The sequence below is a fragment of the Rhizobium sp. C104 genome, from assembly GCF_022354505.1.
GTDB classification, from domain to species: Bacteria; Pseudomonadota; Alphaproteobacteria; order Rhizobiales; family Rhizobiaceae; genus Rhizobium; species Rhizobium redzepovicii.
In genome coordinates this window covers 288,357-346,027 of the sequence record NZ_CP092350.1, presented here as the reverse complement: position 1 = coordinate 346,027, position 57,671 = coordinate 288,357, and the positions used below count along the sequence as shown (strand labels likewise).

The following is a 57,671-nucleotide window of genomic DNA, read 5'->3' as shown; positions in this document are numbered from 1 at the left end:
TCAAGATCGGCGGCGGTGCGGTAACCGGCATCATTGGTGGTAAAGACCACCGTACTTCTGCCCGGCGCAACAGCCTGCCGGTTGAGATAGCTGCGCATGGCGCCCGCCATCATCACGCCCGGAATATCGTTGCCGCCGAAGACCAGCGGCCGCTCCTCGGCGCCCGTCGCCAGGATTGCCTGACGGGCGACGATGCGCCACAAGCGTTCGACCGGGCGGTCCGGATCGGGCAGCGCCACATGCTTCTGCACACGTTCGACGGCGCCGAAGACATTGTCGTCGTACCAGCCGAAGACGGTCATGCGCGGCAGGCGGCGCACATTCGCCAGCCCTTCGAGCTCGGCCAGCAGCTCAGCGGGAAGCGTGTCCGCCGGCTTGCTCTCGACAGCGCCGCTCTCGGAAAGCAGGCTGCCGCCGAGTTCGGCGCCTTCGTCGGCAAGGATGACGCGCGCTCCGGCGCGGCCGGCGGTCAGTGCTGCGGCAAGACCGGCGGGGCCGGCGCCGATCACCAGCAGATCGCAGTGCGCCCAGCATTTCTCATAAATATCGGGATCGGCCTCATAGGAAGCTCTGCCGAGGCCGGCCGCCTTGCGGATCACTGGCTCGTAGAGCTTTTCCCAGAGTGCTGCCGGCCACATGAAGGTCTTGTAGTAGAAACCGGCGCTGAGGAAGGGCGAGAGCAGGCCGTTGACCGCGCCGATATCGAAGCCGAGCGAAGGCCAGCGGTTCTGGCTCTTTGCCGTCAGCCCCTCGTAGAGCTCGATCATGGTCGCGCGCGTATTCGGTTCGGTGCGCCCGCCGCTGCCTGTCGTCACCAGCGCGTTCGGTTCGGCCGCACCCGCCGTCAGGATGCCGCGCGGGCGGTGATATTTGAAGCTGCGCCCGACGAGCTGGATGCCGTTGGCAAGCAACGCCGAGGCGAGCGTATCGCCCGGATGGCCTTCCAGCGCCTTGCCGTCGAAGGTGAAACCGAGTGTCTTGGCGCGGTCGATCCGGCCGCCGGAGGAAAGACGGAAGCTCGTCATGCCGGTTCTCCGCCGAGCTTGGAAAGTGCGGCATCCCTGACGTGATGGACCTTATGGGTAATGGTATCGCGTTCGACGATCAGCCAGCGGCGGCATCCGGAGGAATGGTGCCAATATTCGCTGTGCCGGCCGCGCGGGTTGTCGCGCAGATAGACATAGTCGAACCAGGCCTCCGCCCCGGCATCCGGCGCCGGCCTGACGAGGCCGGCATCGCCCCGGATCGAGAATTCCTCCTTTGGCCGGGCGCCGCAATGGGGACAGGAAATCAGGCTCGCCATTGTCAAATGTCCTCAGTGCAGATTGGGCTGGGCGCCGACGCCCTTTTCGTCGATCGGATAGCCGCGGGCGAAACGGTCGAGCCGGAAGGCGCGGGCCGTCTGATGCGGCGTGTTGCGGGCGATCAGATGGGCGTAGCAGAAGCCGGAGGCGGGCGTTGCCTTGAAGCCGCCGTAGCACCAGCCGGCGTTGAGATAGAGATTGTCGATATGGGTGCGGTCGATGATCGGCGAGCCGTCCATGCTCATATCCATCACCCCGCCCCAGGAACGGAGATAACGCACCCGCGACAGGGATGGGATCATCGCGAGCCCCGCTTCAGCGACATGCTCGACCGACGCCAGATTGCCGCGCTGGGCATAGGAATTATAGCCGTCGATATCGCCGCCGAAGACGAGGCCGCCCTTGTCGGACTGGGAGACGTAGAAATGTCCTGCGCCGAAGGTGACGACATTGTCGATGAACGGCTTCAACCCTTCGGAGACGAACGCCTGCAGCACATGGCTTTCGATCGGCAGACGGAGGCCCGCCATATCGGCGACGACGGTGGAATTGCCGGCCGCCGCCAGCGCCAGCTTGGCGCAGCCGATGAAGCCCCTGCTGGTCTCGACGCCGGTGACCTGACCGTTTTCGGTGCGGATGCCGGTGACCTCGCACTGGGTGATGATGTCGACGCCGCGGCTGTCGGCGCCGCGCGCATAACCCCAGGCGACCGCATCGTGGCGCACCGTGCCGCCACGCGGCTGGAACAGGGCGCCCATCACCGGGAAACGCGCATTGTCGAAATCGAGGAAGGGCAGTTTTGTGCGCACCGCCTGCCTATCGAGAAGGTCGGCATCGACACCGTGCAGCCGCATGGCGTTGCCGCGGCGCATATAGGCATCGCGCTGCGCATCGGAATGGAAGAGGTTGAGCACGCCGCGCTGCGAGACCATGGCGTTGAAATTGAAGTCCTGCTCCAGCCCTTCCCAAAGCTTCATCGACAGCTCGTAGAAAGGATTGTTGCCGGGAAGCAAGTAGTTCGAGCGGATGATCGTGGTGTTCCGGCCGATATTGCCGGAGCCGAGATAGCCCTTTTCGAGCACGGCGACATTGGTGATGCCGAATTCCTTGGCGAGGTAATAGGCGGTGGCAAGGCCGTGACCGCCGCCGCCGACAATGACGACATCATAATGCGGCTTCGGCGCCGGGTCGCGCCAGGCGGGCGCCCAGCTTTTGTTGCCGCGAAGGCCGTTGAGGAAAATCGAAAGAGCGGAGTAGCGCATGGGTCAATCCGAATGGAACGACCGCATGATGCCAGAAAGGCGACGCGCGACTTGCGCAATTAGGACATGAATGGTTAGAAAAGAGACATGTCCTCATCCGATAATAGAAATGTCCAGGAGATCGGCTTCATCCTGATCCCGGGATTTGCGCTGATGTCCTATGCCTCGGCGACCGAGCCGCTCAGAGCGGCAAACCTTTTGGCCGGACGAGAGATCTACCGCCTGTCGATCTTCTCGCCGGACGGCGCGCCGGTGCTCTCGTCCTCGGGCGTCAGCGTGCCGGCCGAACCGCTTCCGGCAAGGGGTTCCGGCCTCGGCACGGCCTTCGTCTGCGCCGGCGGCTTGCCGCGCGACTGGCGTTATCCCGGCGTGCTTGCCTGCCTGAGGCAGCTGTCGCGCGAGGGTGTCAGGATCGGCGGCATTTCGGGAGGGCCCTATCTGATGGCGGCCGCCGGACTGCTTGCCGGCCGCGATTTTACCATCCATTGGGAACACGCCGCCGCCCTTCTCGAGGCCTTCCCGGACCTCACGCCACACCAGGCGCGCTTCATGATCGACGGCAACCGCATCACCTGCGGCGGCGGCATCGCACCGCTCGACATGATGCATGTGCTGATCGCCGAGCGCATGGGACCGGACTTCGCCCGACGCGTCAGCGACTGGTATCTTCACACCGAGGTCAACGAGCCCGCCGCCCCCCAGCGCGCCTCGCTGGCCGAGCGCTACGGCGTCCATCATCCCGGGCTGCTCAGCGTTCTCGAACGCATGGAGGAGACGATCGAGATGCCGCTCGGCCGCGCCGCCATGGCACGCATCGCCGGCGTCACCACCCGCCATCTCGACCGGCTCTTCTCAGCCCATCTCGGCACCACCTTTCTCGATCAATACCATCGGATCAGGCTGCAGCATGCCCATCGCCTGCTGAAACAGAGCCCGCTTTCCGTCTCGGAGATCGCGGTCGCCACCGGCTTTTCCAGTCTCAGCCATTTTTCCCGGATGTTCCGCGCCGCCTATGGCATCGCTCCGCGCAAAGCACGGCGGGAATAGGTTTTCTTCACGGTTGAGAAAATTTCACTATGACGATAGGGTTGGCCTCGGTCAAAAGCGAAGGCGGCAGCATGAAAACCAAGCGTGAAGCGGCAACTCAACCGGACGAGGCGCATGGCGGACGCACGCCCTTTTCCCAGGATCCGCACGCAGTTCGGGAACCGAAGGAAAACAACCTCGAAATGGCGATCGGCCATGAGGTGCGCGCCTACCGCAAAAAACTCGGCATCACCGTCACCGATCTCGCGGCCGCGACCGGCATTTCGCTCGGCATGCTGTCGAAGATCGAAAACGGCAACATCTCGCCGTCGCTGACGACGCTGCAATCGCTATCACGGGCGCTCGGCGTGCCGATGACCGCTTTCTTCCGCCGCTATGAGGAGCCGCGCAACGCCGTTTTCGTCAAGGCGGGGCAGGGTATCGAGCTCGAACGGCGCGGCACGCGCGCCGGCCATCAATATAATCTGCTCGGCCATATCGACAATAATACCAGCGGCGTCATCGTCGAGCCCTATCTGATCACGCTGACCGCCGATTCCGACGTGTTCCCGACGTTCCAGCACGAAGGCATGGAGTTTCTCTATATGCTCGAAGGCGAGGTCATTTACCGCCACGGCGACCAGCTTTTCCAGATGCAGCCGGGCGACAGCCTATTCTTCGATGCCGATGCGCCGCATGGGCCGGAACAGCTGGTGAAGCTGCCGAGCAAGTACCTCTCGATCATCAGTTATCCCCAGCAGAACTCCAGAAGCTGACTTGCCTTAAAAGAAAAATTTATTCTTCCCAGTTGATGCCCTGAAACAGACCTGCTACTCCTTTCTCAACATGAACGGAGGCACGCGCTATGTGCGGCATTGTTGGACTGTTCCTCAAGGACAAGAGTCTTGAATCTCAGCTGGGAAATCTGCTCTCGGATATGCTGATCACCATGACGGATCGCGGACCGGATTCGGCCGGCATCGCGATCTATGGCAGTGCTGCCGAGGGCAGGGCGAAAATTACTATCCAGTCCGCCAACCCCAGCGTCGACTTCGAAGGCCTTGCCGCCGACCTCGAGAAGGCCGGCATCAAAGCCGAGGTATCGATCAAGAGCACGCATGCGGTCATCGAGCTTGATGCCTCCAAGCTTGGAACCGTGCGCAAGGCGCTCGAAGAGATCCGTCCGGCGGTCCGTCTGATGGGGTCGGGCGAAAGCGTCGAGATCTACAAGGAAATCGGCCTTCCGAAAGACGTCGTGAAGCGGTTCGACGTCCGCGCCATGGGCGGCACCCACGGCATTGGCCATACCCGCATGGCGACCGAATCCGCCGTCACCACGCTCGGCGCCCATCCGTTCTCGACCGGCGCCGACCAGTGCCTCGTGCACAACGGCTCGCTCTCCAACCACAACAATCTGCGCCGCGAACTCATCCGCGAGGGCATGACCTTCGAGACGCAGAACGATTCCGAAGTCGCCGCCGCCTATCTGACGGCCGAAATGGCCAAGGGCAAGGATCTCGGCCAGGCGCTGACGGGCGCGCTCGACGATCTCGACGGCTTCTTCACCTTCGTCGTCGGCACCAAATCCGGCTTCGGCGTGGTGCGCGACCCGATCGCCTGCAAGCCCGCCGTCATGGCCGAGACCGACCAATATGTCGCCTTCGGCTCGGAATACCGCGCGCTGGTCAACCTTCCCGGCATCGAGAATGCCCGTGTCTGGGAGCCGGAGCCGGCGACCGTTTATTTCTGGGATCACGACAAGGCCGCCTGAGGGGCGCCTGAAAACAGGAGACGGCTGAAACCGTCTCCCAGACAAACGAGGATTCCAACGAGGATTCAATGCCCATATTCGACCTTTCCAACACCCCGCTTCGCGAGTTGAACAGCGCCCTGCACGCCCTTTCGAAAGGCGCCAATGACACCGAATTCGAAGTCATCAACCCGCGCGGCAGCCATGCCGTCGCCGTCGGCATCGACAGCCCCGTCACGGTCTCCGTCAGAGGATCGGTCGGTTATTACTGCGCCGGCATGAATGATGGCGGCAGGGTGACGGTTCATGGTTCGGCCGGTCCGGGCGTTGCCGAAAACATGATGTCCGGCACCGTCGTCATCGAAGGCGACGCCAGCCAGTATGCCGGCGCCACCGGCCGCGGCGGCCTGCTCGTCATCAAGGGCAATGCGGCCTCGCGCTGCGGCATTTCGATGAAGGGCATCGACATCGTCGTTCACGGCAGCATCGGCCACATGTCGGCCTTCATGGGCCAGTCCGGCCATCTCGTCGTGCTCGGCGACGCCGGGGATGCGCTGGGGGATTCGCTCTACGAAGCCAAGCTTTTCGTCCGCGGCGAGGTCAAGAGCCTCGGCTCCGATTGCATCGAGAAAGAGATGCGGCGGGAGCATCTGGAGAAGCTTGCCGAGCTGCTCGAGCGCGCAGGGGTGACCGACGTCAGGCCCGAAGAGTTCAAGCGCTACGGCTCGGCCCGCAAGCTCTACAATTTCAACATCGACAACGCCGACGCGTATTGAGGCGAGGGATCCCCATGAGCTATCACAACCCCTATACCCCGCCCCGCAAGTCCGCGACCTTCGACGATTATACGCTCGCCGAAATCCGCCGGGCGGCCGCGACCGGGATCTATGACATCCGCGGCGCCGGCACCAAGCGCAAGGTTCCGCATTTCGACGATCTGCTGTTTCTCGGCGCCTCGATCTCGCGCTATCCGCTCGAAGGTTATCGCGAGAAGTGCGACACGACGGTGGTGCTCGGCTCGCGTTTCGCCAAGAAGCCGATCACGCTCAAGACGCCGATCACCATTGCCGGCATGAGCTTCGGCGCGCTTTCCGGCAATGCCAAGGAAGCGCTCGGCCGCGGCGCGACGATATCAGGCACCTCGACCACGACTGGCGACGGCGGCATGACCGATGAGGAACGCGGCCATTCGCAGACGCTGGTCTATCAGTACCTGCCGTCGCGCTACGGCATGAACCCGAAGGATTTGCGCCGCGCCGATGCGATCGAAGTCGTGGTCGGCCAGGGCGCCAAGCCCGGCGGCGGCGGCATGCTGCTCGGTCAGAAGATCTCCGACCGCGTCGCCAATATGCGCAACCTGCCGAAGGGTATCGACCAGCGCTCGGCCTGCCGCCATCCCGACTGGACCGGCCCCGACGATCTTGAAATCAAGATCATGGAGCTGCGCGAGATCACCGATTGGGAAAAGCCGATCTACGTCAAGATCGGCGGCGCGCGTCCCTATTACGATACCGCCCTTGCCGTGAAGGCCGGCGCTGACGTCGTCGTGCTCGACGGCATGCAGGGCGGCACCGCGGCCACCCAGGACGTCTTCATCGAGAATGTCGGCATGCCGACACTTGCCTGCATTCGCCCGGCCGTCCAAGCGCTGCAGGAACTCGGCATGCATCGGAAGGTGCAGCTGATCGTTTCGGGCGGCATCCGTTCCGGCGCCGACGTCGCCAAGGCGCTGGCGCTCGGCGCCGATGCAGTCGCGATCGGCACGGCGGCACTTGTCGCCATCGGCGACAACGATCCGATATGGGAAGAGGAATATCAGAAACTCGGCACGACAGCCGGCGCCTATGACGACTGGCATGAAGGCAAGGATCCGGCCGGGATCACCACCCAGGATCCGGAGCTCGCAAAGCGCCTCGACCCGGTTGCGGCCGGCCGCCGCCTTGCCAACTACCTCAAGGTGATGACGCTCGAGGCGCAGACGATTGCGCGTGCCTGCGGCAAGAACCATCTGCACAACCTCGAGCCGGAAGACCTCGTCGCACTGACAATCGAGGCATCCGCCATAGCGCAAGTGCCGCTCGCCGGCACCAACTGGATCCCCGGCAAAGGGGGCTTTTGATTTCTACCGGCCGGGCAAACGTCCCGGCCGTTCCGTATCCATAACCAAGGTGTCTCCAAGAAATCCAAAGGGGAACGAGAATGACACTGGACCTTGCTGCTTTTGCCAGAGACAAAGGCATCAAATATTTCATGATCAGCTATACCGACCTGTTCGGCGGTCAACGCGCCAAGCTGGTCCCCGCCGAAGCCATCGCCGATATGCAGAAAGATGGCGCCGGCTTTGCGGGCTTTGCCACCTGGCTCGACCTGACGCCCGCCCATCCCGACCTGTTCGCGGTTCCCGATGCCTCCTCCGTCATCCAGCTCCCATGGAAGAAGGACGTCGCATGGGTCGCGGCCGACTGCGTCATGGACGATCAGCCGGTCGAACAGGCGCCGCGTGTGCTGCTGAAAAGACTGGTCGCTGAGGCTGCGAAAGAAGGGCTGCGGGTCAAAACCGGCGTCGAGCCGGAATTCTTTCTCATTTCCGCCGATGGCTCAGTGATCTCGGATCAGTACGATACCGCCGAAAAGCCCTGCTACGATCAGCAGGCGGTGATGCGCCGCTACGACGTCATCGCCGAGATTTGCGACTATATGCTCGAACTCGGCTGGAAGCCCTATCAGAACGACCACGAGGATGCGAACGGCCAGTTCGAGATGAACTGGGAATATGACGATGTTCTGAAGACGGCGGACAAGCACTCCTTCTTCAAGTTCATGGTCAAGTCGGTCGCCGAAAAGCACGGGCTTCGCGCGACCTTCATGCCGAAGCCCTTCAAGGGACTGACCGGAAATGGCTGCCACGCCCATATCTCGGTCTGGGACCTCGATGGCAAGGTCAACGCCTTCGCGGACAAGGAGATGGCTTTCGGGCTCTCTGCTCAGGGCAAGACCTTCCTCGGCGGCATCATGAAGCATGCCTCCGCACTTGCCGCGGTTACCAATCCGACGGTCAATTCCTACAAGCGCATCAACGCGCCGCGCACTACATCGGGCGCCACCTGGTCGCCGAACACCGTCACCTGGACGGGCAACAACCGCACCCACATGGTGCGCGTTCCGGGACCGGGACGTTTCGAGCTGCGCCTGCCTGATGGGGCGGTCAATCCCTACCTGCTGCAGGCGATCATCATCGCCGCCGGCCTCGACGGCATCCGCAGCCAGGCAGACCCCGGCCGGCACTACGATATCGACATGTATGCCGAGGGCCATCTGGTGAAGGACGCGCCGCGCCTGCCGCTCAACCTTCTCGATGCGCTACGCGCCTATGATGACGACGAGGGCCTGAAGCAGGCGATGGGGGCGGAATTTTCCGCCGCCTATCTGAAGCTGAAGCATCGGGAATGGAATGCCTACTGCTCGCATTTCACCCAATGGGAACGCGACAGCACGCTCGACATCTGAGCGGCCTACGGATGTCTTTAAGACCACCGACATGCCGGAGCGACAAGCTTCGGCGTGATCGCATCCTCGGCACCTGATCTCGAAGGAAGAGACAGCATGAAAAACATCGTACTGACGGTATCCTGCAAGTCGACGCGCGGCATCGTTGCGGCGATTTCGAGCTATCTGGCGGAAAAGGGCGGCAACATCATCGACAGCTCGCAGTTCGACGATCTCGATACCGGCAAGTTCTTCATGCGCGTCTCCTTCATCTCCGAAGAAGGTCTTTCCGGCTCAGAGATCGGCGCCGATTTTGCCGCCGTCGCCGCGCCCTTTTCGATGGAATACGAATTCCACGACAGCGAAAGCCGCATGAAGGTGCTGTTGATGGTGTCGCGCTTCGGCCATTGTCTCAATGACCTGCTCTACCGCTGGAAGATCGGCGCGCTGCCGATCGACATCGTCGGCGTCGTCTCCAACCATTTCGACTACCAGAAGGTCGTGGTCAACCACGACATCCCCTTCCACCATATTCCGGTCACCAAGGCCAACAAGGTGCAGGCCGAAGCCCATATCATGGAGGTGGCCGAGCAGACCGGCACCGAACTGATCGTGCTTGCCCGCTACATGCAGATCCTGTCGGACGAGATGTGCCAGAAGATGTCGGGCAAGATCATCAACATCCACCATTCCTTCCTGCCGAGCTTCAAGGGCGCCAACCCCTACAAGCAGGCCTATGGCCGCGGCGTCAAACTGATCGGCGCCACCGCCCATTACGTCACCGCCGACCTCGACGAAGGCCCGATCATCGAGCAGGATACGGCGCGCATCACCCATGCCCAGTCGCCCGACGACTACGTCTCGATCGGCCGCGACGTCGAAAGCCAGGTGCTGGCCCGCGCCATCCACGCCCATATCCACCATCGCACCTTTATCAACGGCAATAGAACAGTGGTCTTCCCTGCAAGCCCCGGCAGCTACGCCTCCGAACGCATGGGTTGAGACGTGCATCGACAGTAGTAGCCTCGCCGCATCCGTCATTCAGAGCGTTAAGGTTGCGGCAGGTGCCATCAAAGTTTGGGAAATGCATGCCGGGCGGGCTTGCCACGGCGCGAAAGACTTATATAGTCAGGAAATAAATATTCCGTAGAGGAAATAAGAGGGAACGGTAATGGCATTATCATGGCGTTTCTCCGTCTTGGCGGATCGGCACCGCGCTCTGGGATCGAAGCTCGAGGACTGGAGCGGTATGGGAACCGCCTGGACCTACGACAAGGACATGTCGGAAGAGCATGTCGCCGTCCGCACCAAGGCCGGCATCATGGATGTCTCGGGCCTGAAAAAGGTGCATCTGGTCGGCCCGCACGCTATCGCCGTGCTCGACGCCATCACCACCCGCGACCTGACGAAGATTTATCCCGGACGGTCGGTCTACGCGACCATGCTCAACGACCGCGGCCACTTCACCGACGACTGCATCGTCTATCGCACCGGCCCGAATTCCTGGATGCTGGTGCATGGCTCCGGCTCCGGGCATGAAGAGGTCGTCAAGCAGGCAGCGGGCCGCAATTGCGCCATGCTGTTCGACGACGACCTGCACGATCTGTCGCTGCAGGGTCCGATCGCGGTCGACTATCTTGCCAAATATGTGCCCGGCATCCGCGATCTCAAATATTTCCACCACATGCAGACGACGCTGTTCGGCGCGCCGGTGATGATCTCGCGCACCGGTTATACCGGCGAGCGCGGCTACGAGATCTTCGTGCGCGGCCAGGACGCGGTCATGGTCTGGGACCGGGTCGTCGAAGAAGGTAAGGAGATGGGCATCATTCCCTGCTGCTTCTCCGTTCTCGACATGCTGCGGGTGGAAAGCTACCTGCTCTTCTATCCCTATGACAATTCGCAGATGTATCCCTTCGCCGATCAGCCGCCCGGCGACAGCCTCTGGGAACTCGGCCTCGACTTTACCGTCAGCCCCGGCAAGACGGGCTTCCGTGGCGCCGAGGAACATGCTCGCCTGAAGGGCAAGGAACGCTTCAAGATCTTTGGCATGCTGATCGATGCCGACGGACCGGCCGATCTCGGCGACGAAGTCTTTGCCGACGGCAAAAAGGTAGGCGTCATTACCTGCCCGAGCTATTCATCGCTGACGCAGAAATCCATGGCGATTGCTCGTCTGGACGTTGACAAGGCAGTGCATGGGACGAAACTCGAAGTCCGCGGCAAGACCGTGATGGCAGGCGCCACCGCCCACACGCTTCCTTTCGACGATCCGGAGAAGAAGAAGAGGACCGCCGTAGGTTAAGGAGCACGCGAATGCTCGTTGCAGGCATCAAGAGCCGACCAGTCTACACGGGCCTGACCATCCAGCCGCGCGCCCGGCGGCACATTTTCGCGCTCGAAGGGGAGGGCGCCAAGGCTCTCCTCGATCAGCAGCCGGCGCTTGACGAAACGGCTCTTGCCCGCAGCGAAATCCTCTATGTCGCCCGCGGCTCTCAAGGGTCCGGCCTCGACGAGGCGCTGCGCCGCCTCGGCGCCGACATGTTCTTCACGGCGCCGACCATCGCAACGCTGCTCTTCCGACTGAAGGGTTCGCTTGCCACGGCCCATATGGGCACGCGGCTCTATCTATCGGGCACGGAAGGCTTCATCGGCCAGGCAATGCTGGTGGCGCTCGATTACGGCATGGACCATGCCTCCGTCATCACCGAGCATCGCGGCTCGCTGGCCCGGCGTGTGCAATGCGTCCATTGCAAGGGCATTACCGACGACGTCACCACCAGCCCCTTTGCCTGCAGCCATTGCGGGCTGACGCTTCTGGTGCGCGATCATTACTCGCGCCGGCTCGCTGCCTTCCAGGGCGTCAATATCGATGCGGAAGAACCGGGCAGCGCGCCTGATCCGGAGGAGTTGTTCCTTTGAGCGGTGGCACTGAAATTCCTGTCCGCGTGACGCGGATCACGCCGATCGCCGAGCGCGTCAAGCGCTTCCGTTTCGAGCGCCTTGACGGCAAGCCGATGCCTTATTTCTCCGGCGGCGCGCACGTCATCGTTTTGATGAACGATGGCGGCCATATGCGCCGCAACGCCTATTCGCTGATGTCGCCGCCGCATGATTGCGCAGCCTATGAGATCAGCGTGCTGCATGTCGAGGATTCGCGCGGCGGCTCCACCTTCATGCATGAGAAGCTCAGCGAAGGCGACGAGCTGAAGGTCAGCTATCCCGTCAACCTGTTCCAGCCCGACTGGCGCGGACGCAAGCACCTTCTGATCGCCGGCGGCATCGGCATCACCCCCTTCATCGCGATGATGGAGCAGTTTTCCCGCGAGGGCGCCAATTTCGAGCTGCATTATGCCATCCGCACGCGCGACCGCGGCGCCTATTGGCAGCAACTTGTCGAGCGCTATGGCAGACATCGGATCAAGATCTATTGCGACGCCGAAGGCGACGCCATCCCCCTGACGCGCCTGCTGGGCACCCAGCCGCTCGGCACGCATCTTTATGTTTGCGGCCCGTCCGGCATGATCGACGGCGTGCTGAAAACCGGCCTCAACGCCGGCTGGCCGGAACAGAACCTGCATTCGGAACGGTTCCTGTCGTCACTGCCCGGCAAGCCCTTCGCGATCGAGCTCCTGCGGTCCGGCAAGACCGTGAAGGTCGGCCATCACGAAAGCATGCTGGAGGCGATCGAGGCGGCGGGCGTCGACGCGCCCTTCCTCTGTCGCGGCGGCGCCTGCGGTCAATGCGAGACCGGGGTCGTCACCTGCGACGGCAAGCTGCTGCACCATGACGTCTATTTGACGAGCGAAGAAAAAGCATCCGGCCGCAAGGTGATGATCTGCGTTTCCCGCTTCGAGGGAAACACGCTGCATCTCGATCTTTAGCGGCATCGGAAGCGGAACAAGGAGACCGGACATGGCAATCGTCTTCAAGCAGGAAACCTTCCGGAACGATTTCAGCTACCGGAACAGCCCCGAAAACATCCGGCGTTTCCCGTTTCCCTTCGACCGCGACGAATACATGTATTCGGTCAACATGGAGCCGCATGTGCACGGCCGGGCGGGAACCGTCTACGAAAGCCTGATCGACGTCGACGAGCATTATGTCGCCGAGATGCACGACCGGGCCCTGGTCCTGAAGGAAGATCCGCTGCGCTACCAGGCGCTGCCTCATATGATGAGCGCGCAGTGGGACACGCTCGAATTGCTGATGGAAGAGCAGGCGGCAGGGTATCCCGATCATTTCACGCTGATCCGCAACGGCGACCAGTGGCGCTGGATCAACCGCCCGCTCGGCATCGACGACAGCTTCACCTTCGGCGATGCCTCGACGCTGCCCTATGAGCCCTTCGAATATATCACCCGCCAGGCCCAGGGCGACTTCTGCATCGTCGACCAGCGCGACAGCAATCTCTGGATGGACGCCGGCATGGTGACGACGCAGGCCGACTGGTCGCTCGATTTCGATATCGGCATGAACTTCATGGAATGGCACGGGCCGGTGCCGCTCGCCCACCAGATCGGCGTCTTCGACCGTGCGCTGAAATTCCTGCTGAACCTGCAGCAGGGCAAGCCGACACGACGCTTCAACTGGACGATGACGATCAATCCGCGGCTCGACACCAGCCCGGAGAATTATCACAAATGGGGTCCGGACCGCACGACGGTGACGCCGGAGAATGTCGGCGAGAAGGTGCATCTTCGCGTCGAGCTGCAAAGCCTCTGGCGCCTGCCGCGCTCGAACGCCATCCTCTTCGTCATCCGCTGCTACCTGATGAACATGGAAGAGCTCGTCACCGTGCCGAAATGGGCGCGCCGCTTTCCGCGCGTGCTGAAGACGCTGCCGCCCGAGCTCATCGACTACAAGGGCCTCACCCGCTTCCGCGAGACGACGATCGACTGGCTTTCTAAATATGACGACGGGGCGCCGACCAGCCCCGGCATCTATCCGGACTGAGGCGCAGCGAATGTGCGAGATAAAACGATACAATCAAGAGGGGAATGCTTCATGACAAGAGTAGCCGTCATCGGTGCCGGTCCTTCCGGGCTGGCGCAGTTGCGCGCCTTTCAATCGGCTGCCCAGAAGGGCGCCGAGATCCCGGAGATCGTCTGCTTCGAAAAGCAGTCGGACTGGGGCGGGCTCTGGAACTATACCTGGCGCACCGGGCTCGACGAATATGGCGAGCCGGTGCATGGCAGCATGTATCGTTACCTCTGGTCGAACGGCCCGAAGGAATGCCTCGAATTCGCCGATTATTCCTTCGAGGAGCATTTCGGCAAGCCGATCGCTTCCTATCCGCCGCGCGCCGTGCTCTGGGATTATATCAAGGGCCGCGTCGAAAAGGCCAATGTCCGCCATTGGGTGCGCTTCAGCACGCCGGTGCGCATGGTTCGCTTCGACGATCAGACGAAGAAATTCACGGTGACGGCGCATAACCGCGTCGAGGACCGGATGTATGACGAGGAATTCGACTATGTCGTCGTGGCATCAGGCCACTTCTCGACGCCGAACGTGCCCTATTTCGAGGGCGTGAAGACCTTCAACGGCCGCGTCCTGCATGCCCACGATTTCCGCGACGCGCTAGAGTTCAAGGGCAAGGATATCCTCATCGTCGGCCGCAGCTATTCGGCCGAAGACATCGGCTCGCAATGCTGGAAATACGGCGCAAAATCGGTGACGACGAGCTACCGCTCGAAGCCGATGGGCTTCAAATGGCCTGAGAATTTCGAGGAACGGCCGCTGCTGACCCGGCTTGAAAACCGCACGGCGCATTTTCTCGACGGATCGAGCAAGGAGGTCGACGCGCTGATCCTCTGCACCGGCTACCAGCACCATTTCCCCTTCCTGCCCGACGATCTTCGGCTGAAGACCGCCAACCGCCTCTGGGCCGACAGCCTCTACAAGGGGGTGATCTTCGATAAGAACCCGCAGCTCTTCTATATCGGCATGCAGGACCAATTCTATACCTTCAACATGTTCGACGTGCAGGCCTGGTGGGCACGCGACGTGATGATGGGCCGCATCACCCTGCCGCCGGAAGAGGAGCTGAAGGCCAATTTCGACATGTGGCGGGCCCGCGAAGAGACGCTTGAGGATGCCGAGCAGATGATCTGGTATCAGGGCGACTATGTGAAGGAACTGCTTGCCGAGACCGATTATCCCTCCTTCGACATCGAAGGCACCAACCGGACCTTCATGGAGTGGGAACACCACAAGGCGGGCAATATCATGGGCTTCCGCAACCACGCCTATCGATCGCTGATGACCGGCAACATGTCGCCGACGCACCACACGCCCTGGGTCGAGGCGCTAGACGATTCCAAGGAGGAATATCTACGCAACTGATCGGACGGCGAGTGCTTGGCCGGACGAAGGTGTTCGTACATTTTCGTCCGCCATAGTATGGCCGGCGCCTTTTTAAACGAGCCGACATAAATCCATCCGCAACTCTTCTCTTCGAACGTGGCCCTCATGGATTTTCAAACGAGCATCCTCGGACGCATGAGCGGTTTTCTCTATCGCTGCCGTGCCGATGAAAACTATACGATGCTTGAGATGACCAACGGCATCGAGCGCATTTTCGGCTACCCCGCCGACGACATCATCGGCAACCGTGCGCGGACCTTCACCTCGATCATGTACGAGGAAGACGTTCCCTTGATGGACGAAATCGTCGGCCGGGCGCTGGAGAAGCGCGCGGACTGGACGATGGAATACCGCATCCGCCATGCGATGGGCCATCTGATCTGGGTGACGGAGACCGCGGCGGCATATGGGACCCGAAGGGCGAGCTTCTCTACCTCGAAGGCAGCATCATCAACATCGAATCGCTCTATCAGCGAATCGACGAGCGGACCGCCGACATGCGCGTCACCGCTTCGAAGACCAACGAGATCCTGCAATCGCTGCGCTACCTGAAGCTGCTTGCCGTCAATGCCGGCATCGAAGCAGCCCGCGCCGGCACCGCCGGATCGGGCTTTGCCGTGCTTGCCGCCGAGATGCGCATGCTTGCCAACTCCTCCGAAGAGGCCGCGCGCGCCATTTCCGAGGCGCAACGCAAGGCCGAAGGCTGAGCGTTTCCCCTAGCAAGGAAATATTTACGGCTCAGGTCGAAAAGGCAGTTGTTAACCGTGCGGCCATATCAAATATGACCACGTATTTTCAATAACTTGCTTCAATTTCGCGGTTGAAAAAACGCTTGTCATTGCCGCTAATATTAAGGCTGCGTTAACTTTTTGTTAACCATAGCAGCGGTAGATATGGTCAACGATTTCTTCACATAGATGACCAAAGTGCTAACAGACGCTCGCTCTATCCGCATCAAGGGACGCTCCTTTCTGGCCGTCATGTTGTCTCCGGACCTTCCTTTCGATGATTGGTTGGCGAGGCTCGACGATCTGGCCGCGCGTTCGGCCGGCTTCTTCCTCGGACGGCCTGTCGTGCTCGATCTGACGGACCTGCAAATCGACCGGCCGCAGCTGAAAGAGCTGATTGCCGAACTGGCCAAGCGCAATGTCAGCATCATGGGCATCGAGGGCGCACGGCCTTCCATTCTCGGCGCGGGCATGCCGCCGGCGCTCAAAGGCGGCCGCTCCGCTTCAGACATCGAGGTTCAGGCCAATGAGCCTGCCGGTTCGCCGGTGAAACCTGAAGTCGACGCGATCCGCCCGGCAACGACGCAATCGATCGTCATCAGGGAGCCGGTGCGCTCCGGGCAATCGGTGATCTTCCCGGAAGGCGACGTCACGGTCATCGGATCGGTCGCCTCCGGCGCCGAGGTCATCGCCGGCGGGTCGGTCCATATCTATGGGGCGCTGCGTGGCCGCGCCATGGCGGGGTCCATCGGCAACGCATCGGCGCGGATCTTTTGCCGCAAGCTGGAAGCCGAGCTGGTCGCAATCGACGGCGTTTACAAAATGGCGGAAGACATGGCCGCCAATCTTCGCGGACAGGCTGTTCAGCTCTGGCTCGAAGACGATGCGATCATGGCGGAAAAAATGACCTGACGACAGCGCCGCGCGGCTTTGAGAACGCGTGAAGGATGCTGAGACACTTCGAATTACTGCGGCAAAGGAGAGAGACATGGGGAAAGTGATCGTCGTCACGTCAGGGAAGGGCGGGGTCGGAAAGACGACCTCGACCGCCGCATTGGGAGCGGCGCTGGCGCAACGCAATGAAAAAGTCGTCGTCGTCGATTTCGACGTCGGCTTGCGCAATCTCGACCTGGTCATGGGCGCCGAGCGCCGGGTCGTCTACGACCTGATCAATGTCATCCAGGGCGACGCCAAGCTCACCCAGGCGCTGATCCGCGACAAGCGGCTGGAGACGCTGTTCCTGCTGCCGGCCTCGCAGACGCGCGACAAGGACAATCTCACGGCCGAGGGCGTGGAACGGGTCATCAACGACCTGAAGCGCTATTTCGACTGGATCATCTGCGACAGCCCGGCCGGGATCGAGCGCGGCGCAACGCTTGCCATGCGCCATGCCGATGTTGCCGTGGTCGTCACCAATCCCGAAGTCTCGTCGGTGCGCGATTCCGATCGCATCATCGGCCTGCTCGATGCCAAGACCGCCAAGGCCGAACGCGGCGAGCGGATGGAAAAGCACCTGCTTCTCACCCGTTACGACGCCAACCGCGCCGAGCGCGGCGACATGCTCAAGGTGGATGACGTGCTGGAAATCCTGTCCATCCCGCTGCTCGGCATCGTGCCTGAAAGCATGGACGTCCTGCGCGCCTCCAATATCGGTGCGCCGGTCACGCTGGCAGAAAGCCGCAGCCCGGCTGCGATGGCCTATTTCGATGCCGCCCGCCGGCTCGCCGGCGAGTTGGTGCCGATGGCGATCCCTGAGGAAAAGCGCAACATTTTCGGCAAAATCTTCGGACGGAGGGCGGCATGAGTATTTTCCGTCTTTTCAACAAGCAGAGAACCGCCCCGGCCGCTCGCGAACGCCTGCAGGTGCTTCTTGCCCACGAACGTTCCTCGGCCGGGTCGGACCTGGTCACGCTGCTGCGCGAAGAAATCCTTGCGGTGATCGCCAAGCATGTCGAACTCGATCATGACAAGGTGCAGGTGACGATCGATCGCAACGAATTCGTCTCGACGCTCGAGATCGATGTCGAAATCCCCCTGAACGCAGCCGTGCAGGCCGCTTGAAAGAGGGCGCTGCCTGTTGTGACGACAGGCAGCGCTGACAGTCACGACTTTCTGGCTTTCCGATTGGCATAACGCAGGTCGCGTGCGGCCTTCCGGGCGGCTTCGTCGGCAATGACGCGAGCGATCCGGTCCTTGTCAGCTGCTTCGCGCGCGTCGGCGTCGGCGCGTGCTGCAGCCTCCGCGGCGGCTTGGCATTCTGCTTCCGCGGCTTTCGCCTGCTCCAGTTCCTCACGCTTTACCCGTTCGCGCTCGGCGCGGCGTTCTTCCCTGGCGGCAGCGACGGCCTGACGCTCCGCTTGCTTTGCCAGCCGAGTCGGCTCAGCCTTATCCTTGGCGTCACGATACGCATTGAGGAGAGCGGCCTTTGCTTCGGCAGCGGCGCTGCGACGATCGGAAAGCTCATTGTTTCTGGCGTTTTTCAATTCTGTTACCTGACTGTTTGGCTGCGACGTTAGAGCATGATTGCCGAAAACTGTGCGGCTTTCGCATGACCCTATGCTCTATGTATTCGATTGGGATCCGAATGCTATTATGCCAATCCGGCTTGAAATCATCTAGATCTTGAATCACTTTTTCTTTTTTCGCTTCACGGCTGTGCCGGCGGCCGCCATCAAGCGATCCTGCAATTCCTTGGCCTCACGGGCTTCGCGCAATCTCAAGGTCTTTTCCTCGCGGGCGCGCACGGTCTGATCGATCTCTTCGACCGCGCGGCTGCGCGCCAGGAATTGCGACTGTACGTTTCCAAAGGCGATCTCCGCCCGCTGGCGCGATTTACTGTGTGTGTCTGTCATATCAGTCCTGGATTTTCGTGACAGCGCCGCCCGTCTCAAGACGTGCAAAGGACGCTGGAACACTTTGACTTGCTGCATAATTCCTTAGATCGATTCCGATTTAAGGAATGGTGCAGTGGCCCGCTCGAGCGCAGCAAAAAGGCCAGGCAATGTGCCTGACCTCGCCGGTATCACGCTTTCAACAGTGCCAGTACATCCGTGGTCAAAGGAAAGCCGATATCAATTTCAGGCAGCTTGAAGATTGCAAGCGGACATTTTGCCCGACTTGTTATCGCGCTCAAGCTCGTAGCCGATCTTCTGGCCTTCGACGATTTCACGCATGCCGGCGCGCTCGACAGCAGAGATGTGAACGAAGGCGTCAGCGCCGCCGTCATCAGGCTGGATGAAGCCGAAGCCCTTGGTGGAATTGAACCATTTAACTGTGCCAGTGGTCATAACAAACCCTTTCATAGCAATTGACAGGCCGCACGTGCGGAATGCACGACGGATGATAATCTCGATTTTGAAGAGGGAAGTTCGTCCAGGGCACGTTGTCTGCGTGCGATAACAAAAGTCAAACAAGCAATATCGACAATGCCGATATAATCACTCAACCCGAATTTGTCAACTTTCAGTTTTTTGAAACTCTATATTCTCTAAAAGGTTGCATCGCCGCCGCTTTACATTGTCGCCGGTGCGTGACGCGTCATCGGCAAGGGCCGGAACGGATCGGCGTCACCAATGCATGCGTTACGAGCGCGGGCGCGTCTTCTGCGGATCATAATGCGACAGCGGCACGATCGTCGCCGGCAGGCGCTTCTGGTGACCGTCGAGCTTGCCGATTTCGACCTCGGTGCCGGGGTTTGCATGCATCACGTCGATGCGGGCGAGCGCGATCGTCTTGCCTAGGATCGGCGAGCGGGTGGCGCTGGTGACGACGCCTATCTGGGCCCGACCGATATGGATGCAATCGCCATGGCCGACGGCCTCGTTGGCCTTAATGTCGAGGCCGACGAGCAGATGGCGCGGATGCTCCTTGCGCCGGATCAGCGCTTCGCGGCCGATGAAATCATCCTGCTTGGATTTCAGCGGCACGGTGAAGCCGATGCCGGCCTCGAACGGGTCCGTCTGGTCGGTGAATTCGTGATGGGCAAAAATCAGGCCCGCCTCGATGCGGACCATGTCGAGCGCCTCCAAGCCCATCGGCTTCAACCCGTGCGGCTGCCCTGCTTCCCAGACGGCGTCGAACACCGTCAGCGCATCCTTCGGATGACAGAAGATTTCGTAGCCGAGCTCGCCTGTATAACCCGTGCGCGAGACGACGACCGGGGCGCCCTCGAAACCGCCGATGCGGCCGACGGTGAAGCGGAACCATTCGAGTTCGCCGATCGTCGGTTGGCGCGGCGCCGTCCAGATCATGTCCTTCAGGATATCGCGGCTCTTCGGGCCCTGCAGGGCGATATTGTGCATTTGATCGGTCGACGAGCGGACCCAGGCCTTGAAGCCCTTTTCTCGGCCTGCTGACGCAGCCATACGCCGCTGAAATCATCGCCGCCGATCCAGCGGAAATTCTTATCGCCGAGCCGGAAAAGCGTGCCGTCATCGATCATGCCGCCGTTTTCATAGCACATGGCGGAATAGACGACCTGGCCGGTCGACAGTTTGCGCACGTCGCGCGTCAGGCAGTACTGCAAGAGCTCCTCTGCATCCGGCCCCGTCACCTCGAACTTCCGCAAGGGCGAGAGGTCGATGACGGCGGCGCGCTCACGGCAGGCCCAATACTCCTCGACCGGCCCTTCGGCGGAAAAGCGGTTCGGCAGCCAGTAGCCGCGATATTCAGCATAGTCCCGCGTCAAGGCGGAGAGACGGGGATGGAAGGCGGTTTCGCGCGTCAATTCGGCGTCGGCATCTGGGGTCATGCGATAGGCCACCGCTCGTGAGAATTTCTCTTTTCCGGAAAAAGTGCGGACGTGGATATCCGTCGCGTCCCAGCCGTTCGCCGCGTCGATATCGTCGGGGCAGGACGAAGAGACGCAGACGAGATCAGTCAGCGCCCGCATCAGCACGTAATCGCCTGGGCGCGACCAGGGCTCGTCGAGGTAGAGCTGGTTGTTGTGGTCGATATTGGTGTTGTAGAAATAATTCAGCGCTTCCCAGCCCTTGCGGCCGGCAATGCCGTAAGGCGCCAGCACCGCGTTGAAATTGTCCGTGCAGTTGACGTGGCCGGGATACCCCATGTCATCGTAATAGCGCGAATTGCAGGCGGTCGCGAAGGCATCGTGGCGCCCGACCGTATCCTGGACGATCTCAACCAGCGGCTCAAAGTCGCGGTCGAAGGCCTTGGAGGGCAGGCCGGGCATCGGATAGCTGCGGCTGAGCAGCGTGCGGGTCACCGTGGAATCCAGCGCGAGATCGAGGCCCTTGTCGACCTTGCGGGCGGCGAAAGCCTGGAAATCGGTGCATTGGCGTCCATAAACATCAATGATCTGGATGAATTCGCCGGCACGCACGAAATAGGCTGCGGCGGTCGCCGCCCGGATGCGGATATCCTCGATGGGGTCGGCGGCCGGTTCCGGCAGGGCGGAGGCATAATCGCGGATCAGCAGGCTGCGTTTGATCCTCACCTCGATCGGCGTCGCGGTATCCTGCGCCTCCGGAGACATCGCACCGGCGGGTGCTGCGACGATCAGCAGTCCCTTCATGGCAACAGTGAAATCCGCCCGGCTGCCCGGGCTCGATCCCGTCCCGAAAATGCTGAGCGCTCCAGCCGCCGCAAGATCGGCGCCGCGCCGCTCAAGCGCTGCGCGCGTGCGGGCGGCACTTTCATCCTCTTCTTGAAGAATGGCCTTTATCCCGTCGGCTGAATTGCTGAATGTTGTTCCGAGGCCTGCCGCCAGGAAACGGCCTTTCTCATCGAGGAAGGAGATCTCGCAAACCTGTCCGCCCTCGCTGTCGATAACGCTGACGCCATCTCCGGACTCGACACGCACGACGACCGATCCGCCGCCCTTTGCTCTGTAGCGTTCCGTCCCCTCCGGCAGGGCAGGGATGCCGGGATAACGCACGAGGCTCGGAGCCGCGGGCCGCAGGCCCGTCATAACAGGATGAAGTTCTCGCATTCTGCCCTCATTGGGGAGGATCGGGATGCCCCTCGGCGCCCACCCATACAGGTTACAAAATGGCGAGGGAAAGTAAAGTCGAGTTGACTAAAAAGAAAATATCTTCACTATGCATAAAGGGTCGAGACTCGGGAATCCGTCGGGACACGGATCGCCAAAACCATCCGGGCGGGCTTGAGACTGTCAGGGAGACACGTTCAGGGAGACGTACAAAGATACGTCCGGGAACAAATCGAATGGGGAATTTCACCGATGACAGACGTTGTGGAGGCCGGGATTCCATCCGGCACCGAAGGTAAGCTTGTACGCGCGCTCGACTGGAAGGGCGCATTCTGGGTGGCGGCGGGCGTGCCACCGCTCGTTCTCTTCTCCATCGGCGGCATTGCAGGCACGACGGGCAAGCTCGCCTTCGTCGTCTGGATCATTTCGATGGTGATGGGTTTCCTGCAATCCTTCACCTACGCCGAAATCGCCGGCATGTTCGCCAACAAATCCGGCGGCGCCTCGGTCTATGGCGCCACTGCATGGCTGCGTTATTCGAAGTTCATCGCGCCGCTGTCGGTCTGGTGCAACTGGTTTGCCTGGTCGCCCGTGCTGTCGCTCGGCTGCGCCATCGCCGCCGGTTATATTCTCAATGCATTCTTCCCGATTCCGGCGGCAGATTCGCAGATGGTCCTCGACTGGATCTCCGCGCATGCCGCGTCCATCGCGGCCGATAGCCCCCGCGTCGCCGAATATATTGCTGCCCATGCCGGCACGACGCCCGATGACGCCGTCAAGGCGTTGCTGAGCACCGACGGCGTCGCCGCGCTGACGCCGTGGATCCGCAGCTGGTCGCTCGTCAGCTTCAGCATTCCCTTCCTCGCCACCGCCAACGTCAATGCCACCTTCTTCATCGGCGGCATCCTGATGCTGATCATCTTCGCGATCCAGCATCGTGGCATCTCCGAAACCGCCAGCGTGCAGAAGTGGCTGGCGATCATCGTGCTGGTGCCGCTGCTCATCATCGGCCTCTACCCGATCGTCAGCGGCCATATCCTTGCCGCCAACGTCACCGGCCTCGTGCCGCCGACGGCCGCCTATTCCGGCGCCGACGGCAGCTGGAGCAACGGCGGCTGGACGCTCTTCCTCGGCGGCCTCTATATCGCCGCCTGGTCGACCTACGGCTTCGAGACCGCCGTCTGCTACACCCGCGAACTCAAAAACCCGAAGACCGACACTTTCAAGGCGATCTTCTATTCCGGCCTTGCCTGCTGCCTGTTCTTCTTCCTCGTGCCCTTCGCCTTCCAGGGCGTTCTCGGTCATGCGGGCATGCTCGCGCCCGGCATCGTCGACGGCACCGGCGTTGCCGAAGCGCTCGGCGGCCTGATCGGCGCCGGCCGGGTGATCACCCAGCTGCTCGTCGTGCTGATGATCATGGCGCTCTTCCTCGCCATCATGACGGCGATGGCCGGTTCCTCGCGCACGCTCTACCAGGGCTCGAAGGACGGGTGGCTGCCGAAATATCTCGACCACGTCAACGAAAACGGTGCGCCGACACGGGCGATGTGGACCGATTTCGCCTTCAACCTCTTCCTGCTGGCCATCGCCTCGGATACCGGCGGTTACTTCTTCGTGCTCGCCGTCTCGAATGTCGGCTACATCATCTTCAACTTCCTGAACCTCAATTCCGGCTGGATCCACCGGATGGATTCCGGCCATATCGAACGCCCATGGAAGGCGCCGACCTGGCTGATCGGCCTCAACACCGTGCTTGCCTTCGTCAACGCGCTGTTCCTCGGCGCCGGCGCCAAGGTCTGGGGTTATTCCAACGCACTCTGGGTCGGCTTCATCTTCGCCGCCTTGATCCTGCCGGTCTTCGCCTATCGCCACTATGTGCGCGACGGCGGCAAATTCCCGGCAGGCGCAATGGAGGATCTCGGCCTCGTCGGCCAGGATCTCGGCGTCAAGAAAGCCGGCATGCTGCCCTATCTGGCACTCGCCGGCGGCCTGGCAATCGTCCTGATCGCCAACGTGATCTTCCAGCTTCCGGCCTAAATCGTCTCCCAAGCAGAAAAGCCGCCATGAAAAAACATGGCGGCTTTTTGCGTTGGTGGCTGCAGATCTGAGACAGCTTGTTGCTTATGGACCGAAGCTCAGCGGCCGCCTTCAATTTTGCGATGGCGCTGGTTGATGCCGCCCTTGCCATAGGGATAGTCGAAGGGCCGCGGGGCGCTGACCTCGTTGAGCCTCGTCATGTCATCATCGGAGAGCTTGAGCTTCATGGCGCCGAGATTGTCGGCCAGTTGCTCCGGCGTGCGGGCGCCGAGGATCACCGAGGTGATTGCCGGCTGTGCCGCCGTCCAGGCGAGCGCCACCTGCGCCATGCTGACGCCGTGCGCCTTAGCGATTTCCTCGACAACGGCGATGATCGCCCAGGTTCGTTCCATCGCATTGCGCGGCGCATAGGATTCGCCGCCACGATTGGGATTTTCGCCGAGACGGGTGGCGCCGGTCGGCATCTCGTCGCGCTTGTATTTGCCGGTCAGCCAGCCGCCGCCAAGCGGCGACCAGGGCAACAGCCCCATGCCGGCGTCCTGGCAGGCGGCGACGATTTCAAGCTCGATGTCGCGCACCAGCAGGTTATATTGCGGCTGCAGCGTCACCGGGCGCGTATAACCGCGCGCCTTGGCGATCTCCGAGGCCTTGGCGATATGCCAGCCGACATAGTTGGAAAAGCCGTAATAGCCGATCTTGCCTGAGGAAACCGCATCGTCAAGGAAGCGCAGCGTCTCCTCGATCGGCGTCAGCGCGTCCCAGGCATGCATCTGGTAGAGATCGATCTGCTCGAGGCCGAGGCGGCGCAGAGAATCGTCGAGCGCCTGGCCGAGATGCCGGCGAGACAGGCCGATATCGTTCGGTCCGTCGCCCATCGGAAAGCGGCCCTTAGTGGCGACGAGCGCCTGGCGGGCTTCGGTCGGTCGGGCCTTCAACCAGCGTCCGATGATCTCTTCCGACTTGCCGGCACTATAGACATCGGCGGTATCGATGAAATTGCCGCCCCAGGCGAAATAATCGTCGAGCAGCTTGTGCGAGGACGCTTCGTCGGCCTCCGCGCCGAAGGTCATGGTGCCCAGGCAATAGGCGGTGACGACGGTCCCGCTGGGACCGAGCTTGCGATAATCCATTTCTTCCTCCTCATGCGGATGCCCGCAGCCGACGCGCAAAATCGCCTTGGGTAGAAGCCGGGGCTTCCGCAATCTAATGACAATATCGAGCTTGAGGCGGCCGCTTGCCGCCGGATGACGTCTGGCGCCCTGGGCTCAATCTGGCGCAGGGGCGAGGGCAGCATAACCAATCCCGCCCGTCCCACAAGTGGGAAAAGATATTCCCGCAGGCCGTCGCGGACTGCGGCTTACGCTTTTGTCGAAAACGAACCGGCGATCAAATCGGCTGCGGCAACGCCGGTCTCGTAGGCGCCGTGCGCCGTCGAATAACGCGAACGCGAACAGGCTTCGCCGGCAAAGAAGATCCGTTCATCATGCGGTGCTGCGAGGACCCCGCGCAGATCGGAGGCGCCCGGCTCGGCATAGGAATAGGAGCCGCCGATATGGGGTGCCGCGGCCCAGGCCGAGATCGCCGCCACCGACAATTGCTTGCGGATATCTGCGCCGAATTGTGCCGCCAGTTCATCCCCGGCGAAGGAAAAGGCGGCCTCGCTGCCCTCACGCTCGAGATCATGGGCGAGGTCGCCGGCAAAATAAGCCTCGACGACAGGAGCGCCGAGCGGCCGGAGTTGATAGGTGCCGGTGGCAGCACGGCTGATGGAGCCGAGCATATGGGTATCGGCCGGCAGCGCCTCCGGTGTTGCAAGCCCGAGGAAGAGCTTGTCGGCGAGCCCGAGCGGCAGGCGCGCCGCCGCCTCGATCTTCTCAGGCAAGGGAGGGTCGAAGGCGATCTTGCCGGCGGCAAGGACATTGGTGGAAACAGTCACCAGCACCGCACGGGCGCTGAGCCCACCCTGGCTCGTCTCCATGTCGATACGGTGGGCATGGCGGTGGTCGATGCGCGTGACCTCGACGCCAAGCCTTACCGGCACCGGCCTGCCGTAACGGGAGATCAATGTTCCATAGCCCTCGCGCACCCGCCAATCGGGGCCAGGGCCGGGGTCGTATCTCGTGTAGTCGACGATCGACGAGCGTTCCAGCTCGGCGCCGGTGATATAGGTGCCGATCGCCCGGATCTGGCCGTTCCAGGAATTGCCGGGTTCGAGCATCGCGGCCAGATTTGTGTCATCGCCTTCATGACTGTCGAGCCGGTCGAAATAGGCGCCGATCGCCTGTTGCGCGGCCTGGGTTACCGCATCGTCGCGCTGCAGCCGCCGGCCGCCGTTCCAGGGCGCCGGTGTGCGGTCGACCGTCAATCCGACCTCGTCGGCAATACCGGTCCAGGCATTGGTTCGCGCGCCGTGCAGCCAGCCGCAGCCGAGATCGAGCGCGATGTCGGATGCTCCCGGCAGTCCGACCGACCAGGCCCTGCCGCCGAGACGGTCGCCGGCTTCCAGAAGCAGGATCGACAGATCCGGACGGATCGCCTGCAGACGCCGGGCGGCGGCAACGCCGCCGGCGCCGGCGCCGATGATGACGACGTCCTGTTCGACACTCGTACCATTGTCACCGGGCATGGCTTTTCCTTTGGCTGCTCGCGCTCAGCTAAGCTTGCATGTCCAGGAAAGGCAAGGGCTGGGGATAGAGCCGCGCGCGATGGATTAAACCGCGTCTGCGTGACATACAGGTTCGATGAGCGTGCAGAGAGATTCGCAACTCGACATGTTTGCCAAGCCGTCGCCGGCAGTCGCCAGGGCGCGCGCTCCCTCGCGCCGGCCGACGTCGCAGCCGGCCGCCAGTTCCGATGAGGACATGGCGCGTACGCTTGAAGAAAGCGGCAACTACCGCGTCCTGCGGAAACTAACAGCCCGGCCGATCGCAACGGTCAGACGGCCGGAATTTTCGCGGCTTGGCGTCATTCTCGATACGGAAACAACAGGTCTCAACCACCGCAACGACGAGATCATCGAAATCGGCGCCGTCGCCTTCACATTCGACGATGACGGCGCGATCGGCGATATCGTCGGCATTTATGGCGGCCTGCAACAGCCGTCGCGGCCGATACCGCCGGAGGTTACCCGGCTGACGGGGATCACCGATGCGATGGTCGAAGGCCAGGTCATCGATATAAGGCCGTTGAGCGCCCTGATCGAGCCGGCCGATCTGATCATCGCCCACAATGCCGGTTTCGACCGGCCGTTCTGCGAGGCCTTCTCAAGGATTTTCGCCGGCAAGGCCTGGGCGTGCTCGGTGTCGGAGATCGACTGGAGCGCCCGCGGCTTCGAAGGCACCAAGCTCGGCTATCTCGTCGGCCAGGCCGGTTATTTTCATGACGGCCATCGCGCGGTGGACGACTGCCACGCGCTGCTGGAAATCCTCGATCGGGAGCAGGGCGACGGTGAAAGCCCGTTCGCCGAGCTTTACCGCGCCAGCCAGCGCTCGCGTATTCGCATCTTCGCCGAACACAGCCCGTTCGAGATGAAGGACCATCTGAAGGCGAGGGGTTATCGCTGGTCGGATGGCAGCGACGGCCGGCTGAAGTCCTGGTGGATCGAAGTCGGCGAAGACGATCTCGACGACGAGCTTTCCTATCTGCGCTCGGAAATTTACCGGTGGAAAGAGGCGGAGCCGCCAGTCGTGCGGCTGACGGCCTTCGACCGCTTCAAACTCTGACCGCGAAGCGGTTCGGACCCTGATCGAAAATACACCCAAATATGCCGACCCATGCAAATGTCGCATAGGTGCAGTGATGCATTGGCGCTGCAACTATCGAAGGGCTCGTACTATATACCTCTCATCGAAGCGAACGAAGCGCCAAGGACTGGCAGCTAGGCTTCGAAAGCCCGCGGAAAGGGGATCATCATGAACGTAGCACGCTCTTTCAATAACTGGCGCAAGTACCGTCAGACGGTCGCTGAACTGGGCCGTATGTCCACGCGCGAACTGGACGACCTCGGCATCGGCCGCGGCGACATCCGCAACGTCGCGCGCGCTGCCATCGCCCGCTAACGGCCTGTAGACTGAGCATTTATTAAGAGTTTGGCCGGCGCCTGCTTTCTTCAGAAGCGGGCGCTTTGCTTTTGTGCTTCAGTCGGGCCTGGACCGCGTGATCAAGCCGCCCGCTTTTCGCATAACGCATAGCTGCCCTGCAAAGAAATGCCTACCAACTGAGCAAGAAATAAGTATGATTATTCCTATCGAAGCGATGCACCTCCTCCCGCATCCCTTCGAGATGCAGGCGCCCCATCCTCCTCCCAGGGTCGTCTGCGGGAACGGCAGCACTCCTCCTCCCAGCTGTCGTTCGGTTTTTTTCGAAAGCCTGCCGCACCTCCTCCCGCGGCAGGCTTTTTCGTTTTTGGTCAAAAGCGCCGAAAACCGCGGCTCGCCATCCGTTATCGGGCGATGGTGGCTCTTTCCTGTTTATCCCTGATTTTGCTGGTGATTTCCGAGATCGCCGCCGGTTGTGGCTGCGTGCTGCAGAAACATATTGACTCCGAATTTGTCGTACAACTATGTAACCATTCGGTTCACTTCCGAGCGAAACGGATCGCCGAACGGATCCGGCTTCGCTGGAGCACGACGCTTGACGACAACGAAACTGAAGGAATTTTGACATGCAGATCGACGTGAGGCACGCCTCCCATCCCGAGGCCGTGCGCAATTACGACACCGAGACGCTGCGGCGTCACTTTCTGGTGGAAACCGTCTTTGCGGGCGGCGAGATCCGGCTGACTTATTCCCATTACGACCGCATGGTCATCGGCGGCGCCACACCGCTGGCGGATGGATTGCCGCTGACGGCGCCGACGGCGATCGGCCAGGAAACCTTTCTCGCCGAGCGTGAACTCGGCGCGCTGAACATCGGCGGCGCCGGCCGCATCATCGTCGACGGCACGAGCTACGATCTTGCCAAATATGATTGCCTCTATGCCGGCAAGGGCGCCAAGGACGTGCGGTTCGAGAGCGTGGATGCCGCCAATCCGGCCAAGTTCTATCTGGTCTCGACGCCGGCTCATCAGACACATCCGACGGTATTGCTCACCCGCGAAAAGGCCCGCCACCTGACACCCGGCGACGCCGCGACGGCCAACAAGCGGTCGATCTACCAGTTCATCCATCCCGAGGTTTGCCAGTCCTGCCAGCTCACCCTCGGCTTCACCATGATCGAAGCCGGAAGCGTCTGGAATACCATGCCGGCCCATACGCATGACCGCCGCATGGAAGCCTATCTCTATTTCGATCTGGAAGCCGAGCAGCGCGTTTTCCATTTCATGGGCGAGCCGCAGCAGACCCGGCATATGCTGGTCGCCAACGAGCAGGCGGTCATCTCGCCGCCCTGGTCGATCCATTCCGGCGCCGGCACCAAGAATTACAGCTTCATCTGGGCAATGGCAGGCGACAATAAGAGCTTCACCGACATGGATCACATCGCCATTGCGGATCTGAGGTGAGCGCCGTGGCAAATCCCTTCGACCTCACAGGCAGGACTGCCGTCGTCACCGGCGCCAATACCGGCATCGGCCAGGCCATCGCGGCAGCGTTTGCCGAGGCCGGCGCCTCGATCGTCGCGGTCGGGCGATCCTCGATGGAGGAAACCGAGGCGCTGGTGAAGCAGGCGGGAAGCCGCTTTCATGTCGTCAAGGCCGATCTCGGCACCATCGAACCGGTCAAGGGTATCGTCGCCGAGGCCATCCAGACCTTCGGCGGCCTCGACATCCTCGTCAACAATGCCGGCATCATCCGACGCGCCGATGCGCTCGACTTCACCGAGGAAGACTGGGACGCGGTAATCGACGTCAACCTGAAGACGGCCTTCTTCCTGTCGCAGGCGGCCGGCCGCCACATGGTCGAAAAGGGCCGGGGCAAGATCATCAATATCGCCTCGCTGCTCTCCTTCCAGGGCGGCATCCGTATCCCCTCCTATACCGCCTCGAAAAGCGGCCTTGCCGGACTGACCAAGCTGCTTGCCTGCGAATGGGCCGGCAAGGGCGTCAACGTCAACGCCATCGCCCCCGGTTACTTCGTCACCAACAACACCACGGCGCTGCGCGAGGATGCCGACCGCAACGCCGCGATTCTTTCGCGCATTCCGGCCGGGCGCTGGGGAACGCCTGCCGAACTTGGGGGGCCGCCGTCTTCCTGGCATCCTCGGCCTCCGATTATGTGCATGGAACGGTGCTGCCCGTCGATGGCGGCTGGCTGGCGCGGTGATCCGCCTCGGAACGACGGCTGCATATTCAAAGTACTAAGCGCCGCGAGTTCTGAAGAAACGCGCGGCGCGGTCGCATAGAGCTGCCGTGATCGAGGTCGTTTTGCCTTTCCTGCCGGCATGCGTTAGCAAAAGGACATGAGGCCAGCGCAGCCGCATCGAGGGCAGGATTCGACACAAATGACGGACAGGGACAACGCGGTCTTCAACACCATTCGCCAGCCGTCGAACCTGCGCAGCGGCCTTGCCGATACGTTGATGGCGCAGATCGAGTCCGGCGATCTGAAGCCCGGCCAGCGTCTGCCGACCGAACAGGCGATCATGCGGACGACCGGCGTCAGCCGGACGATCGTCCGCGAGGCGCTCGCCACGCTGCGCGCCAAGGGCCTGATCACCACGCGGCAGGGGCTTGGAGCTTTCGTTTCGAACGATCCCAACCCGCGATCCTTCTCGATCATTCCCAACGACCTGCAGTCGATCGACGAGATCCTTCGCGTGCTGGAGCTGCGCATGGGGGTCGAATACGAAGCCGCCGGTCTTGCCGCGCTGCGGCGCACGCCTGAAGATCTCGCCCGTATGCAGGCTCGGCTCGATGCGCTCGACAAGGCGCTGGAGGAGGGCGGATACGGCGCGCAGGAGGATTACGCCTTCCACCGGTCGATCCTGGTCGCGACGCAGAACTCCTATTACGGCCGCCTCTTCGATACGTTCGGCGACCTCATGGTGCCGCGGCAATGGGCGCGCTTGGACAAGATGACGGCGGCCGAGCGCAAGCGCCATGCGGCCCGCATGCGCCGGGAGCACCATGCGATATTCGCGGCGATCCGCGACGGCGAGGAAGCCGCCGCCCGCCGCGCTATTCGAACTCACCTGTCGAAGAGCGCCGCCCGCTTCGAAGAACTGCGCGACGCCAGCACTTCCTCTTGAAGTATTAGACCTTTGGATTCGCCTTCATCAGCCGCCGCCAGCCTGCGTGATCCGTCCGCAGCTCGACGGAAGCGTGAGCCTCGGGCAGCAACGGTTTGCGTCTGCGCCGGCCGAAGCGTCGTTTGAAGCCGAGGATATTTTCGACGAAGCTCCTGGCATAGAGCCCGGGCCCGCTCGAATAGATGCGCCAGCCGCCGTCGACCGCGACCTTTCCGGCCTTGACCCGCGCCCATTGCGCCGCCGCCTCATAGCGGTCATGGAAGGCCGCGTCGCTGCTGCTGAAATAGGTATTGCGCTGGCGCAACGACGCCTGCGGCAGGGCCGTGGTGACCGCGATAGGGTTGACGACGGAAATCGCCTTCCAGAGTTCATCCGCCTCGCCGTCCAAAGCAAGCGTCTCGCAATAGCGCAGATGCGCATGCACATACATCAGCCCGATCTCGCGGCCGAAGAAGGACGAGGATTCCGCCCGGCGAAACAGCGTCTCAGGACCGCCGGCATAGGTCGCCGGCTTCTCCATCAGCCGCACGCCGTCTGGGAAGAGCAGATGCTCTTCGATCAGCTTCATATGATCGCGTCGCTGATCCGGCGAAAACAGCCCGCCGAGCATCGCCTGCGTCATCGCAATCAGCGAGTAGGAGAGACCGGTGCGCCGGTCGCTCGGGTGCAGCAGCAATTCGACCCCATCATGGGCGGGATCGAAAATGCCGTAACCGGCAACGATACCGTCTCGCACGAGATGGCGGTTGAAATCCCGCCGCATCGCCGTTGCGATTTTCCTCAGCGATTTTGCCTTGTTATTTCTGGCCTTTTTCCCATGGCCGAGTCGGCGCAGGATCGCGGAATAACGGACGATCTGTTCGTAAAGCAGGGCGACGGTCCAGCTGCTGACCATCCAGTCGCGCAGATGCGGATCGGCCGGCTGCAGGGAATCGTTCCAGTCCCCCTCGCCATAACGGATCAGATGCGTTCCCGGGATGAACTGGCCGCGGACGGTATCGAGCAGCTTGTCGACATGGATCGCGATGCTGTCGGCCTTCGGCGCCTTCTGCATGGTCTTTTCGTCGCGCCAGGAGACCTTCTCGCCAAGAATGGCGAGATCGCCGGTCGCTTCGATATAGTCGCAGAGCGCCTTCAACGGCCAGACGATCACGTCGCCATGGCTGTCGCCCGCCCGGATATTGGCATAGGGCTCCAGCATGAACCATTGCGGCCAGTCGCCCTTCTCAAGGTACTGCTCGCTGAAGACCGTTTTCACCACCTCCTTGGCTTCGCGGTCATGCTCATAGGCGAGCAGGAATTCGATCGGCCCCTGACAGGCGTCGCGTGTGCCCCAGGCGGCACCGGTATATTGCTCGAGGCCGTGCGGAACGCTGAGATGCACGATGGCGTCATGCGCGAGCCAGGGCAGCAGCGTCGTCTGCGCGGCCAGGTCCGGCGAAGGGCTATCGATCGTCAACCCACGAACGGCGTTCCGCCAGAATTTCGAGGCCGGCACGAGCATGGCTGCATCGGTGACGCCAGCCTCATAACGCTGCGCCAGCCGCTCGGCTTCTTCAGCATTCGTCATCGAGCCGACCACGGCGAACGAGAAGCCCTGGGTCGGCCGGGAGCGCAGAGCGACGAAGGCGCCGTGGCGTGCAATGCCATCGGTATAGAGCAGTTCGTCGCCGCCGATCTCCTCGATGGCATCTGGCGTCGAACTCACCAGCCAATAGCCAGCATCGGGATAACGCTCGCCCCAGAGCCAGGCCGGATCCGGCCGGAAGGCGATGCGTTTGCGTGCGGCATCGACCGCGATCTGCCCGCCCGCGTCATATTCGCGCTCGCCGAGGACGACATGACCGAACACCAGGAAGCGGCACGGCTTGCCCTCAACGGAGACGGTCCATTGCATGGCCGCATCCTCGCCGGAGGCGACCGCCGCAACGGTGATCGTGCGTTCCGAACATTGGTAGATCCAGCGGCAGTCGTTGAGCCCCATTTCGAATGCGGACGGCACCGCAAGCAACTGCCAACCCGCCCCGATATCCGCCATTATGCGCAGCCCGCTGGCGCGCGTGAGGTTATAGGGGTCGCGGGAGACAGAAAAGAGCTTGTGGAACGAGGTATTGCCGATCGTCAGCTGGGCGGCGAAAATGCCCTGCATCCAGCAGGTGGCGGCAAGGGTGGAATCGTCGAGCAGCATATTCTCACCGCTTCGGACGATCGCGCCGTGACGGCGGGCCACCAAAAGCTCTTTCTCGCGCAGCACGACGTGGCGGTTCAGGACGCCGTCCGGCGTGAAGAACGACAGCAGCTTTCCGCCGGCGCGCTCTTCCAGGCTCCGCTCTGGATAGAGCCGGCCGATCGCCTTTTTGTCGAGCGCTTCGACCTCCAACAGCGACGCGTCCTGCAACAGGCTGCGGACCGGCGTCACCTCTTCGAGACCGGCGGCAACTCTTTCCGCAGCTGCAAGCCCGTCGAGCCGCGCAAGATCGGCATCGCTCGACGCCTCGGGATGATCGGCGGCAAACACCGCAAAGAACGTCGCACCAGCACCGCTTGCGGAAATGGTGAGCGGTTTCGATTGAATGGCCGGGCAGGCCGTTTCCTGCTGCCGCCGCTCGCTCGGCAGGCTGGCGCCGAAGGGGCCGACCAGCCGATCGCCGAGGCGGTCTTTCGCCTGCACCAGCTGGATTGCATCCGTGGCATAGGCCGCCGTCCCGTCGAGGCAGCCCTGGGCGAGCCAGGGACTGCGGGCGCCACCCTGTTGGAGATTTTGCCGGTTCATCACCACGGGCCCGAATGCCGGATGATCGGCGATATGATGATCGACATATTGCGAGGCATAGGCTTCGCTGTTCATTAGGAAGCCGCGATCACCAAGGCCGACATCCTGGATCAGCACCAGATCCGCCGGCAGGGTTTTCTTTTCCGGATGCCGGAGGGAGGTGCGCCAGAACCATGCCGTTTCGGAGGGATGGAGTTCGAGCCGGACGTCATAACCGATATCGCCTGTCTTGCCGTTCCAAGAGAAGCTCGTCGCATCGTATCCGAAGCTGCCATTGGCACGCGGGCCGACAATCTCGACGACATCAGGCCGAGCGCCGCCGAGGCGCAGATAAAGGCGGCCGATGCCGCCGATGAGCGGCGAACCCTGGATCTGATTGATCTGCACCGAGCCCTTGTCGTCGGCATATTCGATGGCAAACAGCGTGCCGTTCGGCAGCGCCGATATCGACAGGCCGGAGCCGTTGCTGATCGTAAACAGGCCGAGATCTTCGCGTCGGGGCATTTGAAAGCTGCGGTCAAGGTTCGGGGCCATTGAGATCTCGTCGATTGATCAGAGGGGAATCGAAGGATGACGCAAAAAGATTGAGAGAAATCTTACCGGCGGCCGACCGATCGGCAACATATCGCCATGTGTCACGTTGACGCCGGCCGCCTGGCGAAGGGCACGCAGAGCAGGGCGCAGCCGGTGAGGATGGCGACGACCATCCAGGCTTCGTTGATCGCCTGGACGCTGGCCGCGGTCTGGACCAGCGGATCAAGCAGCGCCGCGGTATCCGCATCGAATTCCCCCTTGTGGCCCGATATGGCCTGAAGAGGTGCGCCGATGAATGTGGCGGCATCGATGTCGCCGGCCTGCAGACGCGCCCAGAGGCCTTGGCCCAGCGGTTCGGAGCGCGTGTAGATGATAGTGTCGATCAGCGCGATGCCGATGGCGCCGCCGAGATTGCGCATCAGATTGAAAAGCCCGCTCGCATCGGGAATGCGATCGGCCGGCAGCGTGCCGAGCGCCAGCCGCGTCGGCGGCAGCAGGCAGAACATGATGGCGACGCCGCGCACGATCTGCGGCCAGAACATCGCATCGTAATCCGAACGCGGATCCTGAAAGGCGCTCATGCCGACGCCGATCGCAAACAGCGCGAAACCGGCGGCCGACAGCAGTCGTGCATCCATGCGCTTCTCCAGCGCGACCGCGATCGGCGCCGTCACCAGCTGGGCGATGCCGGTGACCAGCATCGTCATGCCGATTTCGAGCGCGTCGTGGCCTCTGACGAAAGCGAGAAACACCGGCATCAGATAGACCGAGCCGAACAGGCCGATGCCGAGCACGAAGCTTAAGGTCGAGCCGACGAGAAAATTGCGATCGGCGAAATTGCCGAGATCGACAATCGGCCAGCGCCGGCTGAGCGTGCGAGCGATGAACACACCGCCCGAGACAAGACAGATCGCCAGCAGGCTCAGCACATAGGCCGAGGTCCAGCCGCTGGTCGGCGCCTCTTTCAGGCTGAGTTCCAGCGTCGTCAGCGCGGTCGCCATCAGGAGAAGCGACAGACCGTCGAGATGCCTGAGTTCGGACGGGTCGGCCGGCTGCCGCGGCAGGAAGAATGCCGCCAGGATTGCCGAGGCAATGCCCGGAAGGATGTTGATCAGGAACAGCCAATGCCAGGAATAGGTCTCGGTCAGCCACCCGCCGACGATCGGCCCGACCGTTGGCGCCAGCACCGCCAGTACGCCGGCAATCGTCGTCGCCAGCGCCTGCCGCTCGTTCGGGAACAGGATGAAAACGGCCGAAAACACCGAGGGGATCAGGGTTCCGCCGGAAAAACCCTGCAGCACCCGCCAGGCGACCAGCTCGCCGAAGCTGCCGCTGGCCGCGCAGCCGGCGGAAGCCGTCACGAATAGGCCGATGGCGCTAACGAACAGCCACCGCATGGTCAGAAGCCGCGTCAGCAGGCCGGTGAGCGGGATCGCCACCACCTCGGCAATCAGATAGGCCGTCTGTATCCAACTCATCTGATCCGGATCGATACCCAGCGCCGACTGGATGGTCGGCAGCGACGTCGCCACCACCTGAACGTCGAGGATCGCCATGAACATGCCGATGCACATGGCGAGGAAGCCGAGCCAGACGATGGCGGGCCTTGCATCGGGATGGGCAGGCTCAACTCGTTCCATGCGATGGTCCCGCGCGCGCGGCAATTCTGCCGCGGTTGAGAAGATCGATCATGTTTGCTGTGGAGACGATCGACATGTCAACCGGCATGTCGGGGCAAGAGGGGTCCCAAATGCGATCGAGCCTGACCGGGAAGGCCAGGCTCGATCGTTGATCGGCGGGGTGAGCCGGGCGTTTTATGCGCCGGGCTCCCTTTGCGTCTTTGATTGCGATTAGCCGCGGAAGAGCGACAGGATGTTCTGCGACGAGGAATTGGCGATCGACAGCGACTGGATCGCCAGCTGCTGTTGCGTCTGCAGGGCGGACAGCTTGCTCGATTCCTCCTCCATATCGGCATCGACCAGCCGGCCGACGCCCGAGTCGATCGAATCCGACAGCGCTCCGACGAAGTCTTCCTGCAGATCGATGCGTGTCGAGATCGAACCCAGTTGTGCACCGGCCGATGTCATCGCCGACAGCGCCGATTCGATGGTCGACAGCGCCGACTGGATCTGACCGGTGGTAAAGTTGGTAATGTCGAGCGAGTAGACGGAATCGCCGTTTGCATCGGCCGTTCCGAGGATACCCGTCGAGGTTTCGATCGAACCGCTGCTCATGCCGAACAGCACATTGCCGGCGGAGCTGGTATCCAGAACGTAATCCGTCATCTTGACGGAAACGGCGCCGGAGCCGTCGCGAACGAAGGAGGATACGACGTTCTTCGTGCCGTCGGCACCGGCGACCCAGTTCTCGCCCGAGAACGACGCCGACTGGGCAATGCTCATCAGCTGCTCTTGCAACTGGCTGATTTCTTCCTGGACCTTTGATTTGTCGACACCGTCTTCGGTCGCTGCCACCAGCTTGGCTTTGATCTCGTCGACGACGTCGATCGCGCTGTCCATTGCCGTGTAAGCCGTATCGACCTTTGCCGCACCGAGGCCGAGCGCATCGGAGACAGCAGACAGCGCCTTGTTGTCAGAGCGCATCGTGGTGGCGATCGACCAGTAGGCGGCATTGTCGGATGCAGTATCGACCCGATAGCCCGTGGAGACGCTGTTCTGTGTCGTTTCGAGATTGGAATTGATGCTGCGCAGCGTCTGAAGGGCAGCCATCGCGGAGTTGTTGGTATTGATGCTCGTCATCGGAAATTCGCCTGTTTCGGTGGTTGCATATGGTGAAACCCGGGAAACATCCCGGCCGTGGCGAGCAGCCTCATGCTTATCGACCTGGAGTTTCCGATCAATTCGCCATCGTTGGATTAATTATCGTACTTAAAAGTACCTTAATGGTTAACGCGGCGAGCCCGGCCCTTGTTTTTTTTCACCATGAAATTGCGCCTCTCAATGCCTGCGAAAACGGCTCAGGCTGCCGCCTGCAAAAATTTGAGATCGGCAATTGACGCAAAGGCGGGAAACTGACTATCAATATTAAATCAATTTGATTGACTCCAAAAATAGATAACGAGGGGAACGTTCGAATGAGATCGAGCAAACGCATGTTTCACAACATTTCCGTGCACGCCGGCTGGGCAGCGGCAACCGCGCTGACGGCGCTCGTCGCTTTCGGGGCGGGCAGTGCGGCCGCTGAATCGGTGCTGACGATGCACATCGAGGAGCAGACCAGCTGGGTTCAAAATTTCAATCCGTTCGATCTTGCCGGCCGCCGGCAGAGCACGATGGATTTCATCTACGAGCCGCTGGTCATCTTCAATGCCGAGGATGGCGGCAAGCCGGTCTTCCGTCTGGCGACCGGCTATAAATTCTCCGAGGACATGAAATCGGTCACCTACACCCTGCGACCCGGTGTGAAATGGTCCGACGGCCAGCCGCTGACCTCGGCCGATGTGAAATATACCATCGACCTGATGCTGAAGAACGCCGCCCTCGACACGGTCGGCGTCGGCGAGACCGTCGCCTCCGTCGAGACGCCGTCGGCGACCGAGGTGAAGATCGATCTCAAGGCCGTCAACTCCGATTTCCCGGAAACGCTGGCGGACCTCGCGATCGTTCCCGAGCATATCTGGAAGGACGTTTCCGATCCTGTTGCCTTCAAGAACGAGAAGCCGGTCGGTTCCGGCCCGATGACCGAGCTGCGCCGCTTCACGCCGCAGGTCTACGAGCAGTGCCGCAACCCGAACTATTGGGATGCCGCCTCGCTGCATGTCGATTGCTTGAGACTGCCGCAGATCTCCGGCAACGACCAGATGCTCGCCATCCTGCCGGAGGGCAATATGGACTGGATCGGATCCTTCATTCCACAGATCGACAAGACCTTCGTCTCACTCGATGCCGACCATAACGGCTATTGGCAGCCGCCGGCCGAAACCGTCGCTTTCCAGATGAACTTCAAGAGCGGCAATGAAGGCAACCTCGAAGCCTATAAGGACCTGAACTTCCGCCATGCCTTCAGCCTCGCCATGGATCGCAAGTCCATGGTCGATATTGCCGGCTTCGGCTATCCCGTCGTCAACGAGCATGCGACCGGCCTGCCGCCGCGCTTCGAAAGCTGGCGCAACAAGGATGCCGAGGGCGGCAAGGACGCCTTCATGGGCTTCGACACCGAGAAGGCCGGTAAGATTCTCGACGATGCTGGCTACAAGAAGGGTGCTGACGGCTTCCGCACGACGCCGAGCGGCAAGCCGATCGCCTTCCCGATCATTGTTCCGAACGGCTGGACGGACTGGATCGATGCGGTCCAGATCGCGGTCGAAGGCCTGCGCGCCGCCGGCATCAATGCGTCGGTCGCCACGCCTGAATATGAACAATGGCGCAAAGAGATCATCGACGGCAGCTTCGAGGTCGTCATGAACTCCCGCGCCGACGGCGCAACGCCGTTCCGCGGCTACTACCAGAGCCTGTCGACTCCCTATGGCGGACGCATCACCGGCGCCCCCTCGCGTTATTCGAACCCGAAACTGGACACGCTTTTCGATCAATACCTGCAGGCGACGTCGGACGACGACCACAAGAAGATCTTCAACGACATTCAGCTGCTGATCGCCGACGACTTCCCCGTCGTGCCCGTCTTCAACGGGCCGACCTGGTATCAGTTCTCCAGCAAGCGCTTCACCGGCTGGGTCACAGATAAGGATCCGGTGATGAATCCCGAGGATCACGACAACAACCGCATGCGCCTGATGCATCTGCTGCGTCTCAAGCCGGTCAGCTAAACCCAGCGAGGGACTGAAATGCGCATTTCGAGCCGGCGCCTCGGCGTCTATGCGGTCGCGCTGGCCTTTGCCATCGTGGTGAACTTCATCCTTCCCCGGCTGATGCCGGGGAGCCCGGTCGATGCCATGGTTGCCCAGCTCGGTCCGCGGGCAACGCCGGCGGCCGTCGAGGCGATCAAGGCGCGCTTCGGCGCGGTCGACCAGCCGATGCTTTGGCAATTCGTCGATTATCTGAAGGGGCTCGTGACCCTCGATCTCGGCGTCTCCGTGAAATATTACCCCCAGACCGTCGTCCAGGTGCTCGGCCGCTCGACGCTCTGGACCATCTTCCTTGTCACCACAGCGATTGTCTTTTCCCTCTGTGTCGGTGTCGTGCTCGGCGCCGTGTCGGCCTGGCGCCGCGGCGGGCGTTTCGACACGATCGTCTCGCCGCTCTCGGTGATCATGATTTCGGTGCCGCCGGTCATCGTGGCGCTGACGACGCTTTTCGTCTTCGCGGTCTCGCTGCGCTGGTTTCCAGTGGGCTATGCCTACGACCCCAATCTCGATCCCGCCTTCAATTTCACCTTTATCGGCAGCGTTTTCGCCCATGCGATCCTGCCGGTGCTGACGCTTTCGCCGTTTCTGATCGGCGAGTTCCAGACGACGATGCGATCGTCGATGATCTCGGTGCTCGGCGAGGATTATGTGACCATGGGCCGCGCCAAGGGGCTTAGCCACCTCACCGTGATGTTCGGCTATGGCGCGCGCAATGCGATGCTTCCTGTTCTGACCAATCTGGCGCTGATGCTCGGCGCCGTCTTCGGCGGCTCGATCGTCACGGAGATCGTCTTCAACTATCCCGGCCTGGGGCTGACGCTCTATACCGCGAGCATCGCCCGCGATTACCCTGTTATCCAAGGGCAGCTGCTGCTGATGACGCTTGCGACCCTTGGCGCCAACTTCCTCGTCGACATCATCTACGGCTTTGTCGATCCGAGATTGCGGGAGGCGGCGTGATGAGCTTTACGCTGTGGCCGATCCTCAAGCAGAAGAAGGCGCTCGCCGGCCTGATCATCATCGCCGCCCTGTGGCTGATGGCGCTGTTTGCGCCGCTCGTCGCTCCCGGAGAGCCCGGAGCGCGTGTCGGACGCTCGCATCAGCCGCCGTCGATCGAACATGTTCTCGGCACCACCAAAATGGGGCGGGACGTCTATCGCCAATTCGTCTGGGGCGCCCGCAGCTCCCTTTCCGTCGGCTTTGCCACCGGCACTGCCATCACCGTTCTCGGTACGGCGATCGGGCTGGTCGCCGGTTATGCCGGAGGCAGAACGGATGCCTGTCTCGACCTTGCGACCAATGCCGTGCTCGTCATCCCGAACATGCCGCTTCTGATCCTGCTCGCCTCCTTCGCCGGCACGGTGGGGCCGATGACGATCATGGCGATCATCGCGCTGACCTCCTGGCCCTGGGGCGCCCGCATGACCCGGTCGCAGACGATGGCGCTGCGCAATCGCGATTTCGTCACCGCTTCGAAGATGATCGGCGAGCCGGCCTGGCGCATCATCTTCGTGGAGATCCTGCCGAACCTGACGACGCTGATCGGCATCAACCTCGTCGGCAGCATCATCTACGCCATCGTTGCCCAGACGACGCTCGAATATCTCGGCTTCGGCGATCCGCTGAAAGTTTCCTGGGGCACGATGCTCTACAACGCCCAGAATTCCTCCGCGATCATGGTCGGCGCCTGGTGGGACATCGGGGTGCCCGCACTTGGCATCGCCCTGACCGGCCTTGGCCTTGCGCTGTTGAATTTCACCTTCGACGAGATCGCCAATCCGCAGCTCCGCTCCGGCCCGGCGCTGAGCCGCTGGTTCCGCCTCAACCGCGCCCGCAACAGGGAACTGGAGCTTGGCCGATGAGCGACAATCTTCTGGAAGTCGAAAAACTCAATGTCGATTACCTCGTCGACAAGGGAGAATTCCGCGCCGTGAAGGACGTCTCCTTCACCATCGGCCGCGGCGAGATCTTCGGGCTTGCCGGTGAATCCGGCTGCGGCAAGAGCACGATCGCCTATGCCATCACCCGTCTTTCCAAGGCGCCCGCCTGGATCAGCGGCGGCAGCATCCGGCTCACCGGGCAGGATCTTTTGAAGCTGCCGGAACGCGAGTTGCAGACAATCCGCTGGAAGCGCATCGGAATGGTCTTCCAGAGCGCGATGAATTCGCTCAATCCGCTGATGCGGGTCGAGGCGCAGTTCCACGACGTTCTGCGCCGGCATACCGGCTGCTCGCAGGCGGAATCCCGGGCACGGGCCGAGGAGATGTTCCGCCTCGTCGGCATTTCCACCCATCGCCTCGGCGATTACCCGCACCAGTTCTCCGGCGGCATGCGCCAGCGCATCGTCATCGCGATCTGCCTAGCGCTGAGACCGGAACTGATCATCATGGACGAGCCGACGACGGCGCTCGACGTCGTCGTGCAGCGGGAAATCCTCGAACAGGTCGTCGACCTGCAGCGCAGCTACGGCTTCTCCGTGCTCTTCATCACCCACGACCTGCATCTGATGGCACAGCTCTGCCGGCGCATCGGCGTCATGCTGAAGGGCGAGCTCGTCGAAGTGGGCGATGTCAGCCAGGTCGCTCATGCGCCGAAGCACGAATATACGCAGAAGCTATGGAATGCCATTCCGCAGCTTCCGGACAATCGGCATCTATCGGGAGTCGTGGCATGAAAGCGGAGGCAGATCCCGTTATCGCCGAAGCGGTGATCCGGCTCGAGGATATCAAGCGCGATTTCGGCCCGGTGCGGGCGCTGAAAGGCGTGTCCTTCTCGCTTTTTCCCGGCCGGGCATTGGCGCTCGTCGGCGAATCCGGCTGCGGCAAGACGACCTGTGCCCGCATCATCGCGCGGCTGGACAAGCCGACCGGCGGCAGGCTGTTTTTCCGCGGGCAGGAGCTGACCGCCCGCGGCGAGGCTGGGGCTGAACGCAGTTACCGCCGGGAAGTGCAGATGGTCTTCCAGGATCCATTCTCGTCGCTCAACCCGGCCTTCACCGTCAGCCATCATCTGGCGCGGCCGCTGCAACTGCATCGGCAGAGCGGCGTGAAGGCCGATCTCGCCCAGGAGATTACCCGGCTGCTCGCAAGCGTCGGGCTGGAACCCGAAGTGACCCGGCAGAAATTCCCGCATGAACTTTCGGGCGGGCAACGCCAGCGTGTCAACATCGCCCGGGCGTTAGCCGTCGCACCGAGCGTGCTGGTCGCTGACGAGCCGACCTCGATGCTCGACGTTTCCATCCGCAAGGATATTCTCGATCTGCTCGCCAGGGTGAAACGGGAAAACGATCTCGCCATGCTCTATATCACCCACGATATCGCAACGGCGGCGCATGTGGCCGAGGAGATTGTCGTGATGTTTGCCGGCCGGATGGTCGAATGGGGCGACACCGAAAGCGTTCTTTCCGACCCGCGCCATCCCTATACCAGGCTGCTGCTGTCCGCCGTTCCGGACGGCAGCAGGCCGTTCGTGACCGGCGGAAGCGCGCGTTTCCTCGAACAGGCGGAAAAGGTGCGGTCGCTGAGCCGCCCTGAATCGGCTGACATCGAGCAGGTCGGCCCCAACCACTTCATCCGCGCGCTCGGCGTTTCCAATGCCAGACTGCCCAAGAGCTGATTTTCAAAAGCCCGCTTCTCAAGAGGCCAATGTTCAAAAGGAAAGAGTGACCATGTCCACACCGCGACCGAAAACCCTGCGGCTTGAAACCCTTTGGAACCCGCCGGCCGACGGCAAGGAGTTCTCCTATGTTCTGCGTCTCAAGAACCTCGGCAGCGCGCCGATTTCGGGCTTCTCGCTTTGCATCAGCGGTCCGGGCCGGGTCGATCCGGCCGGACGGGTCGAAGGCGCCACGGTCTCAAAGCGGCTCTCCAATTTCACCGAATTCCAGCCCCCGGCCGATTTCGTTCTCGCCGCCGGCGAGACCTGGACGATCTCGGTCTACGCGCTGAGCTGGCAGTTCCGCCATTGGACGGACGGCGCGACAAGCGCCTATCTCGCGCTTTCCGACGGCGGCACCATCGTGCTCGGCATCGAGCCGACGCGCTCTTCGGTCAGCAACGCGGCCCTGAAGCGGGGCGCCGAGATCTATCCGGTTCCCGTCAATGCGCCGGTTCAGGTGTCGATCATTCCCTGGCCGAACCATGTGGCGGTCGCCGCGCGCCGTCCATTGCCGGCCGGTTTTGCCACGCGGGCGCAGAGCGCCGAAGGGGAGGCGGCAGCGCAGAGCTTCGCGGCACTGGTGGACCATCTCTTCGCCGTCGAAGGCATCGTGCGCACCGAAGCGGAAGGTGCCGTGCCCGTCGCCCTGAAGGATGCCGCCGGCTTCGCCCCCGAGGCCTATCGGCTGAGCTTTGACGAGGAGAGGCTGACGGTCGAGGCGAGCAGCCGGACCGGCTTTCTCTACGGCCTCGTCACCCTCGGCCAGATTTGGCGCGGTGCAAGGCTGCATCCCGGCGTCTTCCAGTTTCCGGCATCCGGCGAGATCGTCGACGAGCCGGCGATGGGCTGGCGCGGACTGCATCTCGATGTCGCCCGCCAGTTCTACGGCGCGGCCGAGGTCAAGAAGCTGATCGCGGTGCTTGCCTGGAACAAGCTCAACCGCTTCCACTGGCACCTTTCCGACGACGAGGCCTGGCGCGTCGAGATCGACGCCTATCCGGCGCTGACCGCGGTCGGCGCCTGGCGCGGCCACGGCCTTGCGGTGCCGCCACTCCTCGGTTCGAGCCCGGCCCGCACAGGCGGCTACTATCCCAAATCGGTCATCCGGGAGATTGTGGCTGAGGCAAAGAGCTTCGGCGTCGAGATCGTGCCGGAGATCGACATGCCCGGCCATTGCTACGCCATGCAGCAGGCGATACCCGAACTGCGCGATCCGGCCGAGGTCGGCAGCTATTATTCGGTTCAGGGCTTTCCCGACAACTGCATCAATCCCGCCCTCGAGAAGACCTACGAGATCGTCGAGACCATCCTGACCGAACTCATCGAGCTCTTTCCATTCAAGACAATCCATCTCGGCGCCGACGAAGTGCCGCTCGGCGCGTGGTCCGGCTCGCCGGCAGCGCTCGAACGGCTGCGCGCTGTCGCCGGCGACGCGGTTGCCGACGCCCATGCCAAGCGGCTGAACGTCGTGACCAATACCCATGGCGCCGACGATATCCACGGCTCGGGTGCGGCCATCCTGCAGGCGGAATTCCTGGAGCGGGTCCAGCGCTTCCTGGCGAGCAAGGGCTGCATCACCGGCGGCTGGGAAGAGGCGGCCCACGGCGATGTCATCGACAAAGCGAAGAGCTATCTCTGCAGCTGGCGCAATGTCGAAGTCTCGGCCGAACTTGCCGAACGCGGCTACGAGATGGTCGTCTGCCCTGGCCAGGTCTATTACCTCGACATGGCGCTGAGGCCGGACTGGGACGAGCCCGGCGCCAGCTGGGCGGGAACGTCGGATGCGGAAAAACTCTATAATTTCGATCCGGTCGGCGGCTGGACAGCGGCGCAGAAAGGCAAGCTCCTCGGCATCCAGGCCTGCATCTGGTCCGAACCGATGACGGATCGCGCCGTTTTCGACCGCCTCGTTTTCCCGCGTCTTTCCGGGCTTGCCGAAACCGGCTGGACGAAGCCGTCGGCGAAATCATGGGAGCGCTTCAAGGCGCTGGCCGGGCTGATGCCGCTGCTCTATGGGTTGCAGGAGTCGTAAACCGGGCCCGGCACCGCCATGGGATTTGAGGATCGTCGCGCGCGCCGAGAAAGGTGCGCGCACGACGACGCTGAACTATTGGTCAATCCCGGCGGTCACTTCGCGACGGCCTGCTGAAGCGCGCCTTCCATGACTTGCAAATTGAGCTGCGAGACGAGATAGGTTCGGCCCTCGTTAGAGCCCGACGACACCTGGCAATTCCGAGATATCGGCGATCTCGGTGTAGCCGTAATAGGGATTGGCCGGCTCATGACCGCGATTGACCCAAACCTTGTTCTTGATCCCGAGGTCATGGGCGCTCATCAGATCGTAGCGGAACGAGGAGGAGCAATGGAGTATGTCTTCCGGACCGCAGCCGAGCATGTCCAGCATATATTCGAAGGCGCGGAAATGCGGCTTGTAGGCACCAGCGTCTTCGGCGGTATAAACTGCGTAGAAGGGGGCGCCGAGCTTTCCGACGTTCGACATGATCTGCGCGTTCATGGCGTTCGAAAGGATGACAAGCGGAATTTCCTTGGCGACCTTGGCAAGACCAGCCGGAACGTCGGCGTGCGGTCCCCAGGTCGGTACGCGTTCGTATACGAGCCTTGCGTCTTCGTCCCTGAAGTCGATGCCGTTGCGTTTGCAGGTTCTTGAGAGCGCGTTATGGACCACGTCGGCATAGGGCTTCCAATCCCCGATGACTTCATCGAGTCGGTATGCGGAGAAGTCCTTGATGAACTCGAGCATCTTCTGCTCGTTCATGCGGTCGCCATAAAGGTCGCGTGCGGCCTCCGCCATCTGAAAGTTGATCAGCGTGCCGTGGCAGTCGAACGTGATGTATTTCGGGCGGAAAATAGCCATGCGCTTCGTCCTTGATTTGGCTTCGGGAAAGCCGTCTGCTTCGAGAGAAAGCATAGGTCAGCGTCGGTCGCTGAGAAGGCTGAATTCCCCGACGTCTTGAGCAGGAAATTCTGAATTTGCAGGTCCGAACGCGTTTTTGATTGCGATGGACAGTGAATCTCCGGCCCTGACTGTCGGTGACGGTCGGCCGTTGGGGCACCCGATCGGGTTAACGCGGTAAGTATTGTAGAATATGCGAATGCACGCATAATTCCCGCGGCTGGCGCTGCCAGGCAAGACCGATCGAGAGCTGTTGGGGGATACCATGGAAACGATCGCCGAAGACGCCGATGCTGGCGTCGTGTCACCCGAACTCGTGGTCGATGCACTGTTTGCCTGCCGCAAGACGGCAGCGATCAGGGCGGCCATCGAGCTCGATCTCTTTACCCATATCGGCAAGGGCAAAACGGCAGCCTTGCTGGCATCGGCAACAAGTGCTGCGGAGCGTGGGGTGCGCATCCTCTGCGACTACCTCGTGGTCCACGGTTTCCTGACAAAGGAGAGCGGAGAGTACCGGATGACCCCGGCGACCAGAATGTTCCTCGATCGCAATTCTCCGGCCTATATGGGCTCCGCAGTCGAGTTCGTCGCCGCACCCGAAATACTGGATAATTTCCTGCGCGATCCGGCCGCCGTCGTGCGAAACGGCGGTTCGCCCGGGCTCGCGAACATGTCGCCGGACAATCCCGTCTGGTTGAAGTTTGCGCGCGGCATGGGCTCCTTTACCGGCCTCAGCGCCAAATTACTGGCTGACGAAATCTCTGGCTTGGGAAAGCCCTTCAAAAAGGTTTTAGACATTGCGGCAGGTCCGGGCTTGTTTGGGATCGAAATTGCAAAGGCCCTTCCGTCGGCGGAGATCGTCGCCGTCGATTGGGCCGCGGTCCTGGAGACTGTCGCGGCAGAATGCGGATAAAGCCGGCGTGGCTGACCGGTATCGGACGATCGCCGGCAGTGCATTCGATGTTGACTGGGGCACGGATTACGATCTCGTCCTGCTACCGAATTTCCTGCACCACTTCGATCTGCCGACATGCGCAGGGCTGCTGCGAAAGATCATCGCGAGCCTTGTAGAGGGCGGCAGGATCGTCGCGGTCGATTTCGTGCCGAACGAAGATCGGGTGTCGCCGCCTTTCCCGGCGGCCTTCTCCTGGGAGATGCTCGCCAGCACGCCAGCCGGCCAGGCCTATACGCGAAATGAGCTGAGCGAGATGGCAAGACTGGCCGGTCTTGCCGGCGTCACAGTCAAACCGATGCCGCCAACGCCGGCAAGTCTCATTCTGTTTGAATAGCCGCGACCGTCGCTTAGCCGACCGGCTTTTGCAGAACGTCGAAGCGCGGATTGGTTTCGGAAAAGATCGGCAGGGCGGCGGCGCCGAGGATGGCCGTGTCCTTGCCGGTCATGCCGATCATCACACGGGGCAGACTACGCGTCCGGTTGGGATCGATCGGAACGTGCAGCGGCTCCAGCCGTTCGGCCAGCCGGCGCATCAGCGATGTCGATATGCTGCCGCCGAGCACGATGGTCTGCGGATCGAAGGCAAGTTCGAGGAAGTCGAACGTCTGCCGCAGCGGCTGGACGGCCTGATCGAGCCAGGCATCCAGACCTTCGCCGCCCCCAGCGATCAGCGTGTCGAGATCGTCTGAAGACAGTTCCTCGGCGTTGGCAATGCCCATGAATTCGTAAGCGACGGTCGGCGAGATGTAGCGGTCGAGGCAGCCGCGCTTACCGCAACTGCAGAGCTTGCCGTGCGGCTCGACGATGATATGGCCGATCTCGCCGGCATTGTTGCGGCTGCCTTTGTAGAGATGGCCGTCGAGGAACATGCCGGCGCCGATGCCGCCGCCGCCGGCAAGAAACAAATAGACGAAGCTGCTCAAACCGCGCGCGACGCCGTGAAGGCGCTCGCCGATCGCGGCTGCGGTTGCGTCGTTTTCGACGAGCACCGGTACCTTGACCCGCTGTTCCAGCTCATGCCCGACCGGAAAATCCTGCCAGCCCGGCAGGTTCTGCGGGCTGAGAGAGGTGATGCCGCCGTCGGCATAGCGGCCGGGCAGGGCCATGCCGACGCCGAGCAGCCGGTTTCGGTCGAATGTGAAGGCCTGCTGAATGTCCTCGACAATCGATTGCAGAACAGGCATCGCCCGCTGCGGATCGGGATGTTCGATAGGGCGCTCGATACGGGCGCGGACGGCGCCGGAGAGATCCGTCAGAACCCCGCTGGCGCGCTGGCGGCCAAGCTCGAGACCGATCGAATAGGCGCCGGCGGGATTGATGGAATAGGGAATGATCGGCTGTCCCCGCGCCAGCTTCTGCGCCTCGGCCGGAACGAGCAGATGCGACCGTTCCAATTCCTCGACGATATTCGACACGGTCTGGGCGGTCAGCGCCGTCATCCGGGCGATCGCCGCACGCGACAAGGGACCGTTGGTCCGCACGGCCTCGATCACCACACGCCGGTTGTGAGACTTGGCCTGCTCGAGATTGGTGCCGGAGATCGCCTTCATGTCGCCTTCAAAGGAAATGGTGCCTCACCCTTGTCATAAGACCGATAGTGATGAAAGCCACATTCTTCGTCAGGTCTATTGAACCTCGGCATCGGCGGGCGCAACGGCATTGCGCCGCTGCAGGAGGCCGAGGATGGCGATGCCCGAGAGGCCGGTTACGGCGCTCAGCATGGCGGTTCCGGAATAACCGGTCGCCCAAGTGCCGGCGGCAAAAACCAATGCGCCGATCCCTGCACTCGCGAAGATATTGACGGAGATCAGCGCGCTGCCGAGCCCCGGCCGATCGGCGATGAGATCCTGCAGATAGGTGATCGGAAAGCTGATGATCGCCGCAGCGCCTATGCCGGCGAGCAAGGTCAGCGCATAAAGATGCCATGGCTCGGAGGCAAGGCCGAGAAGGCTGAGGAACACGGCATAGATGATGGTACCGGCGGCGAGCGCCGTCATCTGGCCGGTCTTCCGCGCAATCCGCGACCAGACGATGATGAAGACGATCTCCAGCAGGGCGACGATGCCGACCAGAATGCCGACGTCACTCAACGCACCGTGGGCGGCGCCGGTGGCGATCAGCGGCAGAAGCGCGTCGTTCAGATGCAGGGTGCTGGTGATTAGCGCCACCCCTGCGATATGCGCCGAAATCCGCGGCGAAACCACCTGCCTGAGCGCGCCGAAATAGGTGAGGTGATGAGCCGCGGCCATTTTCGCTCCGGCCCGTTTCGGCAGCGCGAAGAGGATGATGCCCTGGCACAGAAGGCAGGCGATGGCGGCGAAGAGATAGGCCGGCAGCATGCTCGACGCACCGGAGAGCACAAGGCCCGTTATGCCGGGGATCAACACCCAGGAGAGCGAGATCATGGCGCGCACGCCCGAGTTGGCCGTCACCATGTCATTGCGGTTCATGCCCTGCATCGCGGCGCGCGCATTGGCAAACAACAGCGAATTCAGCGCCCCGAAGATCGGCAGCGGCAGCAGCCCGCTGATGGCGAAGATCGCCGCACTTGGAAAGGCATAGACCATGCCGTAACCGACGATGCCGAAAATGCAGGCGCCGATCATCGCCGAGCGGTATTCGCCGAGCCGGTCGGCAAGATTGCCGAGCAGGACGCTGACGACGACGTTCACCGCCGCCGAAGCGAAGGCCAGGAAGGAATAGAGGCCGTCGCTCAGGCCCAGTTCGCGGATGCCGACGATCGAACGATAGGGTGCGGTCATCGCCCCCGCCATGCCGAAGGTGAAAATGGCGATCATGCTGGCGCGGATCGCCGGATTGCGAAAGACATCAGGAAAGAGGCGGCTCATGGAGTCATCAATCGTCAGGGAAATCGGCAGGCGCAGCCGCGGCGGGCAGTCCGGAAGGTCATGTCATGCTAAAGCGCGTCTCAATCTGTCAGATTCGCTTGTCGCGCTTTAGCTCTTTGTTTTTCCGCATGTCGTTGCCGCAAACCGCGGCCCACTTTTGTGCCACATGCTGTCGTTTCGGCTCGGAGATCGCAGCCCTGAATTTCAATAATGCTCCGATTGCGAGAAGGTCCGCGCCAGTTCGGCCTGGCCGGCGGTGAGGCCGCAATCGACGGGCAGGCAGACGCCCGTAATGGCGGCGGCGAGCGGACCGGCCAGGAAGCCGACGGCATTGGCGACATCCCGGGGATCGACGACCCGCTGCAGCGGATACCAGCGGCGCGCTTCCTCGAAAACATTCGGATTGGCGGCGGCGCGTTTCTCCCAGGCCTGCGTCTTCACCGTGCCGGGCGCGACCGCATTCGAGCGGATGCCGAACTTGCCGTATTCGACGGCGACCAGCCGGGTGAAATGCAGCAGGCCGGCCTTGGCGGCGCTATAGGCCGGGTGCCCGAAGACATTCATGCCGTTGACCGAGGCGATGTTGACGACGGAGCCCTTCGACGCCTTCAGCATCGGTTCGAAGGCGCGGAAACACAGGAAGGCGGCTTCGAGATTGAGGGCATTGTCCGCCCGCCAGATCTCCGGCGTCGTCTCGTGCAGGCTGGTGGCCCGCGCCGCACCGGCATTGTTGACCAAGGTTCGCACCACGCCGGCCTCGGCGGCGCGGCTGACCAATTCCGCTATGCTCGCCTCGCTGGTCACATCACAGCCGGCAGCGACGAAGCGATCGGCCGGGCCGAGTTTCGAAGCGACGGCCGCCGCCGCCGCAGCATCGATATCGGCGAGCAGCACGACATCATGGTCATCGGCGAGGCGGGCGGCAATCGCCGCGCCGATATCGCCGGCCGCGCCGGTAACGGTGGCTATCGACTGGGTCATTTTCCGTCGCTCCCGTTCATGAGCCTCAATCTCCAAGCAATTGCCGGTCGTCGCCGTCGCGGTGGATGACGAGCTGCTGCTTGATACGCCGCAGCGTGGTCGTCGCCTTCGGCTGAACGGCGTAGGCGACCAAGCTCGACAGGATATCGACCGTTGCGATGTAGGCGATGCGCGTCGAAGTCGGGCGATAGATGTTGTTGCCTTCGGGCAGGTCGATCGGCACGACGATTTCGGCCGCCTTGGCAACCGGGCTTGCCGTTTGGGTCAGCGCGATCGTCTTCACCTTGGCGCCGCGGGCAAGCTCGAAGGCCCGCACCAGCTCCAGATTGCGCCCCGAGAAGGACGAGCCGATCAGCACATCGCCCGGCCGGGCCGCGGCCGCCATCATCAGCTGCATGCTGTGATCGGAACTGGCGGTGATGCGAAGCCCGAGACGGAAGAGGCGGTTCTGCAGCTCGTCGGCAATCATCGACGAATTGCCGCCCGAGCCGAAGGCGTAGATCATATCGGCCTTGGCGATAAACGAAACGGCGGCTTCGATCGCGGCCAGATCGAGCGACCGGTGCAGCAGAAACAGCGCATTCTGCGCCTTGGTGATGATATCCTGGGCGACATCGGCCGGATCGGTGCTTTTCGATTCCGGCTTCAGATAGCGCACGCCGATATGGGCGGTGCGGGCGAGCTGCACCTTGAAATCGGAAAAGCTCTCGCAGCCCAGCCGCCGGCAAAAGCGGGTGACGGTCGGCGGCGATACCTCGGCGCGTTCGGCCAGCTCGATGATCGAGGCGTTCACGGCGAACTCGAAATCGTTGACGATGATCTCGGCGATGCGGCTTTCGGAGGGAGAGAGCCGGCCCTTGTCTTCCTGCAATGTCGAAAAGATATCCAAAGCCGCTCCCGCCCTTATTCTCTATGCACCCTTCTTCTTATAGGCCACGCAGTCGATCTCAACCTTGCAATCGACCATCATCGACGATTGCACACAGGCGCGCGCCGGCGGATGTTCGCCGAAATACTCCTGATAGATCTTGTTGAAGGTCCAGAAGTCGCGCGGATCATCGAGCCAGACGCCGACGCGCACGACATCCTCGACGCCGTATCCGGCCTCATCGAGAATCGCCAGCACGTTGGCGATCGTCTTGTGGGTCTGGGCGATGATGTTGCCGTCGATGATCTCGCCATCTTCCATTGCAACCTGGCCGGAAACATAGAGCCATCCGTCAGCCTCGACCGCACGCGCGAAGGGCAGCGCCTTGCCGCCGGCCCCCGTTTGAACAGTGCCATAGCGCTTGATGGGCATGCTGAAGTCCTTGCAAATTATTTTCTTGATAAGTTGACAAATGACCATAGAAAGCAGAATTTGACCAGTGAAAAACATGGATTATGAAAAGAATTTCAATCCGGGGCTAATATGCGCGACCCTTTCCAGAATCCCTTCCCCTCCGACAGCGCCCGGCAGGCGATCTGGGAAATGCTCGTTCCGCGCGATATCGATGCTTTTCTCGCCGCCGACTGGTCGAAGGTCGAGCATGATTTCGTCGAAGAGGGTTTCATCGGCATCGACGCCCAGAAGCAGGTCAGCCCCGACAGGTGGCGCCTGGCCTTTCCGACGCTGTCGGCCTATCGCCAGGAATGGCTGAGACAGGCGAAGGATTTTGCCGAGCAGCGCTTCGCAGAAGATGCGCGCACGGCGATCTTCACCACGACGACGCTCGAGGATATCGAGATCGAAGGCGAGATGGCGCTGGTGCGCAAGAAATTCGACGGCAGCATTACCAAGGCTGACGGCACCCGCGACGTCCTGCAATGGCAGACGCTCTATTATTGCCGGCTGCACCAGGGGCGCTGGAAGATCTCAGGTTTTACCGGCTACCTGCCGAACCCGATGGGGTGACGCGGGGCCGACAACACGAAGGCCACTTTCTTGCGCATTTTCACGGCGGCATTGGCGACCGAGACCAATACTTTCTCCCCGATCTGCGTGGATCGCCGCGCATTCGAAGCCTCGCTTTATGCGCCGCCCGGCGAGCATCCGGAAACGCCGACGCTCTGCACCGCGCCGATCACCGTCGGCAGGCGCGTCACCAAAGAAAAAGGTTGGCAGCTGATCGAGGGAACCGCCACCTGGGCCGATCCTGCCGGCCTCGTCAACCGGGCGACCTATGAGGAGTTGCGCGATGAAATCCTCGACCAGTTGAGAGCAGCAATGCCGGTCGATGCCGTCGTCATGGGGCTGCATGGTGCCATGGTGGCGGCCGGATATGAGGATACGGAAGGCGATCTTCTCCAGCGCATGCGTGAGATCGTCGGTCCCGATGTTCTCATCTGCGCCGAGCTCGATCCGCACAGCCACCTGACGGCCAAACGCGTCGCCGCCCTCGATTTCGCCGTCTATTTCAAGGAGTTTCCGCATACGGACTTCGTCGATCGCGCCGAGGATCTCTGGCGCATCGCCGTCGACACGCTGGAAGGCCGGGTCAAGCCTGTGATCTCGGTGTTCGACTGCCGGATGATCGACGTCTTCCCGACCTCGCGCGAGCCGATGCGCTCCTTCGTCGACAAGATCATGCGGATCGAGAAGGATGATCCCGATATCCTGTCGATCTCGGTGATCCACGGCTTCATGGTCGGCGACGTTCCCGAAATGGGAACGAAGCTGCTGGTTGTCACCGACAACAAGCCGGAAAAGGGCGCCGCCCTGGCGCGCGACCTCGGCCTCGAACTGTTTTCGAAACGTGGCACTTTCATGGTGCCCCAGATCGACGAGAAGGAAGCCGTCGCGCGCGCGATGGCTGCGACCGCATGGCCGGTCGTCATTGCCGATGTCTGGGACAATCCGGGCGGCGGCACGGCCGGCGACGCGACCGTCATCCTCGCCGAGCTGATGGCCCGCGGCGTCACGAGTGCCGCGATCGGCACCATTTGGGATCCGATGGCGGTGCAGATCTGTTTTGCGGCGGGCGAGGGGGCGGAAATTCCGCTCCGCTTCGGCGCCAAGTCGGCGCCCGGCACCGGCAATCCGATCGACGGCACGATCAAGGTCGTCAGGCTGGTGAAAAATGCCGAGATGCAGTTCGGCGAGAGCCTCGCGCCCTTCGGCGATGCCGCCCAAATCGTGCTCGACGGCATCGACATCATCCTCAATTCGACGCGCGCCCAGAGCTTCGATCCCAGCCTGTTTTCGGTGATGGGCATCGATCCCGAGAAGCAGAAGATCCTGGTGATCAAATCCACCAATCACTTCTTCGCCTCCTTCTCCAGGATCGCCGCCGAGATCCTTTACTGCTCCGCCGGAACGCCCTATCCCAATAATCCGGCGACGACGCCGTATCGGCGGGCGCCGAAGACGATATGGCCGATCGTCGCCGATCCACATAGAAGAGAACGCGGAGCCGCCTAGATGCCTGATGCCAGCTTTGCCGTCGTCGCCAAGGCAGGCGACAGGATCGCCGATCTCTCGACGCCGCGCCCGGTGATCGATGAGGACCGGCTGGCTGCCAACATCGCCCGCGTTCAATCCTATATGGATGAGCACGGCCTGAACTTCCGCCCGCATATCAAGACGCACAAGATCCCGGCGCTCGCCGTCGCCCAGGTCGCCGCTGGCGCCAAGGGCATCAACTGCCAGAAGGTCACGGAGGCGGAAGTCTTCGCCGAAGCCGGCTTCAACGACATCCTCATCACCTTCAACATCCTCGGACAGCAGAAGCTCGAGCGCCTCGCCAGGCTGAACGCGCGCATTTCGGCCCTCAAGGTCGTCGCCGACAGCGAGGTGACGGTCGATGGGCTCGCCGCGCATTTTTCCGGCCACAAGCCGCTGACCGTGCTGGTCGAATGCGACACCGGCGGCGGCCGCTGCGGCGTGCAGACACCGGAAGAGGCGGCATCGCTCGCCCGGCGCATCGCCGCTGCCGACGGCCTCACCTTCGGCGGCATCGTCACCTATCCCAAACCGCAATCGGCCGCCGCCATCGAAGCCTTCATCGCCGAGACGCTGGACCTCCTGCAATCCGACGGCATCGCCTGCCCGATCGTCAGCAATGGCGGAACGCCGAGCCTGTTCGAGGCGCATCTCGTCACCTCCGCCACCGAACACCGCGCCGGCACCTATATCTATAACGACCGCCAGATGGTGCGCATGGGCCATTGCAGCGAGGACGATTGCGCCATGCACGTGCTCGCCACCGTCGTCTCCCGCCCAACCGCCGACCGCGCCGTCATCGATGCCGGCTCGAAAGCCCTGACCTCGGACCTCCAGGGCTTCAGCGATTACGGCCTGATCGTCGGCTATCCCCAAGCGCGCATCACCAGCCTCTCGGAAGAACACGGCGTGATCGATCTTGCAAACTGCACCGGCCCCCGGCCGCAGATTGGCGAGAAGCTCTTCATCGTCCCGAACCACACCTGCGTGGTTTCCAACCTGTTCGATACGATGGTGTTTCATCGGGGTGGGGTGGTGACTCGGGTCGAGGAAGTCGCGGCCCGCGGGCTGGTTTGGTAGGGGGCGGCTGCGGTTGAGGGCGAAATGCCTCTGAGCGGCGCAGGGCGCTGTATTCGTGACTTGTTGGCGATCTCGGTATCAGCAAGGATGCAGTTGCTGATATCGCAAAAACGTGCGCGCTGCGGGATGACTTCATTGCGCCTAGGATAGGTGGACAGGTGAGTTCGACGCCCCTTCGTAAGTCCGAAATTCTTGGTTTCAGTCTCATCATTTCAGCTATAGGGTGGGAGACATCGCCCAAAGGGGAAAGGCCAATGCCCCCAGAGAAGAAGGACCGTTCGTCTGTCGCGCTGGAACAGCGCGACGTAAGCGCCGACCAGCGCATGTTCTCACCTTCCGTTGCGCGAAATTCGGTGCCGATCCTCGCGGTCCTAAAACGTGTCCTTCCAACTCGTGGCGTCGTGCTGGAGATTGGATGTGGGACCGGCGAGCACGCCGTGTGTTTTGCGGGAGCAATGCCCGACCTCACTTGGCAGCCGAGCGATCCGGATGCCGACGCCCGCACCAGCACGTCTAGCTGGATCAAATTTGCAGGACTGAAGAATGTGCTGGCACCGCGGGATATTGATGTGTGCTCGGGACAATGGGGCGTCGAACAAACGGGGCATTTTGACGCCATCGTGTCGATCAATATGATCCATATCGCGCCATGGGCGGCAAGCTTAGGATTGTTCGCAGGAGCTGGCCGTTTGCTTCACGCTGGTGGGCTTCGTCTTCTCTACGGCCCATTCATGCGCGACGGGGCACACAACGCCCCCTCGAACGCTGCATTCGATGCGGCTCTAAGGGAGCGCAACCCATCCTGGGGGGTGCGTGATATGGCTGATCTTGAAAAAGTGGGTGAGGCCGCTGGACTTAGTCTCCGCGAGACGATCGAGATGCCTACCAACAATATGTTGCTGGTCTTCTCCAGCGGTATTGCGTGAACGGTAAGCGGGGCGCGACAGAGACGTGGGCCTATTGCAGCATTCGGGCCCTTTGCTGCCGTTCGAGGTTGATCCGAGGAACTTGCGGTATTTGCTAGAATGCGGTCGAAGGCGGAATGCGACAGATGACCTGCGAGGGGCGGTGTGATCGCACCGGAATTCGCGCGACCTCTTGGAAGGAGACGAGGACGATGCCGACACCAGAGCGGCCCAGCCTAATAGTTCGACAGAAATCCCCTGAGAATATCGAGTTTCCGTTTGCGTCGCTCTCCGATTGGCTGATTCCAACCGAGCTGTTCTTCGTGCGAAACCATTTCCCGTCGCCGGACCTCGATGCGCGAGACTGGAGATTGCGCGTTGGCGGGGCGGTGGAGCGACCGATCGAACTTGACCTCGACAGCATCAAGGCGATGCGGAGCACGACTTTGACCGCCGTCGTCGAGTGTGCAGGGAATGGGCGCGTCTACTATGAGCCGCCGAAGGAAGGGTTGCAGTGGCAAAACGGAGCCGTCGGCAATGCCGCGTGGACAGGTGTTCCTCTGCGCGAGATTTTGGAAATGGCGGGCGTTAAGCGAACTGCACGTGAGGTTCTGCTCGTAGGCGCAGACAGCGGCGTCGTCGACACGAACAAGAAAACGGCTTCTCCCGGCCCCATCGCTTTTGCGCGCAGTTTACCGCTTGAGAAGGCCATCGCTGACAGCACCATCCTTGCCTATTCGATGAACGAGGAGCCGTTGACGCGCGATCACGGCTACCCGCTACGCGCGGTCGTGGGTGGCTGGTTCGGCATGGCTTGGGTCAAGTGGATCACTGATATCACGGTTGTGGAGCAACCGTTCCTTGGCTACTGGCAGGCGCGCGACTATTTCCGTTGGGAGCGCAGCCTCGGGGAACCAAGGCTGGTCCCCCTTGCGGAGATGGAGGTCAAAGCGCAGATCGCGCGTCCCGTGCAGGGGGCGCGTCTCGTCGCCGGCCAACCGTATCGGATTTTCGGGGCCGCCTGGAGCGGAGAGGCTGCTATCCGGCAGGTGCAGGTCTGCACCGGAGATGGCAGGGGCTGGCGCGAGGGAAGGCTCCTCGAAACAGAAAGTCCCTATGCGTGGCGCTTATGGGAGTACATGTGGACCCCTGAAAAAGTGGGGCGATATATACTGCGATGTCGCGCGATCGATGCGGAGGGGTGCGTGCAGCCCGACCTTCCGCGTTCCGACTGCGAGAGCTACGCGGCCAATTGGATCGTTCCGGTGGAGGTTACAGTCGTTCCCGAGCCCCAGACATACGAGGAGGAATTCGTGATCTAAGCACCCGCATGGGGCGGAATGGCGGCTTTTGGCGCAACGGCGAGCCGCGTTGTCACTGCGTCATGTCCGCTTTGCAGCAACAGCGACGGGTGGCTCGATGACCGAGACCGACCGCAAGTTCAAACGTTCTCAACCTCACAAGGAGCAGCAGATGCAGATCGACCTCGTAGGCAAGACCGCTCTTATTACCGGATCTACCGAAGGTATCGGCTACGCGATCGCCCGCCAGCTCGCAAGGGCTGGCGCGGACGTGGTGATCAACGGGCGGTCAGAAGAAAAGACCGCAAATGCCGCCAAACGCCTGAAAGGCGAAGGTGCCAAGGGCACCGTAGCCGCCGTTGCAGCCGATGTCGCAACCGCT

General features: G+C 62.0%; 49 protein-coding genes and 5 pseudogenes (2 of these 54 cut by a window edge). 36 read left to right on the top strand and 18 right to left on the bottom strand.

Going from position 1 to position 57,671, the window contains the following annotated elements; translation table 11 throughout:
* The 3 genes and pseudogenes from MF410_RS26095 to MF410_RS26085 all read right to left on the bottom strand — a co-directional run.
* Nucleotides 1-1,025, bottom strand: a pseudogene (locus MF410_RS26095) (sarcosine oxidase subunit alpha family protein); it reaches 1,932 nt to the left of the window's first position.
* Nucleotides 1,022-1,303, bottom strand: coding sequence for a sarcosine oxidase subunit delta (locus MF410_RS26090; protein WP_222134818.1), 282 nt, complete (start codon nucleotides 1,301-1,303; stop codon nucleotides 1,022-1,024). The pseudogene MF410_RS26095 and the gene MF410_RS26090 overlap by 4 nt, the downstream one beginning before the upstream one ends.
* Before the next feature lie 12 nt (nucleotides 1,304-1,315).
* Nucleotides 1,316-2,566, bottom strand: a complete 1,251-nt coding sequence (locus MF410_RS26085; protein ID WP_222134817.1) for a sarcosine oxidase subunit beta family protein — start codon at nucleotides 2,564-2,566, stop codon at nucleotides 1,316-1,318.
* A gap of 87 nt (nucleotides 2,567-2,653) precedes the next feature.
* On the opposite strand from MF410_RS26085, the gene MF410_RS26080 reads away from it, so the two are divergent.
* From MF410_RS26080 to minE, 16 genes and pseudogenes are all read left to right on the top strand, one after another.
* Nucleotides 2,654-3,613 (top strand): GlxA family transcriptional regulator, encoded by a 960-nt coding sequence (locus MF410_RS26080; RefSeq protein ID WP_131710779.1) that lies wholly within the window; start codon nucleotides 2,654-2,656, stop codon nucleotides 3,611-3,613.
* Between the two features lie 71 nt (nucleotides 3,614-3,684).
* Complete coding sequence (locus MF410_RS26075; RefSeq protein WP_131710867.1) at nucleotides 3,685-4,368, top strand: helix-turn-helix domain-containing protein; 684 nt, start codon at nucleotides 3,685-3,687, stop codon at nucleotides 4,366-4,368.
* An 89-nt stretch (nucleotides 4,369-4,457) separates the two neighbouring features.
* Nucleotides 4,458-5,363 carry a glutamine amidotransferase family protein gene (locus MF410_RS26070; protein ID WP_222134816.1) on the top strand — a complete coding sequence of 302 codons (906 nt, stop codon included), beginning with the start codon at nucleotides 4,458-4,460 and terminating at the stop codon, nucleotides 5,361-5,363.
* Between the two features lie 68 nt (nucleotides 5,364-5,431).
* A complete protein-coding gene (locus tag MF410_RS26065; RefSeq protein ID WP_054184585.1) occupies nucleotides 5,432-6,118 on the top strand; it encodes a GXGXG domain-containing protein in 687 nt (228 codons plus the stop codon).
* A gap of 14 nt (nucleotides 6,119-6,132) precedes the next feature.
* Nucleotides 6,133-7,461 (top strand): FMN-binding glutamate synthase family protein, encoded by a 1,329-nt coding sequence (locus MF410_RS26060; RefSeq protein ID WP_222134814.1) that lies wholly within the window; start codon nucleotides 6,133-6,135, stop codon nucleotides 7,459-7,461.
* Nucleotides 7,462-7,541: 80 nt separating this feature from the next.
* Nucleotides 7,542-8,849: a type III glutamate--ammonia ligase gene (gene glnT, locus MF410_RS26055; RefSeq protein WP_183777795.1), complete on the top strand. Its 1,308-nt coding sequence runs from the start codon at nucleotides 7,542-7,544 to the stop codon at nucleotides 8,847-8,849.
* 96 nt (nucleotides 8,850-8,945) lie between these two features.
* Entirely contained in the window at nucleotides 8,946-9,830 is an 885-nt protein-coding gene (gene purU, locus MF410_RS26050; protein ID WP_239620502.1) for a formyltetrahydrofolate deformylase, read from the top strand.
* A gap of 169 nt (nucleotides 9,831-9,999) precedes the next feature.
* Nucleotides 10,000-11,133 carry an aminomethyltransferase family protein gene (locus MF410_RS26045; protein ID WP_239620501.1) on the top strand — a complete coding sequence of 378 codons (1,134 nt, stop codon included), beginning with the start codon at nucleotides 10,000-10,002 and terminating at the stop codon, nucleotides 11,131-11,133.
* 11 nt (nucleotides 11,134-11,144) lie between these two features.
* Complete coding sequence (locus tag MF410_RS26040) at nucleotides 11,145-11,750, top strand: dimethylamine monooxygenase subunit DmmA family protein (RefSeq protein WP_222134812.1); 606 nt, start codon at nucleotides 11,145-11,147, stop codon at nucleotides 11,748-11,750.
* Entirely contained in the window at nucleotides 11,747-12,712 is a 966-nt protein-coding gene (locus MF410_RS26035; protein WP_222134811.1) for a PDR/VanB family oxidoreductase, read from the top strand. The genes MF410_RS26040 and MF410_RS26035 overlap by 4 nt, the downstream gene beginning before the upstream one ends.
* A 31-nt stretch (nucleotides 12,713-12,743) precedes the next feature.
* Complete coding sequence (locus MF410_RS26030) at nucleotides 12,744-13,784, top strand: DUF3445 domain-containing protein (RefSeq protein ID WP_018448675.1); 1,041 nt, start codon at nucleotides 12,744-12,746, stop codon at nucleotides 13,782-13,784.
* A 51-nt stretch (nucleotides 13,785-13,835) separates the two neighbouring features.
* Complete coding sequence (locus MF410_RS26025; RefSeq protein WP_222134810.1) at nucleotides 13,836-15,173, top strand: NAD(P)/FAD-dependent oxidoreductase; 1,338 nt, start codon at nucleotides 13,836-13,838, stop codon at nucleotides 15,171-15,173.
* Between the two features lie 126 nt (nucleotides 15,174-15,299).
* Nucleotides 15,300-15,901, top strand: a pseudogene (locus MF410_RS26020) (PAS domain-containing protein).
* A gap of 210 nt (nucleotides 15,902-16,111) precedes the next feature.
* Nucleotides 16,112-16,834, top strand: coding sequence for a septum site-determining protein MinC (gene minC, locus MF410_RS26010; protein WP_222134809.1), 723 nt, complete (start codon nucleotides 16,112-16,114; stop codon nucleotides 16,832-16,834).
* Between the two features lie 76 nt (nucleotides 16,835-16,910).
* Nucleotides 16,911-17,726, top strand: a complete 816-nt coding sequence (gene minD, locus MF410_RS26005; protein ID WP_003594851.1) for a septum site-determining protein MinD — start codon at nucleotides 16,911-16,913, stop codon at nucleotides 17,724-17,726.
* Nucleotides 17,723-17,983 (top strand): cell division topological specificity factor MinE, encoded by a 261-nt coding sequence (gene minE, locus MF410_RS26000; protein WP_097629714.1) that lies wholly within the window; start codon nucleotides 17,723-17,725, stop codon nucleotides 17,981-17,983. Before minD ends, minE begins: the two co-directional genes overlap by 4 nt.
* 41 nt (nucleotides 17,984-18,024) lie before the next feature.
* Here minE and MF410_RS25995 read toward each other — a convergent pair whose 3' ends face one another.
* From MF410_RS25995 to MF410_RS25980, 4 genes and pseudogenes are all read right to left on the bottom strand, one after another.
* On the bottom strand, nucleotides 18,025-18,405 hold the full coding sequence (locus MF410_RS25995; protein ID WP_222134808.1) for a DUF6481 family protein: 381 nt from the start codon (nucleotides 18,403-18,405) through the stop codon (nucleotides 18,025-18,027).
* Nucleotides 18,406-18,549: 144 nt separating this feature from the next.
* Nucleotides 18,550-18,774: a hypothetical protein gene (locus MF410_RS25990; protein WP_097629716.1), complete on the bottom strand. Its 225-nt coding sequence runs from the start codon at nucleotides 18,772-18,774 to the stop codon at nucleotides 18,550-18,552.
* A 225-nt stretch (nucleotides 18,775-18,999) separates the two neighbouring features.
* A complete protein-coding gene (locus MF410_RS25985) occupies nucleotides 19,000-19,209 on the bottom strand; it encodes a cold-shock protein (protein ID WP_003548109.1) in 210 nt (69 codons plus the stop codon).
* Nucleotides 19,210-19,503: 294 nt separating this feature from the next.
* Nucleotides 19,504-21,872, bottom strand: a pseudogene (locus MF410_RS25980) (DUF1989 domain-containing protein).
* 252 nt (nucleotides 21,873-22,124) lie between these two features.
* Here MF410_RS25980 and MF410_RS25975 point away from each other — a divergent pair.
* Nucleotides 22,125-23,909, top strand: a complete 1,785-nt coding sequence (locus MF410_RS25975; protein ID WP_222134806.1) for an APC family permease — start codon at nucleotides 22,125-22,127, stop codon at nucleotides 23,907-23,909.
* A 98-nt stretch (nucleotides 23,910-24,007) separates the two neighbouring features.
* On the opposite strand, the gene MF410_RS25970 is transcribed toward MF410_RS25975, so the two are convergent.
* Together MF410_RS25970 and MF410_RS25965 are read right to left on the bottom strand one after the other, a co-directional pair.
* Complete coding sequence (locus tag MF410_RS25970) at nucleotides 24,008-25,039, bottom strand: aldo/keto reductase (protein ID WP_097629720.1); 1,032 nt, start codon at nucleotides 25,037-25,039, stop codon at nucleotides 24,008-24,010.
* 227 nt (nucleotides 25,040-25,266) lie between these two features.
* The gene (locus MF410_RS25965) at nucleotides 25,267-26,535 is read right to left on the bottom strand and encodes an NAD(P)/FAD-dependent oxidoreductase (RefSeq protein ID WP_222134805.1); all 1,269 of its coding nucleotides are present in this window, start codon (nucleotides 26,533-26,535) and stop codon (nucleotides 25,267-25,269) included.
* A gap of 115 nt (nucleotides 26,536-26,650) precedes the next feature.
* Between MF410_RS25965 and MF410_RS25960 the strand changes: the two genes are divergently transcribed.
* From MF410_RS25960 to MF410_RS25940, 5 genes and pseudogenes are all read left to right on the top strand, one after another.
* On the top strand, nucleotides 26,651-27,631 hold the full coding sequence (locus tag MF410_RS25960) for a 3'-5' exonuclease (protein WP_131710790.1): 981 nt from the start codon (nucleotides 26,651-26,653) through the stop codon (nucleotides 27,629-27,631).
* A 189-nt stretch (nucleotides 27,632-27,820) separates the two neighbouring features.
* Nucleotides 27,821-27,967 (top strand): DUF1127 domain-containing protein, encoded by a 147-nt coding sequence (locus MF410_RS25955; protein ID WP_011428254.1) that lies wholly within the window; start codon nucleotides 27,821-27,823, stop codon nucleotides 27,965-27,967.
* Between the two features lie 605 nt (nucleotides 27,968-28,572).
* Nucleotides 28,573-29,409, top strand: coding sequence for a 5-dehydro-4-deoxy-D-glucuronate isomerase (gene kduI, locus MF410_RS25950; RefSeq protein WP_097629723.1), 837 nt, complete (start codon nucleotides 28,573-28,575; stop codon nucleotides 29,407-29,409).
* Nucleotides 29,406-30,169, top strand: a pseudogene (gene kduD / locus MF410_RS25945) (2-dehydro-3-deoxy-D-gluconate 5-dehydrogenase KduD). Before kduI ends, kduD begins: the two are co-directional and overlap by 4 nt.
* Nucleotides 30,170-30,347: 178 nt before the next feature.
* Nucleotides 30,348-31,094 carry a FadR/GntR family transcriptional regulator gene (locus MF410_RS25940; protein ID WP_131710792.1) on the top strand — a complete coding sequence of 249 codons (747 nt, stop codon included), beginning with the start codon at nucleotides 30,348-30,350 and terminating at the stop codon, nucleotides 31,092-31,094.
* A 4-nt stretch (nucleotides 31,095-31,098) separates the two neighbouring features.
* Here the strand turns inward: MF410_RS25940 and MF410_RS25935 are convergent, their stop codons facing one another.
* The 3 genes from MF410_RS25935 to MF410_RS25925 all read right to left on the bottom strand — a co-directional run bounded on the left by MF410_RS25935 (nucleotide 31,099) and on the right by MF410_RS25925 (nucleotide 37,160).
* On the bottom strand, nucleotides 31,099-34,401 hold the full coding sequence (locus MF410_RS25935) for a cellobiose phosphorylase (protein WP_239620499.1): 3,303 nt from the start codon (nucleotides 34,399-34,401) through the stop codon (nucleotides 31,099-31,101).
* A 101-nt stretch (nucleotides 34,402-34,502) separates the two neighbouring features.
* The gene (locus MF410_RS25930; RefSeq protein ID WP_131710794.1) at nucleotides 34,503-36,041 is read right to left on the bottom strand and encodes a DHA2 family efflux MFS transporter permease subunit; all 1,539 of its coding nucleotides are present in this window, start codon (nucleotides 36,039-36,041) and stop codon (nucleotides 34,503-34,505) included.
* 210 nt (nucleotides 36,042-36,251) lie between these two features.
* Complete coding sequence (locus MF410_RS25925; protein ID WP_097629742.1) at nucleotides 36,252-37,160, bottom strand: flagellin; 909 nt, start codon at nucleotides 37,158-37,160, stop codon at nucleotides 36,252-36,254.
* 29 nt (nucleotides 37,161-37,189) lie between these two features.
* Here MF410_RS25925 and MF410_RS25920 point away from each other — a divergent pair, with 29 nt between their 5' ends.
* The 7 genes from MF410_RS25920 (at nucleotide 37,190) to MF410_RS25890 (ending at nucleotide 44,915) form a co-directional block, all read left to right on the top strand.
* The gene (locus MF410_RS25920) at nucleotides 37,190-37,417 is read left to right on the top strand and encodes a hypothetical protein (RefSeq protein WP_239620498.1); all 228 of its coding nucleotides are present in this window, start codon (nucleotides 37,190-37,192) and stop codon (nucleotides 37,415-37,417) included.
* Between the two features lie 78 nt (nucleotides 37,418-37,495).
* Entirely contained in the window at nucleotides 37,496-39,187 is a 1,692-nt protein-coding gene (locus MF410_RS25915; RefSeq protein ID WP_239620497.1) for an ABC transporter substrate-binding protein, read from the top strand.
* A gap of 18 nt (nucleotides 39,188-39,205) precedes the next feature.
* The gene (locus tag MF410_RS25910) at nucleotides 39,206-40,186 is read left to right on the top strand and encodes an ABC transporter permease (protein ID WP_097629728.1); all 981 of its coding nucleotides are present in this window, start codon (nucleotides 39,206-39,208) and stop codon (nucleotides 40,184-40,186) included.
* The gene (locus MF410_RS25905; protein WP_131710795.1) at nucleotides 40,186-41,088 is read left to right on the top strand and encodes an ABC transporter permease; all 903 of its coding nucleotides are present in this window, start codon (nucleotides 40,186-40,188) and stop codon (nucleotides 41,086-41,088) included. The genes MF410_RS25910 and MF410_RS25905 overlap by 1 nt, the downstream gene beginning before the upstream one ends.
* The gene (locus tag MF410_RS25900) at nucleotides 41,085-41,900 is read left to right on the top strand and encodes an ABC transporter ATP-binding protein (protein ID WP_097629730.1); all 816 of its coding nucleotides are present in this window, start codon (nucleotides 41,085-41,087) and stop codon (nucleotides 41,898-41,900) included. The genes MF410_RS25905 and MF410_RS25900 overlap by 4 nt, the downstream gene beginning before the upstream one ends.
* Entirely contained in the window at nucleotides 41,897-42,841 is a 945-nt protein-coding gene (locus tag MF410_RS25895) for an ABC transporter ATP-binding protein (protein ID WP_097629731.1), read from the top strand. The genes MF410_RS25900 and MF410_RS25895 overlap by 4 nt, the downstream gene beginning before the upstream one ends.
* A gap of 52 nt (nucleotides 42,842-42,893) precedes the next feature.
* A complete protein-coding gene (locus MF410_RS25890) occupies nucleotides 42,894-44,915 on the top strand; it encodes a beta-N-acetylhexosaminidase (RefSeq protein ID WP_131710798.1) in 2,022 nt (673 codons plus the stop codon).
* Nucleotides 44,916-45,089: 174 nt separating this feature from the next.
* Here MF410_RS25890 and MF410_RS25885 read toward each other — a convergent pair whose 3' ends face one another.
* A complete protein-coding gene (locus MF410_RS25885) occupies nucleotides 45,090-45,758 on the bottom strand; it encodes a haloacid dehalogenase type II (RefSeq protein WP_222134801.1) in 669 nt (222 codons plus the stop codon).
* Nucleotides 45,759-46,062: 304 nt separating this feature from the next.
* Here MF410_RS25885 and MF410_RS25880 point away from each other — a divergent pair.
* Nucleotides 46,063-47,086: pseudogene (locus MF410_RS25880) on the top strand (class I SAM-dependent methyltransferase).
* A gap of 13 nt (nucleotides 47,087-47,099) precedes the next feature.
* Here the strand turns inward: MF410_RS25880 and MF410_RS25875 are convergent.
* The 5 genes from MF410_RS25875 to MF410_RS25855 all read right to left on the bottom strand — a co-directional run bounded on the left by MF410_RS25875 (nucleotide 47,100) and on the right by MF410_RS25855 (nucleotide 51,882).
* A complete protein-coding gene (locus tag MF410_RS25875; RefSeq protein ID WP_131710801.1) occupies nucleotides 47,100-48,302 on the bottom strand; it encodes an ROK family transcriptional regulator in 1,203 nt (400 codons plus the stop codon).
* Nucleotides 48,303-48,377: 75 nt separating this feature from the next.
* Nucleotides 48,378-49,601: an MFS transporter gene (locus tag MF410_RS25870; RefSeq protein ID WP_131710802.1), complete on the bottom strand. Its 1,224-nt coding sequence runs from the start codon at nucleotides 49,599-49,601 to the stop codon at nucleotides 48,378-48,380.
* Nucleotides 49,602-49,805: 204 nt separating this feature from the next.
* Nucleotides 49,806-50,582: an SDR family oxidoreductase gene (locus MF410_RS25865; RefSeq protein WP_131710803.1), complete on the bottom strand. Its 777-nt coding sequence runs from the start codon at nucleotides 50,580-50,582 to the stop codon at nucleotides 49,806-49,808.
* A gap of 25 nt (nucleotides 50,583-50,607) precedes the next feature.
* Nucleotides 50,608-51,471, bottom strand: coding sequence for a MurR/RpiR family transcriptional regulator (locus MF410_RS25860; protein ID WP_097629737.1), 864 nt, complete (start codon nucleotides 51,469-51,471; stop codon nucleotides 50,608-50,610).
* Nucleotides 51,472-51,492: 21 nt separating this feature from the next.
* Complete coding sequence (locus MF410_RS25855) at nucleotides 51,493-51,882, bottom strand: RidA family protein (RefSeq protein ID WP_054184612.1); 390 nt, start codon at nucleotides 51,880-51,882, stop codon at nucleotides 51,493-51,495.
* 111 nt (nucleotides 51,883-51,993) lie between these two features.
* On the opposite strand from MF410_RS25855, the gene MF410_RS25850 reads away from it, so the two are divergent.
* The 6 genes from MF410_RS25850 to MF410_RS25825 form a co-directional block, all read left to right on the top strand.
* The gene (locus MF410_RS25850) at nucleotides 51,994-52,476 is read left to right on the top strand and encodes a hypothetical protein (protein WP_097629738.1); all 483 of its coding nucleotides are present in this window, start codon (nucleotides 51,994-51,996) and stop codon (nucleotides 52,474-52,476) included.
* Nucleotides 52,477-52,506: 30 nt separating this feature from the next.
* A complete protein-coding gene (locus MF410_RS25845) occupies nucleotides 52,507-53,982 on the top strand; it encodes a M81 family metallopeptidase (RefSeq protein WP_131710804.1) in 1,476 nt (491 codons plus the stop codon).
* Nucleotides 53,983-55,083 carry a D-TA family PLP-dependent enzyme gene (locus tag MF410_RS25840; RefSeq protein ID WP_131710805.1) on the top strand — a complete coding sequence of 367 codons (1,101 nt, stop codon included), beginning with the start codon at nucleotides 53,983-53,985 and terminating at the stop codon, nucleotides 55,081-55,083.
* A 254-nt stretch (nucleotides 55,084-55,337) separates the two neighbouring features.
* On the top strand, nucleotides 55,338-56,009 hold the full coding sequence (locus MF410_RS25835; protein ID WP_222134799.1) for a DUF938 domain-containing protein: 672 nt from the start codon (nucleotides 55,338-55,340) through the stop codon (nucleotides 56,007-56,009).
* A 191-nt stretch (nucleotides 56,010-56,200) separates the two neighbouring features.
* Complete coding sequence (locus MF410_RS25830) at nucleotides 56,201-57,310, top strand: sulfite oxidase (RefSeq protein WP_239620496.1); 1,110 nt, start codon at nucleotides 56,201-56,203, stop codon at nucleotides 57,308-57,310.
* A gap of 151 nt (nucleotides 57,311-57,461) precedes the next feature.
* A protein-coding gene (locus MF410_RS25825; RefSeq protein WP_131710870.1) for an SDR family oxidoreductase crosses the window boundary here: on the top strand, nucleotides 57,462-57,671 show its start. The gene runs 582 nt beyond the window's last position; the window shows 210 of its 792 coding nt (coding positions 1-210); its start codon is at nucleotides 57,462-57,464; its stop codon lies beyond the right edge, outside the window.

Coding starts and splice junctions, on each gene's coding strand:
- MF410_RS26090 (WP_222134818.1), bottom strand. CDS start 1,303: ATGGCGAGCCTGATTTCCTGTCCCCATTGCGGCGCCCGGCCAAAGGAG.
- MF410_RS26085 (WP_222134817.1), bottom strand. CDS start 2,566: ATGCGCTACTCCGCTCTTTCGATTTTCCTCAACGGCCTTCGCGGCAAC.
- MF410_RS26080 (WP_131710779.1), top strand. CDS start 2,654: ATGTCCTCATCCGATAATAGAAATGTCCAGGAGATCGGCTTCATCCTG.
- MF410_RS26075 (WP_131710867.1), top strand. CDS start 3,685: ATGAAAACCAAGCGTGAAGCGGCAACTCAACCGGACGAGGCGCATGGC.
- MF410_RS26070 (WP_222134816.1), top strand. CDS start 4,458: ATGTGCGGCATTGTTGGACTGTTCCTCAAGGACAAGAGTCTTGAATCT.
- MF410_RS26065 (WP_054184585.1), top strand. CDS start 5,432: ATGCCCATATTCGACCTTTCCAACACCCCGCTTCGCGAGTTGAACAGC.
- MF410_RS26060 (WP_222134814.1), top strand. CDS start 6,133: ATGAGCTATCACAACCCCTATACCCCGCCCCGCAAGTCCGCGACCTTC.
- glnT (WP_183777795.1), top strand. CDS start 7,542: ATGACACTGGACCTTGCTGCTTTTGCCAGAGACAAAGGCATCAAATAT.
- purU (WP_239620502.1), top strand. CDS start 8,946: ATGAAAAACATCGTACTGACGGTATCCTGCAAGTCGACGCGCGGCATC.
- MF410_RS26045 (WP_239620501.1), top strand. CDS start 10,000: ATGGCATTATCATGGCGTTTCTCCGTCTTGGCGGATCGGCACCGCGCT.
- MF410_RS26040 (WP_222134812.1), top strand. CDS start 11,145: ATGCTCGTTGCAGGCATCAAGAGCCGACCAGTCTACACGGGCCTGACC.
- MF410_RS26030 (WP_018448675.1), top strand. CDS start 12,744: ATGGCAATCGTCTTCAAGCAGGAAACCTTCCGGAACGATTTCAGCTAC.
- MF410_RS26025 (WP_222134810.1), top strand. CDS start 13,836: ATGACAAGAGTAGCCGTCATCGGTGCCGGTCCTTCCGGGCTGGCGCAG.
- minC (WP_222134809.1), top strand. CDS start 16,112: ATGACCAAAGTGCTAACAGACGCTCGCTCTATCCGCATCAAGGGACGC.
- minD (WP_003594851.1), top strand. CDS start 16,911: ATGGGGAAAGTGATCGTCGTCACGTCAGGGAAGGGCGGGGTCGGAAAG.
- minE (WP_097629714.1), top strand. CDS start 17,723: ATGAGTATTTTCCGTCTTTTCAACAAGCAGAGAACCGCCCCGGCCGCT.
- MF410_RS25990 (WP_097629716.1), bottom strand. CDS start 18,774: ATGACAGACACACACAGTAAATCGCGCCAGCGGGCGGAGATCGCCTTT.
- MF410_RS25985 (WP_003548109.1), bottom strand. CDS start 19,209: ATGACCACTGGCACAGTTAAATGGTTCAATTCCACCAAGGGCTTCGGC.
- MF410_RS25975 (WP_222134806.1), top strand. CDS start 22,125: ATGACAGACGTTGTGGAGGCCGGGATTCCATCCGGCACCGAAGGTAAG.
- MF410_RS25970 (WP_097629720.1), bottom strand. CDS start 25,039: ATGGATTATCGCAAGCTCGGTCCCAGCGGGACCGTCGTCACCGCCTAT.
- MF410_RS25965 (WP_222134805.1), bottom strand. CDS start 26,535: ATGCCCGGTGACAATGGTACGAGTGTCGAACAGGACGTCGTCATCATC.
- MF410_RS25960 (WP_131710790.1), top strand. CDS start 26,651: ATGAGCGTGCAGAGAGATTCGCAACTCGACATGTTTGCCAAGCCGTCG.
- MF410_RS25955 (WP_011428254.1), top strand. CDS start 27,821: ATGAACGTAGCACGCTCTTTCAATAACTGGCGCAAGTACCGTCAGACG.
- kduI (WP_097629723.1), top strand. CDS start 28,573: ATGCAGATCGACGTGAGGCACGCCTCCCATCCCGAGGCCGTGCGCAAT.
- MF410_RS25940 (WP_131710792.1), top strand. CDS start 30,348: ATGACGGACAGGGACAACGCGGTCTTCAACACCATTCGCCAGCCGTCG.
- MF410_RS25935 (WP_239620499.1), bottom strand. CDS start 34,401: ATGGCCCCGAACCTTGACCGCAGCTTTCAAATGCCCCGACGCGAAGAT.
- MF410_RS25930 (WP_131710794.1), bottom strand. CDS start 36,041: ATGGAACGAGTTGAGCCTGCCCATCCCGATGCAAGGCCCGCCATCGTC.
- MF410_RS25925 (WP_097629742.1), bottom strand. CDS start 37,160: ATGACGAGCATCAATACCAACAACTCCGCGATGGCTGCCCTTCAGACG.
- MF410_RS25920 (WP_239620498.1), top strand. CDS start 37,190: ATGGTGAAACCCGGGAAACATCCCGGCCGTGGCGAGCAGCCTCATGCT.
- MF410_RS25915 (WP_239620497.1), top strand. CDS start 37,496: ATGAGATCGAGCAAACGCATGTTTCACAACATTTCCGTGCACGCCGGC.
- MF410_RS25910 (WP_097629728.1), top strand. CDS start 39,206: ATGCGCATTTCGAGCCGGCGCCTCGGCGTCTATGCGGTCGCGCTGGCC.
- MF410_RS25905 (WP_131710795.1), top strand. CDS start 40,186: ATGAGCTTTACGCTGTGGCCGATCCTCAAGCAGAAGAAGGCGCTCGCC.
- MF410_RS25900 (WP_097629730.1), top strand. CDS start 41,085: ATGAGCGACAATCTTCTGGAAGTCGAAAAACTCAATGTCGATTACCTC.
- MF410_RS25895 (WP_097629731.1), top strand. CDS start 41,897: ATGAAAGCGGAGGCAGATCCCGTTATCGCCGAAGCGGTGATCCGGCTC.
- MF410_RS25890 (WP_131710798.1), top strand. CDS start 42,894: ATGTCCACACCGCGACCGAAAACCCTGCGGCTTGAAACCCTTTGGAAC.
- MF410_RS25885 (WP_222134801.1), bottom strand. CDS start 45,758: ATGGCTATTTTCCGCCCGAAATACATCACGTTCGACTGCCACGGCACG.
- MF410_RS25875 (WP_131710801.1), bottom strand. CDS start 48,302: ATGAAGGCGATCTCCGGCACCAATCTCGAGCAGGCCAAGTCTCACAAC.
- MF410_RS25870 (WP_131710802.1), bottom strand. CDS start 49,601: ATGAGCCGCCTCTTTCCTGATGTCTTTCGCAATCCGGCGATCCGCGCC.
- MF410_RS25865 (WP_131710803.1), bottom strand. CDS start 50,582: ATGACCCAGTCGATAGCCACCGTTACCGGCGCGGCCGGCGATATCGGC.
- MF410_RS25855 (WP_054184612.1), bottom strand. CDS start 51,882: ATGCCCATCAAGCGCTATGGCACTGTTCAAACGGGGGCCGGCGGCAAG.
- MF410_RS25850 (WP_097629738.1), top strand. CDS start 51,994: ATGCGCGACCCTTTCCAGAATCCCTTCCCCTCCGACAGCGCCCGGCAG.
- MF410_RS25840 (WP_131710805.1), top strand. CDS start 53,983: ATGCCTGATGCCAGCTTTGCCGTCGTCGCCAAGGCAGGCGACAGGATC.
- MF410_RS25835 (WP_222134799.1), top strand. CDS start 55,338: ATGCCCCCAGAGAAGAAGGACCGTTCGTCTGTCGCGCTGGAACAGCGC.
- MF410_RS25830 (WP_239620496.1), top strand. CDS start 56,201: ATGCCGACACCAGAGCGGCCCAGCCTAATAGTTCGACAGAAATCCCCT.